Raw genomic sequence first — 42,711 nt, 5'->3', positions numbered from 1 at the left:
TGTGAGTGAGCGTCCGAGCAATTTTGTCTAAGTGAGAAGGGCAGAAAACGGCCGCATGAGGAGCAAGGGGTGCAGGGCCTATCTTATTCCAATACTCCTGGAGAGCCGATAGCCCTATCTTCATCCCTCCGGTCTACTGCTCTAATGCCCGTACACTGACAGGCGGTCGGTGGCGGTTACATAGACAAATACCCCAGGACTTTTGTCCTGGGGTATTTGTATTTCTAGCCGAGATTTTGCCTCATTCACCCTCTATCGGCAGAGGCTGAGGAGGTCAGAGAGACGGTCAATCATGTAATCCGGTTGGGCTAGGGCCAGGGTTTCCTTGCCACAGGCGGCGAAGGCGACACCACAGGTGGCTACGCCGGCTTTCTGGGCGGCGGTGATGTCATGGGCGGAGTCGCCGACCATGAGGGCCTGGTCCGGGCGGGCAGCGAATCGCTCTAAGGCGATTTGGACCGGCTTGGGGTCCGGCTTGTGCCGGTCGGTATCTTCCGGGCCGACAAAGACATCTAGGTAGGGCGAAAGACCCAATTGGTCCAGGCTCTTGTAGGCATTGACCCGTTTTTTGGAGGTCACGACGGCAATGCCGGCGCCGCGGGCCTTGAGGGCGGCTAAGGTCTTATCTGCTTCCGGCACCATGAGGATATCATCCTGGCCTCGGCGGTCGGACTCAGCCCGGTAGGTCTTTAGTAAATCGTCTGCGGCTGCCGGTCGCATGGCCCGGATGGCTGTTTCCAGGGGGATACCGAAGGTGGCTGTGATCTCGGGGGTGCTGATGGATTCAGCTAGGACTTCTTGAAAGGCGTATTTAAAACAGTCAATAACGTGTTTATTACTGTCGATGAGGGTGCCATCCAGGTCAAATAAGAAATAATCAAATGCCATAGCTTCTCCTTTATGGGTCAATAATTGCAGGTCTTAGATAAATCCGTTACAATGAATTATACCAAAGGAGGCACGCGTATGGGAACAAGTTCGGAAATATACATAAGAGATGCTGAACGGGCTGATATGGATTTTATCTATCAGCTGATTTATGAACTGGCCGTTCATGAAAAACGGCCGGAGGATTTTACAGCCAGCAAGGCACACTTGGCTGGCCTGCTTTTCGACCGTCAAGTGGCCAAGGTCCGCCTGGCCTTTTTGGCTGACCAACCGTTGGCCTATATGCTTTATTACCCGGTCGTATCGACCTTTAGTGGCCATCTCAATTACTATGTAGAGGACCTCTTTGTCTTACCTGAAGGCCGAGGCCTCGGGATTGGGAAGAAAATGCTCATGTCGCTCAAGGGTGAGCCCGGCATTGAGGGGCTCAAGTGGACCTGCCTGATGGATAATGATGAGGGCTTGGCCTTCCACCATGCCATCGGCGGCCAGCAGGGGATTGCCTGCTACCCCTTCTATATGGATTGGTCTGACGATGACCTGGCTGCTGACTGACCCCGTTACTGTCTTGAAGGGGGTGGGCAGCAAGCGGGCGAGTCAGTTCGGCATTTTAGGGATTCGGACCCTATTTGACCTGGTCCAACACTACCCCTTCCGCTATGACGACTACACAGAAGTCAAGCCTGTTGGGACTTGGATTGATGGCGAAACGGTGGCTTATGCCGGCCGGGTGGTATCTGTTGAAAATGCCAGGACCCGGACAGGAAAGTCCCTTGTGAAGGCCCTCTTGGAAGGGCCCCAAGGCGAGGTGGTGGCCACCTGGTTTGGCCGCTGGCAGCTGGACCGCCAGCTTAGCCATGGTCGGCCGCTTTTCTGCGTTGGCCGGGTCAATGCCCGCTTTAGCCGGGAAATCGTCGTGACCCGGCATGCCTTTCTGAAGGATTTGGCTGAGGCTGACCAATACCGCCGCATTGAGCCGGTGTATGCGACCACTGAAGGGCTATCGGGTAAGTTAATCCAGGATGCTGTCAGCCAGGTCCTGGCCGGCCTGCCCTTGATGAAGGATATCTGGCCCCAGGGCACAAGCTTATGCCCTATTCCTAAGGCCTGGCAGCTGGTCCATCAACCGCCGAACCGGGAGGCCCTGGATGAGGCCTTGAAGGCTCTGAAAACCCTGGAATTTATGCTCTTAATCCTCTGGGCCCGGGAACGGGGCGGTGACCGTCAGCGGGGAATTGCCCACCCGGTGGCCGATGACCTGACCAGGGGCTACCTGGCAGCCCTTCCCTATGACTTGACGGTCGACCAAAAAAAGGCGGTAGAGGCTATTTGGGCCGATATGGCCTCGCCCTACCAGATGCACCGGCTGCTCCAGGGTGATGTCGGATCCGGGAAAACGACTGTGGCTATCTTGGCCCTTTTACGGGCCGTTGCCGGCGGTCACCAGGGGGCCCTGATGGCACCTACGGAAATTTTGGCCACCCAGCATGAGTTGACCATGAAGGAAGATCTGGCCCGGTACGACATTCGGGTAGAGACCCTAACCGGGAGCCTGTCGCCCAAGGTTCGCCAAGAGCGTCTGGCGGACCTGGCCGCCGGAGACATTGACCTGGTCATCGGGACCCACGCCCTTTTTGAACCGGATGTGGTCTTTAAAGACCTCAGTTGTGTGGTCATTGATGAGCAGCACCGGTTTGGCGTCCGGCAACGGCAGCTTTTGACTGAAAAAGGGCTCCACCCGGACCTTTTGGTCATGACAGCTACGCCAATTCCCCGGTCTTTAGCCCTAACGGTCTATGGAGACTTGGACTTGACCCTGATTCGGTCGATGCCGCCCGGCCGCCAGCCAATCAAAACTTATGTTATGGGGAGCCATAAAAGGGAAAATCTTTACGGTTTCCTGCGAACCCATATGGCAGCCGGCGAGCGGGTCTATATGGTTTGCCCCCTGGTCGAAGAGAGCGAAAAACTGGACTTGCAAAATGCTGAAAGCCTTTATAGCCAACTGGCTGGGACTGTCTTTCCAGACTTTTCCATAGGCCTTCTCCATGGCCGGATGAAGGCCGCCGACAAGGCCGCGGTTATGGCCGATTTTGCAGCCGGTCAGCTGCAAATGGTGGTATCCACCACCGTTATTGAAGTGGGGGTTAATGTGCCTGAAGCGACCATCATGGTGATTGAAAATGCCGACCGCTTTGGCCTGGCTCAATTGCACCAGTTGCGGGGCCGGGTGGGCCGGGGCAGCAGCCAGAGTTACTGCTTTTTGGTTAGTGATAACCGGAGCCCTGAAGCCCGGGCCCGGCTGGAATTGATGAGCCGGACGTCAGATGGCTTTGAGATTGCTGAAGCCGACCTGGCCCAGCGGGGACCCGGGGAGCTCCTGGGCCTGCGGCAAAGCGGCCAGGGGGTCTTCCGCTTGGCTGACCCAGTCCGAGACCAGGCCCTGGTCCTAGCTGCCCGGGACCTGGCCAAAGCAGTCCAGGTCCGGGATGAGGTACCCCCCCTGCTCACAGCCTACATGAACGATATGCGCCGGCGGATGATGTCCTAGGAGGAAGTATGAGAATCGTAGCAGGTAAACACCGGGGCCTTGGCTTGCAGGCTCCCAAAGGCTTGGAAACCCGGCCTACCGCTGACCGGGTCAGGGAGGCTATTTTTAGCAGTATTCAGTTCCGCCTACCCGGCGCCCGCATCCTGGATGCCTTCGCCGGTACCGGGGCCATGGGCTTGGAAGCCCTGTCCAGAGGGGCAGAATCCGTCGTCTTTTGTGAGCAGAGTAAGGCCGCCCGGGCTATTTTACAAAAAAATATCGACCGGGCCGGCGAAGGAGGCCGGGCCCAAGTGGTTGCCGGTGATGTCCTGGCCCAGCTCAAGTCCGGCCGGATCAAAGGCCCCTTCGATTTAATCTTCCTCGACCCGCCCTACCGGGCCAACCTATATGAACCGGTGCTGGATATCATCAATCATGGACATTTTTTAGCAAAAGACGGCCTAATTGTTGCAGAAAGCGCAAAAAAGGCTTTATTTTCCCTTAACGATAGGGTATTCTTAATATATAAGCAGAAATCGTACGGAGATACACAGATTACCTATCTCATACAGAACAAATAACTCAGGAGGTATCGCCCATGGAAATTTTGGACCTCATTGATCAGCTGGAGGACATGGTCAAAAACGCTAAGCAGCCCATCTTAAATAAAGAACAAGTCATTTTAGAGCAAGAGGACTTGTTCGCCGTCATTGATGGTCTACGGACGAATATGCCCACAGCGATTCAAGACGCCCAATGGGTCAAACGCGATGAGGAGCGCATTATTGCCGCTGCCCAAGAGGAGCAGGATCGCATTATAGCGGAAGCCAAAGACCGGGCGCGTGCCTTGGTCGAACAGCATGAAATCACCCAAATGGCCACCAGCGAAGGGGAAGCCATTGTCAACGATGCCCGCCAGCAGGCTCATGACATTTATGAAGGGGCCTTTAACTATGCCCACGACATCATGAGCAAGCTGGAAAACCAGCTCACCGTCTACTACGAGGTCATCCAAGAAGGGCGCAGCGATATACAAAAATCCCTGGATGCTATGAAAGCCCAAGACTTTGAAATTCATTATCGGCCGGATGACCTGGACGATAACAAATAAAAATAAATAGCCAATCCCCTAATCCCTGGTTAACGATTAGGGGATTGTTTTTTAGTCGGACATCTTGTCCGACTTTTTTTGTAAATTTTAACATGACAGGCAGCTGTTCTCATTTTTAAATAAGGGTAAGTCGCCTTTTTTGGCTAAGTAGGGGCCTCCTTTTCTCAAACGCTTCTTAAAGATTGATTATTTAAACTTTTTATTGACGGTTGACGAAATAAGGATATAATAATATAATTACATCAAATTAGTTAGATTAACCTAACTAAAAAGTTTTATTAAGGTTGGTTAACGAAACTATTTAGTTGTTTGTCGTTTCACATGGATCTTTTCCGAACTAGAAAGGAAGAACACCTTGAAAAAGAAAAAAATCTGTGCCGGCGTCTTGGCTGCCAGCCTGCTAGCCAGCTCCTTCCCCGTTACTGCTTTAGCTCACCCGGCTCAAGCAGCTGACCAGGCTGTAGTCCAAATGAAGTATGGCGATATTAAGGGCCATAAGCATGAAAAACTTCTCCAGCGTTGGATTGAAGAGGGGAAGGTGAAGGGGGATGACCAGGGAAAAGTTAATCCTGATCAAACCATCACCCGGGCAGAATTGGCCAGCTTTATTAACCGGGTCAACGGATATACAGAAACAGCAGATATTAGCCATTTTAAAGATGTGAACCCTACGGAATGGTATGCCACAGAAATTGCCCGGGCCGTGAAAGCCGGCTACCTGGTTGGCATGGGCCCGGATACCTTTAGCCCTAATGGCCCTGTTACGACAGAACAGGCCGTTGCCGTAGCCTTGCGCCTGTCGAAACTGCCCAACCAATCCCTCAAAGATGTACAAGTGCCTGAAGACATCAAGGCTTCTCCTTGGGCGAAAGAGGCCATTCGCCAGGCCATAGCTAATGGGATTTTTACTTTAACAGAAGTGCAGGCAGGCTTGGTCCAGCCTGAAAAGCGGGCCAACAATATTCTTATTTTAGACCGGGCTCTGAACAAAAACATTGCTTTAAGCGCACCCGGCACCTATACCCTAGGCACCGTTAACAATGTGGATATCCAAACCACCGGTATTACCCTAAAAGATGGGGAAATTAAAGGTACCTTGACCGTCACCGCGAAAAAAGAGGCTGGCCAAGAGGCACCTGTTTCCTTGCAGTTGAATAAGGTGAAATTAGCGCATAAGGTTGTTGCGCCCTCTAGCGTGGAAGTTACCCAGGATGGGACCCGCCTGACCACCCAAGAGCCGGCCGATAAAGCTAAGGAAGACAATAAAAAAAGCAAGGGCACGGTTACCATAGGTGGCTCTTCCGGCCATAGTTCCGGTTCGTCTAAACCGAAAGAAGAAACGAACAAGCCAAAGAAGACCCAGGCTGAAACTTACAATGAGTTACCCCGGATTATGGACTGGCTCCTCAACCGACCGGTCACCAGCGGTGACTTAGAAAAGGCCTTTAAAGAATTCCCTAAAGGGGCCAAAATTATTGACCCGGTCAGCCACCAGTTTACCCAGGCCGGCACCCAGACGGTAACCGCAACCATTGAGTTTGCCGATAAGAGTACGAAAAAACAGGACATTATCCTCAATGTTAAGGAAAAACTGGATGACTACAGCGGCTTAACAGTCAAACCCATTGCTGAAATTAAGGCCCTGGATAATGACCGGGGCTATGTGGATGGGGTTTACGAAGGCTTTGCCCTCGGCTACCAGAAGAACCTTTATGTGAAAGTCACCGTTCAGGGGGGTAAAATCGTCGCCGTCGATAAGGCCGGGGACGGCCAAATTGATGACGGTGGCACCTATGAGCAACGGGGCTTTACCAATGTCATCAAGACCATTATTGACAAGCAGGATCCCCAGAGCGTTGCTGCCCAGCTCAATGCCAAGATTGACTTAACCAAGGCCATGTATGCCCATGCAGCTGAGCAGGGACATACAGATGAGGCCTACAAGGAAGCTATGAAACACTTTTTCGGTACAGAAGAAGGGGCACCTCGTGGCATGCAGCGGATTTACCAAAGTCATATTGTAGCCTATGATGCCATTGGTGCCGGCGTTAGGGATAGACTTAAAGAAGCCAAGTATGACCGGATTGACGTCGCCTCCGGTGCGACCTGGACCGGGCATGGGACGGCCAATGCCATTATTGACGCCTTAAACAAGGCCAACCCTAAAAATGACGTTCTAGGCATGGATATCAAGGGTGCTCATGTGCAGTTTGACCGCCATGCCGGTAAGGACAAGGCCTCCGGTTATAATGCCGGTGACCCTCTGAACTTTAAGGACTTCTCTATTGTCCTGAAAAAACGGGGCGGCAAAACAGAAACCATCCAAGGGGCTGACTTTGCTCAAAAGGGCATCCGGGTTGAACGGAAAAATGACGGCAAAGAAGTCACTGATGGGATGGCCCTAACTGAAGAAAATGTGGGTAACTCCCTCGGCCGGGGTCTGCAGTTAAACCTTGTCCATGTGCCTTCCGGGGTTAAGAAAGAACTTTTAGTCCTGATTAGTGAAACCCAAAAGCTCAAGCAAAAGGAGTTCCAATATCGAATTGTCGGTACCGACCAGTGGGAAAATCTCTATACGCCAAAAGAGGGATTTGATGCCTTTAAGTTTGTGATGCCGGTGCCCAAGTCCAAGTTTGATAAAATCGTCGGCAAAAAAATCGAAGTCCGGGTGATTTTGACCGATAAAAATGGCCAAGACTACATCCTCCAAGGGACCCCGGATAAGGCCTTTGAAGTGCCAGATACCTCACAAAAGGCTGTAGGGATTGTGTATGGCAAGGAGGCTTTACAAACCGATAAGCGGAAAAACTTTGACTACTATGACACCTACACCTACATGTTTAAGGCCATTTCCGATAATGCCGGTGAAGTCGGCAAGATGTCTGCAGAACAGGAAGCCTTAAAGGCAGAAATTGATAAGGTAGACGCTTGGTTTGCCGGTGAAAAATTCTCTGGTCCCTTTGATAAGGATAAACGCGACCCCTTGAAAAAAGCCCTAGACCAGGCTAAAAAAGTTTTGGCCGATGACCACTCCGGCCTGGCAGAACTCCAGGCTGAAAAAGAGGCACTGGCTGAAGCAGCAGAGGTCTTTAAACGAAAGATGCTCGGCGCTGCACTGGATGTCATTGACATGTGGCAGGAAGAACTGGACGATGAAGAAAACCAAGACCAGGACTTTAAAAAAGAAATAAAAGTCGTCCAGCAAAAAGTGAAAGAGGCTCAAGAAGCAACTACTTTCAATCCCATGGCCTTGCAGCTGGCTTTTTACAATAGCGATAAGTTGTTAGCTCGGTCCAACATGAAGAAAGACCTCCCTCATGCTGAAGAAGTTTTAGCCACCCACCCCAGTCATAAACGGCTGAAAGCAGCTATTGATGCAGCTAAGGCAGCCCTATCTGATTCCAGAAAAACCCGAGAAGAATTACAGGCTGCTTCCGTTGAATTGAGTGCTGCTACCGTCGAAGCAGAAGCTGAACCGGAAGAAGAGGTTAAAAAGCCAAACGGCAACTACCCGGCCATTGCCCCTACAGATATTTTGAATGGCGGGGAAACGGTTGTTGCCCTGCCGGCTGAACTTGAAGACCGGACACTTGTCGGGTCGGAAGTCAAGATGGGCGAAAAGGTTCTTAACCCGGACCAATATACCCTGGACTTTGCCAAACGAACCTTGACCCTGAAAAACCTCACTGAAACCGACGCCGGTCAATATACCCTGTCCATCCAAAGTAAGGAATATGAAGACCTAAACCTGCCCTTTACACTAAAGGTCGGGAAGAAAATCAACTATACCGTTAAGGGCATGGCCCATGTAAAGAGACAAAAAGATTGGAAAGGGGCATTGAGCTACTATATGATTGCGACAGTGACCTTTAATGATCAGCATGAAGTGGTCTCTTATGAGCTAGCGCCGGCGGAAGCTGTTCCTGGTGTTGATGAGAAAAATAAAAATGGGAATGCTACCCTGGATCAACTAAAAGAATATGAGGGTCAAATAAAGCAGGCAACCGGTAAGGTAGAATATGATGTGATATTTACCAAAAATCAGGAATATTGGGATCGGATGATTTATGGTGTAGCCCCGGATCCGGACATGGAGGAGTTGGGTGCGACGCCACTGGCAGAGATTATCAAGGCTAAAAATATCAAAACCAAGGCAGACTTTGAAAATATGAAGACCCAGTATGAAGGTGGTGAGCGGACCGATAATAATATCGACACCTCATCCGGAGCTACTATTACCTGTCATGGTGCTAAAGAGGCCATCTTAGATGCCTTTAAGAACTTTGAAGCCCAGTTTTAAGTAAGTGACTTGCTAAAGTTTAATCATTGAAAACAGATGCCGTAACACCTGCCTTACGGCATCTGTTTCTCCTTGTGTTTGAAGTAAAAACAGAAAAGAGGTCCTGAATGAAAAACAAAAAACTTTGTGCCGGTGTTTTGGCAGCCAGTTTAATGGTTAGCTCTATGCCATTCGCCCCTTTAATCCCACCGGTCCAAGCAGCCAGTGAAGCAATTGGTCAAGGTGTTTACAAGGATGTTAAGGGCCATAAACATGAAGCCCTCTTACAGCGGTGGATTCAAGAAGGTAAAGTCAAGGGCGATGACCAGGGACAAGTGAACCCTGACCAGCCCATCACCCGGGCAGAATTAGCCGCCTTTGTCAATCGGGTCAAGGGCTTTACGAAGATCGCAGATATCAGCCGGTTTACAGATGTAAAAGCGGATGACTGGTATGCCACGGAAGTGGCCCGGGCCGTCCAGGCCGGCTACCTGGTTGGAATGGGGCCGGATACCTTTGGCCCCAATGGCCAGGTGACTGCCGAGCAGGCCATTGCCGTTGCTTTAAGGCTGTCTCCCTTGCCCAAGCAATCCACTGAAAAGGTTCAAGTGCCTGAAACGCTTAAGGTCTCCCCCTGGGCCCAAGAGGCGGTGAAGCAGGCCATCGCCAATGGGATTTTTAGCCCGGCGGATTTAACGGAAAGCCTAACCTTGTCCAGTAAACGAGCAGATAATATCCTCTGGCTGGACCGGAGCCTCAATAAAAACCCGGCCTTAAGCGTTCCCGGGACCTACAGCCTGGGTGAGGTTAACGATGTCGATGTTCAAGTGCCGGGTGTGATCCTAAAAAATACGACCATTAGCGGCCAGCTCACGGTTTCCGCCAAGGCCGAAAAAGGCAATGATACCGTCACCCTTGACCAGGTTACACTGGTCAAGCCGGTGGTCGCCCCCAAGGATATTAAGGTTATTCAAGATGGAAAAACAATAGCAACAAAGGCACCGGATAAAAAACCTGACCAATCCGAGAATAAAAAAACCGGGACGGTAACCATTGGCGGCTCCGGCCATTCAGGTGGTTCAGTGAAGCCTGCCCAGCCTAAAAAGCCGGAAAGTAAGCCCGCCAGCCCAGAAGAGCGGAAGGGGTTAACTGAAAGCCTGAAAACGGCCAAAGGCGTCCTGGACAGCAAGCATGTGTCCCAGGAAGTCAAGACCCCCTTACAAACTGTCTACACAGCTGCCAAAGAAACAGCAGATAACCAAAAAGCCGATAAAGCCGCTGTAGATGCAGCTAAGAAGAAAGTAGACCAGGCCCTAGAAACGGCTAGAAATATTTACAAAGAGAAATTAATTCAATTAGCCGACCAGCTGGATGCTATTCGTCCACAGATTAAACCAGACAGCCAGAGTAGCGAAGTTTCCGATTTGATTTCTGAAATTGGCGAACGTAGCGGTCAATTGCGTAGATACGCCAATACAGATCGGTTCGACGCCGCCCAACTGGCCCTGGGCTTATCTCAAGGGCAAACAACCTATGACCGTGCCCAAGCACTTCTGAAAAAGCAAGCAGAAGAGGCACCCAAGCCGGCTACCAAAGAAGAGCGGAAGGGGTTAAATGAGAGCCTGAAAAAGGCCAAAGGCGTCCTGGACAGTAAACATGTGTCCCAGGAAGTCAAGACCCCCTTACAAACTGTCTATACAGCTGCCAAAGAAACAGCAGATAACCAAAAAGCAGATAAAGCCGCTGTAGATGCCGCCAAGAAAAAAGTAGACCAGGCCCTAGAAACGGCTAGAAATATTTACAAAGAGAAATTAATTCAATTAGCCGACCAGCTGGATGCTATTCGTCCACAGATTAAACCAGATAGTCAGAGCAACGAAATTACAGATTTAATTTCTGAAGTGGGCGAACGTAGTGAAAAATTACGTAAGTATGCCAATACAGCCTGGTTTGATGCAGCCCAACTAGCCATGGGTCTGGCCCAAGGCCAAACGACCTATGAAAAAGCCCAGGCCATGGTCAAGAAGCAAGGGGAAACTGCCTCTACACCGGCTACTAAAGAAGAGCGGAAGGGGTTAAACGAAAGCCTGAAAAAGGCCAAAGGCATCCTGGACAGCCAACAGGTATCCCAGGAAGTCAAGACCCCCTTACAAACCGTCTACACAGCTGCCAAAGAAACAGCAGATAACCAAAAAGCCGATAAAGCCGCTGTAGATGCCGCCAAAGAAAAAGTAGATCAGGCCCTGGAAACCGCTCGGGAAAGCTACAAAGGCAAGGTTCTCCAACTGGCCAATGACCTGGATACCATCGTCAGTAAAATCACCCCAGACGATCAGAGCAATGAAGTTACCGATCTGATTTCCGAGATAAATGGCCGGAGTGCCCTGCTCCGTAAATTGGCCAATAATAAAAACCTGGACGCCGCCCAACTGGCCATGGGCCTCGCCCAAGGGCAAACGACCTACAAAAAGGCCCAAGCCTATGTTGAAAAGCACGCTGCTACACCGGCCACCAAAGAAGAGCGGAAGGGGTTAAACGAAAGCCTGAAAAAGGCCAAAGGCATCCTGGACAGCCAACAGGTATCCCAGGAAGTCAAGACCCCCTTACAAACCGTCTACACAGCTGCCAAAGAAACAGCAGATAACCAAAAAGCCGATAAAGCCGCTGTAGATGCCGCCAAAGAAAAAGTAGATCAGGCCCTGGAAACCGCTCGGGAAAGCTACAAAGGCAAGGTTCTCCAACTGGCCAATGACCTGGATACCATCGTCAGTAAAATCACCCCAGACGATCAGAGCAATGAAGTTACCGATCTGATTTCCGAGATAAATGGCCGGAGTGCCCTGCTCCGTAAATTGGCCAATAATAAAAACCTGGACGCCGCCCAACTGGCCATGGGCCTCGCCCAAGGGCAAACGACCTACAAAAAGGCCCAAGCCTATGTTGAAAAACACGCTGCTACACCGGCTAGCCCAGAAGAGCGAAAGGGGTTAAAGGAAAGCCTAGCCACTGCTAAAGAGTGGATTGATAGCAACAAGCTTTCCGAAGATGTTGTCACCCCGCTAAAAGAGGCGTATACAAGTGCCAAGGGAACAGTAGATGATCTTAAGGCTGATAAGGCTACAGTAGATGCTGCAAAAGAAAGTCTCGACCAAGCCATGGAAGCAGCTAAGGCTAGCTACAGAGAGAAACTCAAGGCCTATGCCGGTAAAATGGACGCCCTCCTGGCTAAAATTCCTAATGATCCCTTTAACGGTGAAGCGACCGCTCACCGTGAAAAAGTAGAAGGGCGTCGAGATCTTCTCTTGAAGTACAGCAAGAATAAAGCGATGGGCGCTCCAGGTTTAGCAACCTTCCTAGAACAAGCTAAACCGATCTACGAAGCGGCCGAAGCCTATGTCAAAAGCTTAGCTCCACAAGAAAAAGCAGATAAGACAGCCCTTAAAGCCAGCCTGACCAAGGCTAAAAAATGGTTAGATGCCAATAATACCGCTAAGGGTGGCGTCACCATCCAATATGATGAAAAAGCCTTAACCCCCTTACAGGATGCCTACACTGCGTCTCAAAAGGTTGCAGATGATGAAGGGGCTAATGCTGCAAGCATTAGCAGGGCAAAAGACCAAATAGACCAGGCCATGGTAACCTTCCGTGAATATTACCAAGGGAAGATGAGAAGCCTGTCCGTCCAGCTGGAGGACCTGGCCGCAAAGATCCCTGAGGAAAATGTTAGTGAAGCGGCTGAAAGCCAGCGGGCCACCTTAAACAGTCAAAAAGACATCATGCACAAAATGATGAAAGACCCAAGTGCAGAGGGTGATGTCCTGGCCCTCTACCTGGCCCAGGCCCAAGACGCCTATAAAAAAGGGGAAGCCTTTGTCAAATCATTGGCTGCTCCTACCGAGGCAGATGAATTTGAAGAGCTGCCCAGGGCCCTGGATTGGCCACTGGGTAAGGCCTTAACGGCCCAAGATATTGCCGGTTGCTTCGATAGCTTAGATGATGCTGAAATCATCAAGCCGCAGAGCCATACCTTTACAGAAGTTGGTCAACAGACGATTTCAGTCACCATTCGATTTTCAGACAACAGCGAGAAAGAGGTAGACCTGCTTGTTGATGTGAAGACGCAGGTTGATGATTTTAGCGACTTGCGGATTAAACCCATTGCAGAAATAAAAGCCTTAGATGCGAACCAAAGCTATGCGAATGGCCAATGGCAGGGGTCTGCTAAGGGCTACCAAAAGATGATTGATGTAACCGTCACCGTAGCTGACGGTAAAATCAAAAATGTTGAAAAAACCATTAAAGGCGTAAAAATTGATGATGGTGGTGAATTTGAACAGAAGGGCTTTGATGGGGTTATCAGTTCCATTATTGCCAACCAGGACCCGCAAAGTGTAGCCGCCCAACTGAATATGAAGCTCGATTTGGTCCAAGGGGTCTATAATTACGCCGGTAAGCAGCAGTACACAGACGAAGCTTACCGGGAAGCCATGAACCACTTCTTTAATGATCCCTCTATAGCACCAAGAGGCCTCAGCCGGGTGCCGGGGATTATCACGGCCTATGATGCAATAGGAAAGGCTATTTTGCCTAAGCTGGAAGCAGCTCATTATGACCGGGTTAAGCTGGCGAGTTTTGATACGACCACGAGTGCCACCTGGACGGCTCGGGGGACGGCCAATGCCATTGTAGATGCCCTGCAGAAGGCCAATGGCGAAAATGATGTCCGCGGCATTAAGGTGACCGGTGACCGGGTCGTCTTTAACGACAAGGCCTCTAAGTATATTGCTGGTGGCTATGTGCAAGGGGACCCCTTTGACTTTTCTGATTACCAGGTTACTGTAGAAAAACAGGACGGTGGTTCAGAGGTCATTCAAGGAGCTGATTTCGCTGCTAATGGCATTAAGGTCTTAAGAACAGACACTAACCTGCCGATTAAAGACGGTATGCCTTTGACGGAAGCAAATGTCGGCCATGATGTCATGGGGGGACTGGAAGTAACCTTCTTACATGAGGCTTCCGGCGCCAAGGCCTATATTAAATTGAACATTGCTCGAAATGAGAAGCTGGTCTTATCCAGTCTGGACTACCGCGTACAGGGTGAGGAAGACTGGAAGCCCCTCTTCCGGCCAACCCCTGAGCAGACGGATAATTTTAGGTTTACCATTCCGGTGCCCAAGGCAGATTTGGACGCCCTTGTGGGGAAAAAGATTGAACTGCGGGCCAACTATACCGATAAAAAACAGAAAACCTACTTTATTGAAGCAACTGGCGACCGGGCCGTTACCGTTCCTCAAGAAAGGAAGGATTATGCTGGGCAGATGAATTTTAACTTTAGAAATCTACCCTTTGATAAACAGGGCCGGTATGTCAATATCCCTTATGCTGACTACTACTTGAATTTTGTTGAAGGAGAGGCCCAGCTTTAAGCGGGTTATCTGTTGGAAAAGGATTGACTATAAGCCTTTCAGTTAAAAAGAGGTCTACAGACCCGGCGCCTGTCGGGCCTGTAGATCCTTTTGCAGTTTTTTAAAGCTTGGATAACTGCGACTAAAGCAAGGTGGAGCAGGTATCCGGGAGATGCCCACGGGAGGTTACATGGAACTACTTATTTCTCTGATTTTTGCAGCGGGCCTGGCCCGGCTGGGCGGTAAGCATATGCAGATGCTGAACTGGCCCCTCTATGGGGCCGGGGCGGTCTTTGCCTTTACGGCCTGCCTGGCCTACCTTTTGACCCTCCAGGATAAGGTCTTAAAAACCGGGGCCGGGGTCGGGCATATCCTGGCGGTGTGCGATAACGGCACCCTGGGCACGGCCTTTTTCATCGTGGTCATGTTTGGGGCCGTCCTGCCCCGGCACTGGGACCTGCGAAAAAATATCATGCGGACCCGGGGCGAACTGTCCATCCTAGGGGGGATTGTCCTACTGCCCCACCTCTTTCACTATGTCATTGATACCCTACTGCACCTGGATCGGTTTAAGGCCATGGAGGGCATGGCCTTTTGGACCTTTACCATGATGGTCCTTTTGGGCCTTTATGCTGGGGTCATTTTTATCCCCCTGTGGGTGACGTCCTTTCCAAGGGTGCGGAAAAAGCTGAAGGGGAAGCGGTGGAAGAATATTCAAAGGCATGCCTATCTCTTTTATGCCTTTGTTTACCTGCATGTCATGCTGGCCTATGCTCTCCATCCGGAAAATACCTATATTTTTGCCAGCTGCCTGTATACGCTTTTGTTTGTAGCCTACCTAATATTACGCTTTCAAAAGCGGGCCAGGGAGGCGATAGGGATTGTAGTGGTTGCTTTAAAGACGAAGGGAGGTATCCATGATCGGTCCTAGAAAAAAAGCTTTATTGACCTGCCTGGCGATTGGCATTTCCTGTGGGTCTATCCTGGCCCATGGGGAGATTGTCCAGGCAGAGCCCTCCCGTCTTTCTGCAGATGTGGAAAATCGTGAACCGGGCCCCTACAAGGATGGGGACTATAGCGGAACGGCGGAAGGCTATAACGGAGACATGACCGTCAAGGTGAAAGTTGTCAACGGTTGGATTGGCCAGGCGGAAATTGCTGAAACCGGTGATGACCAGGAATACCTGGCCAAGATTGAACCCCTCATTGCCAAGGTGCTGGAAGACCAGTCGACCAAGGTAGATACCATTAGTGGGGCTACCTTTAGCTCCTGCGGCTTCTTGGATGCGACCGATGCAGCCCTGGCCAAGGCGAAAAAGTAAAGGAGGCGGTGGAATGAATAAGAGCTTTATCAGTATCATCCTCACTCTGTCCATGCTCACCAGCCTGACGACCGGCTATGCCATGGGGTCTGCCGGTGGCGCTGATGAGTCAGAGACGACGCAAAGCCGGGTCCGACCTGACCGCTCAAAAGAAGAAGCCCCTAAAGGCTTAGTCAACCGGGCTAAGATGGGAAACCTCAAGGATGGGACCTATACCGGGAGAGCCGAAGGCTATTCCGGCTTGGTGACGGTCGAGGTGACTGTTAAGGATAATAAAATCGTTGATTTAAAAGTGTTAAGTCATACGGAAACGCCGGGCTACTATGAAAAGGGGGCTGGGGTTATCCAGGCCATCTTGGCCAAGGGGTCCCTTGAGGTGGACACCATCAGTGGAGCCACCCTGACCAGCCGGGCCATCATAGAAGCAGCTACCGATGCCCTTTCTAAGGCCGGTGGTGCACCGGCGAAAAAAACGGCTTCGGCGGCCCGAGGCGGTCATCGCCAGGGCGGCGCTGCGGCGCCGACACCTGCCAGCGGTAAGACCTTTGACAGCTTAAAGGATGGAACCTATGTTGGCTATGGCCAGGGCTATGCCGGGAGTATTGGCGTGGAAGTGGTCATTAGCGGTGGGGTCATCAGCTCGGCCCGGATGGTGTCCGGCAATGAAGACCCGCCCTATATCAATAATGCTCTAGCCATCTTAGACCGAGTCGTCGGGCAAAAGGGCACAGCCGGCATTGATGCCGTTTCCGGGGCCACTTTTTCTTCCAATGGCCTCTTAAATGCCGTCAATGACGCCCTGGCCCAGGCCAGTGGCGGCCCTTCATCCAGTCAATCAGCCGCTGGGGCAGGTAAAAATCCCGCCGCTGACCGGTTAAAGGAAGAAAACCAGCGCTTAAAAGACCAGTTGGCCACCCTGCAGAAGGAAAAGCTGGGCGGCTTGGTGCCGGCCCAACTGAAAGACGGCACTTATGAGGGGTCAGCCAAGGGTTACAACCTGAAGACCACTGTCCAAGCGCTGGTCAAGGATGGCAAGTTGGTCCAGGTCAAGTTGGTTGACAGTGATGATGACAAGGAATACCTGGCTATGGCCCTGCCCCTCCTGGACCAGATGGTTAAAAAAGGGGGGACTGCTGGGGTGGATACCATTTCGGGGGCGACCTTTTCCTCCTTTGGTCTCATTAACGCCACCAACATGGCCCTGGCCCAGGCCGGTCAAACTGGTGATACCAGCGGGGCCATGGCCCAGGCCAAGAAAGAATTTGAACTAACCCTTAAAAAATTAAAGGAAGAAAATGAACGCCTGAAACAGGCCGACCTGTCCGGTGAGGGTGAGCCCCCGGCCACCAATTGGAAGGACGGGACCTTTACCGGGACCGCCCAAGGCTATAAGAGTGCTGTGACTGTTGAAGCCAGTGTTAGCGGTCAAAAGTTAACCGGCTTGCGGGTCACTGACCATAATGAGGACAGGGAATACTTTGACCAGGCAGAAGCGGTTGTGGACGCCATTTTAAGTAAGGGGTCTACGACCGGTGTCGACACCGTTTCCGGGGCTACTTTTTCATCCAAGGCCATCCTCAAGGCCACCGTCCGGGCCCTACGCCAGTCTGCCGGCCTAGCTGCCGGCAGTGAAGACCCGGGGGTCAGCCCGGCCTTGGAAGAAGAAAATAAGCGGCTCAAGGAAGAGGTCGAGGCCCTGAATAAGCAGCTGGAAGACTCGCTGGGAGATGGCCAGCTCCACGATGGTACCTTTATCGGCAGCGCCAAAGGTTACAGCGATGGCGGTAATAATGAACTCAAGTTGTCTATTACCGTAAAGGACAAAAAAATCGTGGAGATCACAGTCTTAGATAGGAACGGTGAGACCGAGCCCTACTATTCAGATGCCTGGGACCATGTGGTACCCCAGATTATAAGCAAGCAGACCATTAAGGGGGTCGATACCTTCTCCGGAGCGACCATTACCTCTAATGCCATCAAAAACGCTGTCCGTCAGGCCATGAAGGCCTCCTTTGCCGGCAGCGGTGGGGACAGCGGGGCCCTGATTGAGGCCTTAAAGAAAAAACACGCTGAAGAAATCAAGGCCCTAAAGGCCAAAATCCACGAGCTAGAAGCCGGGCAGGGCAGCGGGGGGGCTAAACCGGGTCTGGACATCAGCAAGATTCCGGACGGGACCTACCATGGCAAGGGCTATGGCTACCATGGATCCACCGGCCCGGGAAGTATGGCGGAAGAAGAGCCCGAGAAGTTTGCGGCCTTAAATGGAGATCGGACGGCCATTGAAGTGGACGTTACCATTTCGAGTGGCCGGCTGGAAAAAATCGCCATTACCAAAAATAAGGAAAGCCGGGATTACCGCCGCCGTCCCTTTAAAGACATCCGGGCGGCCATGATTGACCAGCAAAAGGTGGATGTCGATACCGTTACGGGTGCCACCTACACCTCCAAGGGCTTAATTGAGGCGGTTAAAAATGCCCTGGAAGGGGCCGGGACCGGCGGTCATGACCCTGGTGACCACCCGGCCGATGGTGAAGGCAGCCCAGATGGCCAAGTGGCTGACCTGCAGGCCCAATTGGCTGCCAAGGAAGCAGAAACAGTTGCCTTAAAAAACCAACTGGCCACCATGCGGACTTGGTGGAAAAAGTTCTTTGCCGGTTGGCAGCAAGTCCAAGCGGAGGCAGAAACCTTTTTCGGCAGTGGAGAAGGAAAGACCATGGCTAGGGAAGACTGGCAGGTTGTGGTAAATCCTATAAACGACCTCATGGTCAGCCCGGAGACCGAGCATTTCAAATCGCCAGAGGAAGATAAATCATAAGACAGGCTATCAAATGAATAAGGCCCCGGTGGTCGGATAAGAAAGACCGACCACCGGGGCCTTATTATGACCTTTTCCGGGATAAGCTGATAAGTGAAAAAAATCTCAAATATACAGTGAGAGGCTGGTATTTGATTCTATAGGATGGTAAAATAAGGAAAGTTATTCTAAGCTTTTTGAAAGCAGGAAAGGTGTGAAGACATGGCTTATCAATGGGAAGTAGTTAAGTCGTACGAAGAGATTATTTTTGAACGGTCCGGTAAAATAGCTAAAATAACCATCAACCGGCCTGAGGTCCATAATGCTTTTACCCCCTTGACAGTACAAGAAATGATTGATGCTTTGACCATCTGCCGGGATGATGCAGGTATTGGCCTAGTGATTTTAACCGGTGCCGGTGACAAGGCCTTTTGTTCCGGGGGCGACCAGAAGGTCCGTGGCCATGGGGGTTATGTTGGCCAAGATGGGATTGCCCGGTTAAATGTTTTAGACTTGCAGCGGCTCATTCGGATTTTACCCAAGCCGGTGGTGGCCATGGTTAAGGGCTGGTCTATAGGGGGTGGTAATATCCTTCAACTGGTTTGTGATATTACGATTGCTGCGGATAATGCCCGCTTTGGCCAGACCGGCCCTAAAGTGGGGTCTTTTGATGCCGGCTACGGATCCGGCTACTTGGCCCGGGTGATTGGCCATAAACGGGCTAAAGAAGTCTGGTTCATGTGTCGTCAATACACAGCTGAAGAAGCCTATGCCATGGGCTGGGTGAATACTGTGGCCCCCTTGGCTGAAGTGGAAGAAGTGACCCTCGCCTGGTGCGAGCGTATCCTCATGATGTCCCCAACAGCCTTACGCTTTATTAAGGCCTCTATGAATGCAGATACAGATGGCTTAGCCGGCTTGCAGCAGCTGGGTGGTGATTGCACGATGCTTTATTATACTACCGATGAGGGCAAAGAGGGAAAGAATGCTTTCTTGGAAAAAAGAGATCCGAATTTCGACGACTTTCCCAAGTTTCCTTAAGGAGGCCCCATGCCCGATGAAAATTGGATAAAAAAGCGTGCCTTGCTTTCACCGCATACGCTGGCCCTGGACTTTGAAGGTCAGCAATGGACCTTTGCAGACCTCTATAAGGAGGCTCACAGGCTAGGTGTCGTTTTAGATGACCGTTTGTATTCGGTCAGTGATAAAAAATCCAGACGAGTAGCCGTTTTAGCGGATAACTCGGCAGACTTCTATATCCTCATTGCTGCCTTAATGGATGGGGGGATAGAGATGGTCCTCTTAAATACCCGGCTTTCCCTGCCAGAATTGGCCTACCAAGTGGTAGATGCTAAACCGGTCCTCGTGCTTTATGCAGAAGAATACAAGGCCCAGGCGGAGGCCTTGCTTGCAGAAGCTGGGGGCGACTTGCAAGTTGCCTCTTTAAGGGTCCTTTTGCAGGCAAGTCGGACCTTGCCTGTCATTCCGGGAAGACAGATGCCTTGGCGAGGGGACCGGGTGATGAGTGTTTTATATACATCTGGCACAACCGGTCGCCCTAAAGGAGTCTTGCAGACTTATAATAACCACTTGTGGTCGGCCTTGGCCGGGGGTTTAAATGCTGGTTTGGTGCCGGGGGATGGCTGGGTTTGCGTGACCCCGCTCTTTCATGTGAGCGGTTTGTCGATTTTAGTGCGGAGCTTGGTGTATGGCTGCCCGGTTTATTTGTTCCCACGGTTTGATGCAGCTGCGGTTAACCGGTCTTTATGTGCTGGGCGGGGGACGATTATTTCCGTGGTGGCTTATACCCTGAAGGCCCTGCTCGATGATTTAGGGGATAGGCGGTATCCGCCTTCTTTCCGCTATATGCTCTTAGGCGGCGGTTTTTTTGACGAAGGGCTCCTGTCCCAGTGTGCCGACCTAGGGATTGCAGTGATCCGGTCCTTTGGGATGACGGAAACCTGTTCACAAATTGTTGCCACCGGCCTGGCGGATACAGCGATTAAACCAGCCTCGTCGGGTCAGGCCCTTTTCCCGAACCGACTCCGTATTGATGATGGCAGCTATCCACCGGGAACGGTTGGTGAAATACAAATCCAATCGCCGGCCCTATGCCGAGGTTACTTAAATAATGAAGCCGCCTACCGTCGGGCCTTTACAAGTGACGGTTGGTATAAGACCGGGGATATCGGTTGTTTAGATGAAGAAGGCTATCTTTATGTGAAAAGTCGGTTGACAGACTTGATTATTTCCGGTGGGGAAAATATCTATCCGGCAGAGGTTGAACAATGCCTGGCCCGCCATCCTGATATTCGCGAGTGTGCCGTGATTGGGCGAGAAGATGCTCGCTGGGGTCAGGTGCCGGAAGCCTACCTGGTAGCGGCGAACCCTCAAAGACCCTTGCCATCACCTGCAGCCCTACAGGCGTATTGCCGGCAGTATTTGGCCGCTTATAAGGTGCCAAAGCACTTTGTTTTTTTAGCAGACCTTCCAAAAACATCCATCGGAAAAGTCCAAAAGCAGCGGTTGAGAGAGGGCCGTCATGGCCCGGTCGTTCAAGAAGGGGGCCGGTAGGTATGGGTATTTTAGATAGCCTTGGCGTGACTTTTGTAGAAAAGAGCCGCTCTTTGACGATTCAAGAATGGATCGTAACCGAGCCTATGACACAAATTCATGGCATCTTGCATGGAGGCCTATCAGCAGCTATAGCAGAACAGGGGGCTTCCATGGGGGCCACCCTGTCCTTGCCGGCTGGTAGGCAGGCCGTCGGTTTATCCATGACGGTTCAGCATTTACGACCTGTTTCCTTAGGGAGCCGGTGCCGGTGCTATGCTCGTCCGGTGCAAGCGGGTGGAAAAATTCAAGTGTGGCAGGTGGAGAACCGCTTGGTTGAAGATGACACCCTTTTTAGCATGGCTACTGTGACTATTTATTGTAAGCAGGTGAGAGATGAAAGGTATTCAATTTAAACGACTGGGCCTTGCAGCCCTTATTTGCTTGGGGATAGTCCTTGTACCTACACCGGAAGGGGTAACGCCCGAGGGCTGGCGGGCCTTTGCCTTGTTTGTAGGCTTTGTCCTGGCTTGTTTATTTTCAGCAGGCGGTATAGGTGAATTGGCTCTCATTTTAATTGGGGGCCTTCTGGTGACTGGGGCCATGCCTCTCGAGACCCTTCTAACCGGCTTCGCCAATCCGGCTGTTTGGCTGGTCCTCTTTGCTTTTTTTGCGGCCATCGGTTTTAGAAACACCTCTCTGGGCTATCGGCTGGCTTATCTCTTAATTGGACGCTTTGGTCACCATCCTATAGGCTTGGTTTACGCCATCAGTGCCTGTGATTTTATTATTGCCCCCTTTGTGCCCAATACCAATGCTCGGGGGGCTGGCATCTTGTATCCAGTAACGAAGGCCTTGGCCGAAGCCATGGGGTCATCACCTGAGAAGGGGACCGAGAAGAAAATAGGGGCCTTTCTTTTTATGGCCAGTTTTCAGTTGAATTTGATTATCGGGGCGCTCTTCTTAACGGCTATGTCCACCAACCCTCTGGCGACAGAAATGTTGGGCAAAAGTTTTGATATCTCCATTACTTGGACGGACTGGTTTGTTTATGCAGCTGTACCGATTCTTTTAACCCTTCTGCTTGTACCCTGGCTCATCTACTTCCTAAACCGCCCGCAAATGACTCGGGAAGAAAGACGGATTGCCCCGGATTTTGCCCGGACGGAGTTGGCCAAAATGGGGCGGATAAGCCGGAAAGAAGGGATCATGACAGTTATCTTTTTGGCCATGATCATCCTTTGGGCTGTTGGTAATAAGATCAATCTTCATGCGACTATCGTGGCCTTAATGGGGGTTGTGGCCTTGCTGTTGACGGAAATTATTTCGTATCAAGATGTTGTCCAGGAGCAAAAGGCCTGGGATATTTTATTGTGGTTGGCCCCCCTGATTGCAATCACCGCTTATTTAAATGAAAGTGGTGTCATTGATTGGATGGTGGGCCTTGTCCAAAGGCCCTTGGCCGGTCAGTCGCCCCTCTTCGTTTACATCGTCCTGGTCCTGGCCTACTACTATGTCCATTACTTACTCAGCAGTTTATTTGTCCACCTGCAGGCCTTCTTCTTACCCTTTGTAGGTATCTTGGTTGCTATGGGCTTTGATGCGATAGTGGTAGGGATGGTTTTCGCTTTATTGACCTGTGTTTCACCGGGGACGACCCATTACGGCACAGGTACGGCTTCTATTTATTATGCCGCTGGCTACATGAGTCAAAAGGAATGGTGGAAAACAGGCTTCCTTGTTTCTGTCGTTGAAATTATTTTCATCGCCGGATTGGGCTATGGCTGGATTAGTTTAATGGCTTCTTAATTGACCTTAACGATAAGAGAAGAAAACCAGGGCGGCTCCGATAATGGTTCGGATCCGCCCTGGTTTTCATTTTACTAAATGGGTTGACTTGTAGGGAAGGGGGCATAAAAAAACCTTCTAAAACAAGACGTTTTAGAAGGGTAGGGTCAGTTAAGCATTAGATTCAGTGGCTTGGTTCGCAGCTTTAGCGCGTTGAACTTTACCAGACCGGAGGCAGCGGGTGCACACGTTCAATTTCTTGGGCGTGCCGTTGACCACGGTGCGGACCGTTTGGATATTCGGGCGCCAGGTTCTTTTATTGCGAATATGAGAGTGGCTTACGCGCATGCCGGTGGTCACGCCTTTGCCGCAGATGTCACAACTTCTTGCCATGGGAATACCTCCTTTGCCAATATATCATACTTTAATATACTAGCAGACTGGGCGAGAAAATGCAAGATATTTATAAGTCCTCTTTGCTTGAGCGGTCTTAGCTCTTGTGATAAAATGGCCTTAGATGTAAATTGACTAATCATTGGAACGGTGGGATATTATGAGTGACAAGGCAAGGGTGAAGAGCGGTTTTTTTGTAGACAGAACCGCCTGCCCCGTTTGTCAAGGCGCCGGTTGTGTCGATTGCTGTCAGACCGGCGATGTTGATTGTGTGACGATTCCCTGTGATTACTGCCAAGGGAAGGGTGTCCTGGCAGAGGTAAAAAAAGAACGGATTTTCCTGTTGGCGGCCCTTGTTCTCATGGTCGCCGGTACAGTTGCAATTCTAGTGTAAGGAGGCAGGTATGGGCCGTATTATTGATTGGTTTCGAGGGGCGGTTACCCCTTGTCAGACGTGTGAGGGCGCCGGTGCGCTGCCGGCTAATATAAGTGATGATACCATCAGTCCCTGCCCCCGCTGCAAGGGGTCCGGTATTATTGAAGTGACTGAAGAGATTGAGCATTTAAAAGAAACCCCTTGCGATAACCCCTCCTGCCACCAGGGGCAGGTGCGGCAGCTTTTGACCAATGGCCAGGTGACAGAGGTCGACTGCCCGGTCTGCCAGGGCTTGAGCCGGCAGGTGCGGACGGTGATGGAAAGCTATGTGACCCACCGGAAGTGCCCGATCTGTGATGGCCAGGGGGCGGCCACCGGGGAGAAGATGCGGCAGCAACATGCCGAGGGCCTCTGCCCGGATTGCCACGGCCTGGGCAGGCAGGTGCATGTGACCCGCCTGATTCCCCCCTTCCTGCTCTTTGGACTGATCTTATTAAACCCGCTTTTCGCAGGGATACCCATGCTCTTTGGGGCCTTGGTCTTTAGCTTTTATGCTCTGAGACGGAATAAAAGCAAGGCGGTTATCAACCCGGAAAATATACCAGAATAAATTGGAGGCTATATGCTGTACGAAGATTATCGACGAGAAAAAATGCAGGCCTTAAAAAATAAGGATACCTTTAAAAATAAGGTCATCACAGGTCTGATGTCCGACATGACCTATAAGATGAAAGAAAAGGGTCAGGATTTATCTGAAGAAGAATGCCAGTCGGTGGTGCAGAAGGCCTTGAAAAAGGCCCAGGAGGCCTATGACCTCGCGGCTTCCCGTCCGGACAAGCAAGAAGAAATGGCCAAGGAAATTGACATCTTAAAGGGCTTCTTACCGGAACAATTGACGGCTGAAGAAGTCCAGGCTAAAATAGACGCTCTTTTTGCCGACTTGTCGCCTCAAGAGGCCAACAAGGGCATGCTCATGGGCAAGGCCATGGGGGCCTTAAAGGGCTTGGCTGATGGCCGGGTGATTTCCGATGCGGTGGATGCCTGGCTTAAAAAGGCATAAGTCCCGGCAGGACTTCGGCCAGGCAGCAGAAGAGGCGGCGGTCCGGCTCTTGAAAAAGAAGGGCCACAAGATCATCAGGCGGAATTACGCCATTCGGGACGGGGAGCTTGATATCATCAGCCGCCGGCAGGATACCCTGGTCTTTACCGAGGTCCGGGCGCGGAAGTATGGGGCCATGGTCCGGCCGGAGGAAACGGTCGATAGGCGGAAACAGGCCAAAATCCGTCATACGGCCCAGGCCTGGTTACTGGCCCACCCCTGCGACGATGCTTGTCGCTTTGATGTGATTGCCTGCTATGAGGAGGCCGACGGGCGCCTGAGGCTTGAACACTATGAAAACGCCTTTTAACCACTTGCTGTATTGACCTTGTCAAAAGGCTGTGCTACACTACAAACAGTTGAATAATAAAAGCCGTCGTTTGGATATATTTTATATGCCATTAGCACGGGAAAGCATACCTAGGGTAGCCTGGCTAACCAAGTGGTATGGGCACAAGTTTGTGCTACACCGAAGGGATAAAAGCCCAGGCGGGTAGGTTTCCTATGACCATTGACCATAGAAAACCTACCCGCTTGGGCTTTTGTTGTATGTCAAAGAAAGGGGTCTATACCTATGCAAGCAAACACTCCACCCTTAGTTGGTATTGTGATGGGCAGCGATTCTGATTTTAAAATCATGAAAAAAGCAGCCCTCCAGTTGGATGAATTCGGGATTCCTTATGAAATGTTGGTGGCCAGTGCCCACCGCAGCCCGGAAAAGGCGCTCAAATTTTCCGCTGAAGCTGTCAAAAAGGGGATGCGGGTCATCATCGCCGGTGCCGGCGCAGCTGCCCACTTACCCGGCGTGTTAGCGGCTAAAACCACCTTACCGGTCATTGGCGTGCCCATTAACGCCACGGCCTTAAATGGGGTAGATGCTCTTTACGCAATTGTGCAGATGCCTTCCGGCATTCCGGTGGCGACCGTCGGCATTGACGGGGCTAAAAATGCCGCTATCCTGGCCGCAGAAATGCTGGCTCTGGCAGATGCCGACCTGCAGCAAAAACTGGTCCAATATAAGGAAGATATGGCCGCCGGTGTTGCCCAAAAGGATGCCAAGCTGCAGGATGCCTTGCGCGAGATGAAAGAGGAGAAATAAGATGATCGATCGCTACAGCCAACCGGAAATGCAGGCTATTTGGTCCGATGCCAATAAATTTTCCATCATGATGGAAGTGGAAATCTTAGCCTCTGAGGCCATGGCGGAAATTGGGGAAATTCCCAAAGAAGCCGCTCGCAATATCCGCGAAAAGGCCAATTTCGACGTCGACCGGATTAAGGAAATTGAACGGGTGACCAAGCATGACGTCATCGCCTTTGTCTCCTGCATGGCCGAATACGTTGGTGAGGATGGCAAGTACATCCACCTGGGAATGACCTCCTCTGATGTCCTGGACACGAGCTTTTCCGTGCAAATTCGTCAAGCCGGTGAGCTCATTTTAGACCGGGTCAACCAGCTTATTGCGGTTCTCAAAAAACAGGCTATTCGCTACAAGGATACCCTGGCCATGGGCCGGACCCATGGTGTCCATGCAGAACCGGTGACCTTCGGCCTGAAGCTGGCCATGTGGTATACCGAAATGTGCCGGCAGAAAGACCGGTTGGAAGGAGCCATTGAGAATATCAGCGTTGGGGCTATTTCAGGGGCCGTCGGGACCTTTGCCAACATTGACCCGGCCATTGAGACTTATGTCTGCGACCATCTTTCCTTAACTCCGGAACCGGTATCCACTCAAATTATCCAGCGGGACCACCACCTGGAATTTATGATGGCCCTGGCCAATATCGCCACCTCCTTAGAAAAATTCGCAACAGAAATCCGTAACCTCCAGCGGACAGAAGTGGCTGAAGTCCAAGAGGCCTTTGCCAAGGGGCAGAAGGGGTCTTCCGCCATGCCCCACAAGCGGAATCCCATTCACTGTGAACGGGTTTGCGGCCTGGCCCGGATTGTCCGGAGCAATGTCCTCCCGGCCGCTGAAAACTGCGTGACCTGGCACGAGCGGGACATTTCCCACTCTTCTGTAGAACGGATCATCATGCCGGACTCTACCGCCCTGCTCTACTATATCCTGGGCGTTTTCACCAATGTGGCTGAAAACCTGGTCGTCCGTGAAGAGCAAATGATGCAGAATGTCGAAAAAACCCATGGGCTCATCTTCTCCCAACGGGTCCTCCTGGCCCTGGTTGAAAAAGGCGTGGCCCGGGATACGGCCTATCCCTGGGTCCAGGAAAATGCCATGCGGGCCTGGGATGAGCAAACCTCCTTCCATGACCTGGTTAAGGCAGATGACCGGATCACCGCTCACTTAGATGACCAAACTCTGGATGATATCTTTGACTACAGCTACCACACCAAACGAGTCGATTATATTTTCCGTCGCGCCGGCTTAATGGACTAAGAAAGGGAGTCTATTTAATGAAAGTGCTTGATCAACTTTACGAAGGTAAAGCAAAACGTGTATTTAAAACAGATGATGACCAGCTTTACATGGTGGCCTACAAGGATGATGCGACCGCTTTCAACGGGGAGAAAAGAGGCACCATCGACCACAAGGGGGTCCTGAACAATAAAATTTCAGGCTGGTTCTTTAAACGCCTGGCTGACCAAGGGGTCAAAAACCACCTGGTCCAAGTGGTGGATGATGACCACCAATTGGTCAAACGGGTCGAAATCATCAAGCTTGAAGTCATTGTCCGCAATATCATCGCCGGGTCCATGGCCAAGCGCCTAGGCCTGGAAGAAGGCCTGGTTGCCAAGACGCCCATCATCGAGTTCTCCTATAAGGATGACGACCTGGGCGACCCCCTCATCAACCGTTACCATGCCCAGGCCCTTGGGGTGGCGACGAAAGAAGAAATTGATACGATCATTAGTGAAGCCTTCAAAATCAATGACTTCCTCAGCCAGTGGCTGGATGAGGCTAACCTTATCTTGGTGGACTTTAAGTTGGAGTTTGGCCGGACCCCGGATGGGACCATTATCCTGGCTGACGAAATTTCACCGGATACCTGTCGGCTCTGGGATAAGGATACACGTGAAAAACTGGATAAAGACCGGTTCCGCCGCGATTTGGGCGGGGTTGCCGAAGCCTACGTCGAAGTGTGGCGCCGGCTCCAGGCTTTAGACCAGTAAGGCATCGATCAGGCACACAAGCACTAGAAGGGAAGGACATTATGGCAGTTATTGCGGCAGACGGGTTTCACGAAGAATGTGGCGTATTCGCCATCTATACCAAAAATAAAGAGGTGGCTTCAAGATGCTATTATGGGCTTTTTGCCCTCCAGCACCGGGGTCAGGAAGCCTGCGGGATTGCCAGCTCAAACCATAAAAAAATCGAATTTTACAAGTCTCAGGGTCTGGTAACGGAAGTCTTTGATGAAGACATTCTAGCTAAGCTCACTGGGTCTTGTGGGATTGGCCATGTTCGTTATTCCAATAGCGACGGCAATGCGGATATCAATATCCAGCCCATCGTTGCCCACTACCTCCAAGGGGATGTGGCCCTGGCCATGAACGGGTCTTTGACCAATACAGGTAAACTCCGCAACTGGCTGGCCCAGAGCGGGTCTGTCTTTCAAACGACCACCGACGCCGAGTTGGTCTGCAACCTTCTGGCCCGGTATGGCCACGGGTCTTTAGATGTGTCCATCAGCCAGGCCATGGCGGACCTCCAGGGGTCCTATGCCCTGGTGGCCATGAACCAGGATACTATTTATGCCGCCCGCGACCCCTACGGCAACCGGCCTCTTTGTATCGGTAAGCTGCCGGAAGGCTACTGCGTGGCCTCTGAAACCTGTGCCCTAGACACCATCGGGGCTACCTTTATCCGGGATGTCCGTCCCGGTGAAACCCTCACCATCGATGCGGACGGCATCCACAGCCGTGACTTAGCGAACCCGCCCCAGCCGGCCCACTGCGCCTTTGAATACGTCTACTTTGCCCGACCGGACTCAACCATTGATGGGATCAATGTCAACCTGTCCCGGCGGCGGATGGGGGCGATTCTAGCCCGAGAAATTAAGGATGACCTGGATGTAGACGTGGTTATCCCGGTGCCGGATTCCGGTACCAGTGCGGCCATCGGTTTTGCTGAAGAGAGCGGGATTGAATTCACCCCGGGCATCCTGAAAAACCGTTATACCGGCCGGACCTTCATTGCCCCGACCCAGGAAATGCGGGAGCAACTGGTCAAGCTAAAGTTAAACCCCATCCGGGAAGAATTAGAAGGTCGGCGGATTGCTGTCGTCGACGATAGCATTGTACGGGGGACCACCAGTAAGCGGCTGGTGGCCTTGCTCAAGGAGCGGGGCGCTAAGGAAGTCCACTTCCTGGTCACCTGCCCGCCGGTGGTCAACCCTTGTTATTACGGCATTGACACCGCTGAACGAGACCGGCTGATTGCCGCTAAAATGGACCTGGAAGGCATGCGCGAATATATCGGCGCCGACAGCCTCCACTTCCTCAGCTCAAAAGGGCTCCTAGAAGCCTTAGGTGGCGAGCCGCGATTCTGTGATGCGTGTATCGGTGGGGCCTACCACCTTGGTATCCCTGCAGAAGGAGAATAAATATGAAGAAAACCATGACCTACCGCGATGCGGGTGTAGACATCAATAAAGGGAATGAAGCGGTTGATAAGATTAAGCCCCTGGTGGCCCGGACCAAACGCCCTGAAGTCCTCGGTGGCCTAGGCGGCTTCGGGGGCCTTTTCCAAGTCCCCCAGGGCTATGAAAACCCGGTCCTGGTCAGCGGGACCGATGGCATTGGGACCAAGTTAAAAGTAGCCTTTATGTGTGGTAAGCACGACACCATCGGTATTGATGCGGTGGCTATGTGCGTGAATGATATTTTAGTGGCGGGGGCGGAACCCCTCTTTTTCTTAGACTATGTGGCCGTTGGCCAGCTAGACCCTGACCAACTGGCCGAAGTGGTGGCCGGCATTGCCGAAGGCTGTGTCCAGGCTGGTTGTGCCTTAATCGGCGGTGAAACAGCTGAAATGCCTGGCTTTTACCAGACCGGTGAATATGATGTCGCCGGTTTCTCCGTTGGGATTGTTGAAAAAGAGGCCCTCTTAGACGGGAGCGCTGTCAAAGAAGGGGACCTGATCCTGGGCCTGCCCTCTACAGGCCTCCACTCCAATGGCTACTCTCTGGCCCGGAAAATTGCCTTTGACCGGGCCGGCAAAACAGCCGAAGACTATATTGAACCCCTGGGGGAAACCCTGGGTGAGGCCCTCCTGCGGCCAACCCGGATTTATATCAAGGATGTCCTCCCCATCTTAAAGGACCAGCCTGGCGTCATTCACGCCATGGCCCATATTACCGGGGGCGGCTTGGTCGAAAATGTGCCCCGGGTCCTGCCGGAAGGCCTATCTGCAGAAATTAAGGTGGACGCCTGGCCCCGCCTGCCCATCTTTGACTGGTTGGCAGCAGAGGGCCAAGTGCCCGAAGACGATATGTGGCGGACCTTTAACATGGGCATTGGCCTGGCAGTGGTCGTAGCTGCTGAAGAAGCCGCCCAAGTCAAGGCTGACTTTGACGGTCGTGGGGTTCGCTACTATGAAATCGGTCGGGTGGTAGCCGGTGACCAAAGCGTGGTGCTCGTGTGAGCGGGCTCAACCTGGTGGTTTTGGCCTCCGGCCGGGGGTCTAATTTCAAGGCCATCCAAGACCATATCGACAGAGGAGACCTGGCTGCCAAGATCCAGCTGGTCTTATCCGACCATGCAGATGCCCCGGCCCTAGACCTGGCGCGGGCGGCGGGTATTCCCCAGGCGGCCCTGGTCGCAGCCGATTACCCGGACCGGGTCCGGTTTGACCTGGCCCTTTTAGAAAAAATCAAGGCCGTTCCCTGTGACTTAATTGTCCTGGCCGGCTATATGCGGGTCCTCAGCCAGACTTTTATTCAAGAGGCCCCCGCACCTATTATTAATATTCACCCGTCTCTTTTACCCGCCTTTCCCGGCCTCCACGCCCAAAGACAGGCGGTCGAATATGGGGTAAAGGTCAGCGGCTGTACGGTCCACCTGGTCAACGATATCTTAGATGGTGGCGCCATTATTGCCCAACGGGTTGTCCCGGTCCTGCCGGGAGACGATGAAGACCGCCTGGCGGCCCGCATTTTACCGGAAGAACACCGGCTCTACAGTGAGGTCATTGGTAAAATTGCCAGCGGCCAGATAAAAATTAAGGATCAATCAGTAACTATACTGGATTAGAAAGGGGTTATTTCATGTCCTATGCACTTCTCTCCGTATCGGATAAGACCAACCTGGTGCCCTTTGCCAAGGGGCTCATCCGCAATGGCTTTTCCTTGCTCTCTACCGGTGGAACCTACCGGACCCTACTTGAAGCAGGCCTTGAAGTCAAGGCTGTAGAGGATGTCACCGGCTTTCCGGAAATGCTTGATGGGCGTGTCAAAACCCTTCATCCGGTTATCCATGCTGGGATCCTGGCTAAAGAAACGCCGGAGCATTTTGCAGAAATCACCCGCCAGCACATCCAGGCCATTGATATGGTGGTGGTCAACCTCTATCCCTTCCGGGAAACCATCGCCAAGCCGGATGTTTCCCTAGAAGAGGCCATTGAAAATATTGATATCGGTGGCCCGACTATGCTCCGGGCCGCGGCTAAAAACCATGAGCGGGTTACCGTTGTCGTTGACCCCCGCCAGTATAAACCTATTTTAGAGGCCCTCCAGGCCCACGGAGAAGTGCCCCTGGATATGCGGCAAAAACTGGCCCTGGCGGCCTTCCAGCATACCGCTGTGTACGATAGTAGCATTTCCGCCTTCCTCAGCCAGGCCTTTGGCGAAGGGGCATTTCCGGAAGAATTTGCCCTTGGCGGTCAGCGGAAGATGACCCTCCGTTATGGGGAAAACCCCCACCAAGAGGCAGCCTTTTATGTGGCTGACCCCAAGCCGGGATCCATAGCCAATGCCAAGCAGCACCAGGGCAAGGCCCTCTCTTATAACAACATCGTTGACCTGGATGCCGCCTGGCAGCTGGTCAATGAATTTGCCGATACTGCTGCCTGTGCCATTATTAAGCACACTAACCCCTGTGGCCTGGCCACCGGCAGCGGGGTTCAGGAGGCCTATAGCCGGGCCCTGGCGGCTGATCCGGTTTCAGCCTACGGGGGTATCATCGCCTTTAACCAGGCTGTCGATGGTCCAACAGCGCAGCAGGTTACAGAAACCTTTATGGAGGCCGTCATTGCCCCTTCCTTTACCGAAGAGGCCTTGGAAGCCTTCAAAGTGAAAGACAAGTTACGCTTACTGGAAACCGGCGTAGCCAAGGCTGACGCCGCCCAGTGGGTCGAACGGGTTGGCGGCGGCTTCCTGGTCCAGTCCCGGGATGTCCAGCCCATCAATCCGGCGGACTTCAAGTGCGTCACTAAGACAAAACCGACAGAGGCCCAGATGCAGGACCTGCTCTTTGCCTGGAAGGCCGTTAAACACGTCAAGAGCAATGCCATCGTCGTGGCCAAGGATGGCCAGACCCTAGGCATTGGCGCGGGACAAATGAACCGGGTCGGCTCTTGCAAAATCGCCTTTACAGAAGCCGGCAGCGAAGCCCAGGGGGCTGTCCTGGCCAGCGATGCCTTCTTCCCCTTCAGGGATAGCATCGATGAGGCGGCCAAGGCAGGTATTGTGGCAGTTATCCAACCGGGTGGGTCCATCCGGGACGAAGAGTCTATTGCAGCCTGTGATGAGGCCGGGATTGCCATGATCTTTACCGGCGTCCGTCATTTCAGACATTAATGAGGAGGTAGACAATGAAGGTATTGGTCATTGGCTCCGGAGGTCGGGAGCATGCCCTGGTTTGGAAACTGGCCCAGAGTGACCGGGTAACAGATATCTATGTGGCCCCCGGCAATGCCGGTATGACGGCCCTGGCCACCTGCCTGCCTATCCAGGTCGAGCAGGTTGATGACCTGGTCCGGCTTGCCCGGGAAAAAGAAATTGACCTGACGGTGGTTGGGCCGGAAAAGCCCCTTACCATGGGGATTGTAGATGCCTTTGAGGCCGCCGGCCTGGCCTGTTTTGGCCCCAGTCAGGCCGCTGCCCGCTTAGAGGGGAGCAAGGCTTTTTCCAAGGCATTGATGAAAAAGTACCAGATCCCTACGGCTAAGTTCGATGTCTTTACGGACCTGGCCGCCGCCCAGGCCTATGTCAAGGCCCTTAATGGCCCCTGTGTCGTTAAGGCTGACGGCCTGGCCGCCGGCAAGGGCGTTATCATCTGCCCGGATACAGCCACTGCCCTGGCTGCCCTGGAAGACATGCTGGCCGACAAGGCCTTCGGCGAGGCCGGCCAACGGGTCCTGGTTGAAGAATTTTTAGAAGGCCAGGAGGTTAGCGTCCTTGCCTTTGCCGATGGTAAGCAGGTCATTCCTATGGTGTCCGCTCAAGACCATAAGCGGATTTTCGATAGGGATAAAGGCCCCAATACCGGCGGTATGGGGGCCTATTCACCGGCACCTATTTATACAGAAGCCCTGGCGGAAGAGGTTTTAAAAACCATTATCAAACCGACCATTGCGGCTATGGCTGCAGAAGGCTGCCCCTTTAAGGGGGTCCTTTACACCGGCCTCATGCTGACTAAGGATGGTCCCAAGGTCCTGGAATACAATGCCCGCTTTGGTGACCCGGAAACCCAGCCGGTCCTTATGCGGTTGGCGAGCGATATCACTGAACCCCTCCTGGCCTCTATTGAAGGCCGGTTGGACCAGGTGACCCTCAGCTGGCACGATGAAGCAGCGGTATGCGTGGTCTTAGCGGCCAAGGATTACCCGGCTTCCCCCCGCAAGGGAGACGAAATCCGGGGGATTCCGGAAGCCGAAGCCCATGGGGCAGTGGTTTTCCACGCCGGGACCCGCTTAGATGGTCAGAACCGCCTGTTAACAGCCGGGGGCCGGGTCCTCGGGGTGACCGCCCTGGGGCCGGATATCCGGTCTGCCATGGAGCAGGCCTATAAGGCGGTGGCCTATATTGACTTTGATGGCATGCAATACCGCCATGATATCGGCATGAAGGCATTAGAATTGGAGGACTAGGATGAGCCAACTCAAACGCTACTTTGTTGAACGCCGAGAAGGCTTTCGCGACGGGGCCCTAGGCCTGTGTGAAACCCTCAAACGGGACTTAAATATCCCCCGGCTGCAAGCCCTTCGCCAGTTTGTCCGTTATGATTTAGAAACCCTGCCTGAGGCCTACCAGGCAGAGGTTAAGGAAACCATCTTAAGCGAACCCTTTACAGACCTTGTTTACGAGGACCAGTTGCCAGCTGATCCAGCAGGCGACTTTACCCTGGCGGTAGAAGCCCTGCCCGGTCAGTATGACCAGCGGGCAGACTCCTGTGCCCAGTGCGTAGCCCTGGTTACCGGGGACCGACCTGAAGTAAAAACCGCCATGGTCTATATTTTTTACGGAGACCTCACTGAAGCCGACCGCGCGGCCATCAGGGACTACCTCATCAACCCGGTGGAAGCCCGGGAGGCAGCCCTGGCCAAACCGGACCGGCTTGAAGCCCATATTCCGGCTATCCAGCCGGTGGAGGAAGTCAACGGCTTTAACGACCTGGCTGAGGCGGACCTGCCGGCCTTTATTGACCGCTGGGGCCTGGCCATGGACGCAGCTGACCTGGCCTTTATGCAGACCTATTTCAGAGAAGAAGGCCGCAACCCGACTGAAACCGAGCTTCGGGTCATCGATACCTATTGGTCAGACCACTGCCGGCATACGACCTTTAACACCCGGCTGACGGATATTGATATTCAACGCCCGGATGTCCAGGCCGCCTATACCAGCTACCGGGCCATGCGGAAGGACGTCTATGGCGACAAGGAAGCCGCCCGTCCCGTCACCCTGATGGATATGGGCACCCTGGCCAGCAAGTACCTGAAAAAGCACCAGCTGGTCCAGCACCTGGATGAAAGTGAAGAAATCAATGCCTGCTCCGTCAAAATAAATGTAGAAACCGACCGAGGCACTGAGCCCTGGTTGTATATGTTTAAAAATGAAACCCATAACCACCCGACGGAAATTGAACCCTTCGGTGGGGCAGCCACCTGCCTGGGGGGCGCTATCCGGGATCCCCTGAGTGGCCGGAGCTATGTCTACCAAAGCCTGCGCTTAACCGGGGCAGCCGACCCCCGCAAGCCCCTGGCCGATACCCTGCCGGGCAAGCTCCCCCAGAGTCGGATTTGCCGGCTCGCAGCCGATGGATTTTCCTCTTATGGCAACCAGATCGGCCTGGCAACAGGCCTGGTGGACGAGGTCTACCACCCGGGCTATGAAGCCAAACGGATGGAGGTAGGGGCAGTCGTTGCGGCAGCCCCGGCTGACCAAGTGGTCCGGAAGGTGCCGGAACCGGGCAATATCGTCGTCCTCATCGGCGGCCGGACCGGCCGCGATGGGTGCGGCGGTGCGACCGGGTCCTCTAAGACCCATACCGAGGAATCCCTGGAAACCTCCGGTGCAGAGGTCCAAAAGGGGAACCCTGTTGAAGAACGTAAAATCCAGCGCCTCTTCCGCCAACCGGAAGTGGCCCGGGCCATTTTGCGTTGCAATGACTTCGGCGCCGGTGGCGTTTCTGTGGCCATTGGTGAACTGGCCGACGACGGGGTCCACGTCAACCTGGACGCCGTCCCTAAAAAATACGAGGGCCTTAATGGCACAGAGCTGGCTATTTCCGAATCCCAGGAACGGATGGCCTGTGTCATTGACCGGGCTGACTGGCCCATGTTTGAAAAGGCCTGCCAGGCGGAAAACCTGGAGGCTACCATTGTCGCTGAAATTACAGCTGACCCCCGGCTCGTTTTAGAATGGCGGGGAGATAAGATTGTCGACCTGTCCAGGGCCTTTGTTGACTCAGCCGGTGCTCCGAAGGAAATGACCGTCCGGGTGGCCCCCCTGGCCGACCGGGCCCAGGCAGTCCAGCCCTTGGCGGACCAGATTCGGCAGCTGGCCGAGGACCTGAATACCTGTGGTAAAATTGGCCTCACTGAACAATTTGACGCCAGCATAGGAGCCGGGACCGTCCTCTTCCCCCTCGGGGGCAAGCACCAGCTGACCCCCATCCAGACCATGGCCGGGAAAATTCCGGTCCTCCGGGGGACTACTGATACCACCAGCCTCTTTGCCTATGGCTTTGACCCCTATGCCATGAGCGCCGACCCCTACCAGGGGGCCTATGAGGCCGTGGTAGAGGCGGTGACCAAGGTCATCGCCGCCGGGACAACGAACAGGAACATTTACCTCTCCCTCCAGGAGTACTTCCACAGTCTGAAAAATGACCCCGACCGTTGGGGCCAGCCCTTCCAGGCCGTTCTCGGTGCCCTGATGGCCCAGTATGATATGAGCGTACCGGCCATCGGCGGTAAGGACTCCATGAGTGGGAGCTTTGAAGACTTGGATGTGCCGCCGACCCTGGTGGCCTTTGCCACGGCCATCAGTGACGCCAACCGGGTCATTAGCCCTGAGTTCAAGGCCCCGGGCCATGACCTGGCCATTTTCACCCTTCCCCGCAAAGAGGGGCGGATTGACCGGGAGGCCTTCCGGGATGCCTGGGCTGCTTATGAAGAGGCTGTGGCCGACGGCAGTATTGTAGCTGCCTGGGCCATCAGCCGGGGTGGCGCCGCTGAAGGGCTCTTTAAGATGGCCCTGGGCAATGGCCTCGGCCTAAGCCTAACGGCAGAAGGGCAGGACCTGGCTAAGGCTGCCGCTGTTGGCAGCATCATCGTTGAACTGGCCAAGCCCTTCGACCGGGCCCAGGTCATCGGTCAGACCATCGCAGACTTTGCCATCCAGCTGCCGGAGGCCTCCCTGCCCCTAGCCGGCCTTTGTGCTGACTGGCAGGAGACCCTCGCAGCGGTTTACCCGATTCACGCCAAGCAGTCCGGGGAAGCGCCGGTTTTACAGGCACCGACTCGGCCTTTGCTCAAGCGGAAGATTCCAGCCCTAGCCAAGCCCCGGGCCATTGTCCCGGTCTTCCCGGGTACCAACTGTGAATATGACACCGCTCGAGCCCTGATTCGGGCCGGGGCAGAGGTAGAGACGGTAGTCGTTGCCAACTTGACCCAGGCCCTCCTGGAAGATGCTGTCAAGCGGATGGAAGCCGCCATCCGCCAGGCCCAAATGCTGGTCTTCCCCGGCGGCTTCTCCTTTGGGGATGAGCCCGATGGCAGCGGCAAGTACATCGCTGCCTTCTTCCGCGAAGCCCGGCTGACCGAGGCCCTGGACCGGTTCTTAAATGACCAGGATGGCCTCTTATTGGGCATTTGCAATGGCTTCCAGGCCCTGGTCAAGTTAGGCCTCCTGCCCCATGGTAAGATTACCCCGGCAGCAGATAACGACTGCACCCTGACCTTTAATGCCATTGGCCGCCACCAGAGCCGGTATGTCCATACCCGGATAGTCTCCAACCAATCCCCCTGGCTCCAGGGGGTGGGACCAGGCGATGTCCATGCCATTCCCATTTCCCATGGGGAAGGCCGCTTCATGGCCAACCCGGCCCGGCTGGAGGCCCTGGTCCAAAATGGCCAGGTGGTCAGCCAGTACTGCGATGCCCAGGGCCTGCCGCAAATGGATATTGCCTATAACCCCAATGGGAGCAGTTACGCCATTGAAGGGCTCATGTCCGCCGATGGGCGGATTCTGGGTAAGATGGGCCATAGCGAGCGGATTGGTGCCCATATTGCCAAAAATATTCCGGGCGCAAAAGATCAGCGCATCTTTGAAAGTGGCGTCCGCTACTTTACAGAATAAGCACAAGGGCTGGTAAGAAAGGTCGGTTTTCTGACCTTTCTTTTTTGCTATATGCCTATCTGATGGACTTTTTTCATAAAAATGCACCTAGGCAGTTGACAAGTCCCCGACAAATAGATACCATCTATTTGCCACGGAAAGAAATCCATATCAGGTAGACTGAGAGGAAGCATATTATGAAAGAAAATTTATCAAACAAACGGTATATTGTAGATGAGCGTATCTTACCGGAAGCCATTTTAAAGACGGCCCAAACCAAAGAATTGCTGGCCAAGTACCCGGTCTTAACCATCAATGAAGCCGTTAAGCAGGTAGGCATTAGCCGCAGCGCCTTTTACAAGTATCGGGATGGGATTTTCCCTTTTTATGAAGCCATTAAAGAACGGATTATCACCCTGCAGATTAATCTAGAAAACCATACCGGGGTACTATCCGCTTGCTTAAATGTCCTGGCCCAAAGTGGGGCCAGCGTACTAACCATTAACCAAGGGATTCCGACCCAGGGAATTGCCCGGGTGACCATCAGTTTTGAGTCTGAAGACGGGGTCATCCACCTGGAAGACCTGCTGGAGGCCCTGTATGCAGTGGACCGGGTCTTAAGCGTTGAGCTGGTCGGACAAAATAATTTATAGTGAGGACGGGTTATATGAAAACGATTCAAGTGGCCCTTTTGGGTTTTGGGACAGTTGGCAGTGGCACATTCGAAGTGATCATGGAGCGCCAAAGAGAGCAGTTTGCCCATAAGGTAGGTGCCAACCTGCTGGTGAAAACCGTCTTGGTCCGCCACCCGGATAAGTATCGGGATCAGATTCCGGGCCATGTCCAACTGACCGATGATATTGATCAGATTTTAGCTGATGAGGACATTGATATCGTTGTTGAACTCATCGGTGGCCTTGAGCCGGCCAAAACATATATTTTAAAAGCCCTGGCTGCCGGCAAGAGTGTCGTCAGCGCCAATAAGGACTTAATCGCTGTGGCCGGCCGGGAAATTTACGCTGCGGCCGCCAAGGCCGGTAAGGACTTTATGTTTGAAGCGGCAGCCATGGGGGCCATTCCCATTGTCCACCCCTTAATGGAAGGTCTTTCCGCCAACCATATTGAGGAAATCGTTGGGATTATGAATGGGACCACCAACTATATCCTGTCTAAAATGGCGGAAGAGGGCTGGAGCTATGACCAGGCCCTGGCGGAAGCAACCCGCTTGGGATATGCAGAAGCCGATCCGACCGCCGATATAGAAGGCCTGGATGCCGGCCGGAAGGTGGCCATCCTGGCCAACTTAGCCTTCCATTGCCCGGCGGTCTTTGATGACGTTTATATTGAGGGCATTACCAAAGTAACCTCGGTAGATATTGCTTATGCAGCCCGCTTTGGTTATGTCATCAAGCTCCTGGGCATTGCCAACAAGCAGGCTGAGGGCGTTGCCCTCCGGGTCTACCCGGCCTTAATTGATAAACGCCACCCCCTGGCCAGCGTCAATGACAGCTTTAATGCTGCCTTTGTGCGTGGCGATGCGGTCGATGAAGCCATGTTTTATGGTCGGGGTGCCGGCAAATTGCCGACGGCCAGTGCTGTCGTTGGGGACATCATTGATATCTCCAGAAATATCGTCTGCGGCTGTGAAGGGCGGCTAGGGGATAATACCTATGAAGCCTGCCGCTTTCTCCCCATTGATGAAGTGGAAAATCCCTTCTTTGTCCGCCTAACCGTCAAGGATAGCAGTGGCGTTTTAGCCCAGATTGGTCAAGCCTTCGGTGATGCCGATGTGAGCATTGCCCAAGTGGTCCAGGAAACCCTGACTGCCCATGACCTGGCCGACCTGGTCATCATTACCCACAGCGTGAAAGAACGCAATTTCCGTCAAGCCTTGGCCGCTATCTGTAACATCGGTGTGGTAGAAAAAGTGGAGAGCGTCATCCGCGTCTATGGTGATATTCGATGAGGGGGCCCTTTCACCTGCGGATCCCCGGTACCAGTGCCAACCTAGGCCCCGGCTTTGATGCTGCGGGCCTGGCCCTGGGCCTATACAATGAAGTCATGGTGACGCCTACACCTTCAGCAGAAATCATCGTAGAGGTTTCAGGGGAGGGGGGCGGCCAGGTAGACCCCCATCATAACCTCATCGTCGACGCCTATCGCCGGACCTTTGCCCGGCTCCACAAGGCGGTGCCCGGTGTCCGGATGGCATGTATCAACCGCATTCCCTTTGCCCGGGGCATTGGGTCCAGTTCGGCAGCCATTGTGGCCGGGATTGCTGCCGCCCATATGGTGAGCGGCCAGCCCCTGTCTACCCGGGAGGCCATCAGCTTGGCAACGGCCATGGACGGTCATCCGGATAACGTTTTGCCGGCTATTTTAGGGGGCATCTGCCTGGGCTGCCAAGACAGGCATGCCCGGGTCTACTGGCATAAGATTGCACCGCCGGAAGGTCTGCAAGCGACGCTCCTTATCCCCGACTATGCCCTGGCCACCGCCAAGGCCCGCCAGGTTATGCCCGACAGCTACTCCCGGGCAGACGCCGTCTATAACCTGAGCCATTACGGCCTGGCGGTAGCCGCCTTTATGAGCGGCAAGCTGGACCTGCTCAAGGAAGCCCTAAAAGACCGGATGCACGAGCCCTACCGGCTCCCCCTGATGCCCGGCATGGCTGAATTGCGGGAAATGGCCCTGGAAGCCGGCGCCTTAGCGGCTCCGGTCAGCGGTGCCGGTAGTACGGTCCTGGTCTTATCCGACCAAGCGATAGATACGGCGCCCCTCATCGAATGGGCAGCCAGTCAAGATATTTCCCTACGCACCTTAGCCTTGCCAATCGTGGCCCAAGGGGTGCATTTGATAGATGACAAGGAAACGGAGATGGTAGTATGGCCCTAATTATTCAAAAATATGGAGGGACCTCAGTCAAAGACACAGACCGGATTAAATCTGTTGCCGAGCATGTGGCTCAAACCGCTGAAGCCGGTAATGACCTGATAGTTGTGGTTTCAGCGCCGGCCGGCTTTACAGATGACCTAACCGGGCGGGCCGCCCGCATTTCAGCAGACCCCTCTCCGCGTGAAATGGACATGCTCCTCTCCACCGGGGAGCAAATTTCTATTGCCCTCCTGGCCATGGCCCTTCAGGAATTGGGCCATGACGCCATATCTTTAACAGGCGGCCAGATGCGGATCTTTACCGACCGGTCCCATACCAAGGCCCGGATCCAGTACATTGACCTAGACCGGGTCAAAGACGAACTGGGAGCCGGCCGGATCATTATTGTGGCCGGCTTTCAGGGCCGGACCCAGGAGCATGAAATCACCACCCTGGGCCGGGGCGGGTCAGATACGACTGCTGTCGCTATTGCAGCAGCTCTGTCAGCCGACCTATGCGAAATTTACACCGATGTCGACGGCATCTACACCGCTGACCCCCGGGTGGTGAAAAACCCGTCTAAACTCAGCAAAATATCCTACGATGAGATGCTTGAACTGGCCAGCCTTGGCGCGAAAGTCCTACACCCGCGCTCTGTCGAAATGGCAAAAACCCATGACGTTCCCCTGGCCGTCCGTTCCAGCTATGAAACAGAAAAAGGAGGGACTTTGGTTGTGAAGAAAGAGGCCTTAGAAAAAGAATATCCCGTTACCGGGATTGCCTGTGACCAAAATACAGCAGAAATTATCATTTATGGCGTGGACGACCGTCCGGGTATCGCTGCGGATATCTTTACTGCCCTGGCTGATGAAAATGTCAATGTAGACCTCATCATCCAGAGTGGCGTGCAAAATGCCAAAAATGACATTGCCTTTACCGTCCCTAAAAATGAGCTGAAAAAGACCCGGCGGATCATTAACAGCCTCAAAGACCAAGTCATGTATGAATCGGTATCTTTCGATGACAAGGTGATGAAAATCTCCGCCGTCGGTTCCGGGATGGTAACCGGCCGGGGCATTGCCGCCAGCATGTTCCGGGTTTTTTACGAAAACGGCGTCAACATTGACATGATCGGCACCTCGGAAATTAAAATTTCCTGCATTATCCGCGATGAAGAAGGCCTGAAAGAAAAGCTCATGCAGGCCCTTCATGATGAATTTGGCTTGGATGGCATCGGTGAGAATGATGCCAGCATTGAAGAATAAGGAAAGGGTCCCGCAGGGACCTTTTTTTGTAAATAAAGATGGAAATTCAGTCGACTTTTAAGACGGACGCTTCAAATAATGCTATACTGTCAACAAGGATTGTTGTGCAGGAAGGTGAAAAAAATGTGGAAAGACTGGATGAAAGAAAATAAGCAGCTGCTGATCATTTGCGCTGTTGTCACCGTGCTGGTCACAGCCGGTGTTTTTGTCATACTGAATCCGGGCGGTACTCGCGATATTCCCGAGGCCAAAAGCCAGGCTGCGGATATGCCCCGCTTTGAAACGGTCCGGGGCAAGGCCGGGAGCGTTTTACGGCTGAAGGCCGTCCCCTTTAAGTCTGACCAGGCCTTTATCAATCCGGACTACTCTAACTTTGGTTTATTGGACAGCAAGCACTTATATATTTATGATGACGCCAACCTCTTCATTTATAAAAACCAGGGTCAGGAGAAGGAACCGGCCTGGCGTCTGGCGGAAGACTTCTTAACCAAGGGGTCCTGGCAGTCCCCTAGTACCATTACCAATGTCAGCGGTAAGGCCCCCTTTCTTTTAATCGAAACCTTTGATGAGGCCAATGCTACATTCCTGATTAAGAAGGACCTTTCCAATGTTCCGGTGGCCTCCCAGCGGGTCCTTGAAAAGGCCGTCCTCATGGACCACACCCGCCAGGGCCTGTCCTTTGCCTCGAACACAGCCGTACGGCGCTTTACCCTCGATGAAGGCGGCCTTGTCAGTCAAATAGAACCCCTTCAACTGGAGGGCATCCAAACCGACCAGACCAAGGGTCCGGTCTTTGTCCGCGATATCGTGACCGGTTACTATGACGAGAAAAAGGGCATCCACCTGGTGGCCAAGGCCGATAAAAAAATCTGGGTCTTTAGCTATAAGCCCGATGGCAGCCTAACCCAGCAGACCTCCATGTCTCTGGAAAAATTCGGCGAGCCCAAGAGTATCACCCCTGTCCAAGGGGGCGTTGTCCTGGCGGCCAGCAGTGGCCTGACCATTATCCGGGATGATGGGGCCGTGGATGTCTTTGACGCCAAAAAACTAATCGAACGGGATAGCGCCCGGATGCCGGCCTATGTGGTCGGCTTTGATATGGACAAGTCCGTTCCCTATATTTGCCTGGCGGCCAAGATTTCTGACCGGAGTCCGACCCAATTTTACATTGCCCAAGTGGATTTGACCCTGTAAAAGCTCATAGCAAGGCCCCAACTAAGCCGATTTAAAGAAAAAGTTTAATGAAACTAAACTTTTTCTTTAAATCGGCTTGACATTCAAAAAATAAGGTGC

At 53.0% G+C, this 42,711-nt stretch carries 33 protein-coding genes; 31 read left to right on the top strand and 2 right to left on the bottom strand.

All coding sequences use genetic code 11. The annotated features are described in order from the left end of the window. Nucleotides 1–252 precede the first annotated feature (252 nt). Nucleotides 253–888 carry an HAD-IA family hydrolase gene (locus tag ACLGL1_RS07630; RefSeq protein ID WP_411008104.1) on the bottom strand — a complete coding sequence of 212 codons (636 nt, stop codon included), beginning with the start codon at nucleotides 886–888 and terminating at the stop codon, nucleotides 253–255. A 78-nt stretch (nucleotides 889–966) separates the two neighbouring features. Between ACLGL1_RS07630 and ACLGL1_RS07625 the strand changes: the two genes are divergently transcribed. The 13 genes from ACLGL1_RS07625 to ACLGL1_RS07565 all read left to right on the top strand — a co-directional run bounded on the left by ACLGL1_RS07625 (nucleotide 967) and on the right by ACLGL1_RS07565 (nucleotide 22,691). Beyond that, nucleotides 967–1,443 carry a GNAT family N-acetyltransferase gene (locus tag ACLGL1_RS07625; protein WP_411008103.1) on the top strand — a complete coding sequence of 159 codons (477 nt, stop codon included), beginning with the start codon at nucleotides 967–969 and terminating at the stop codon, nucleotides 1,441–1,443. Beyond that, nucleotides 1,424–3,439 (top strand): ATP-dependent DNA helicase RecG, encoded by a 2,016-nt coding sequence (gene recG, locus ACLGL1_RS07620; RefSeq protein WP_411008102.1) that lies wholly within the window; start codon nucleotides 1,424–1,426, stop codon nucleotides 3,437–3,439. Before ACLGL1_RS07625 ends, recG begins: the two co-directional genes overlap by 20 nt. An 8-nt stretch (nucleotides 3,440–3,447) precedes the next feature. Next, nucleotides 3,448–3,999, top strand: coding sequence for a 16S rRNA (guanine(966)-N(2))-methyltransferase RsmD (rsmD, locus tag ACLGL1_RS07615; protein WP_411008101.1), 552 nt, complete (start codon nucleotides 3,448–3,450; stop codon nucleotides 3,997–3,999). Between the two features lie 17 nt (nucleotides 4,000–4,016). Next, entirely contained in the window at nucleotides 4,017–4,529 is a 513-nt protein-coding gene (locus tag ACLGL1_RS07610) for a hypothetical protein (protein WP_411008100.1), read from the top strand. A 355-nt stretch (nucleotides 4,530–4,884) separates the two neighbouring features. After that, on the top strand, nucleotides 4,885–8,829 hold the full coding sequence (locus tag ACLGL1_RS07605; RefSeq protein ID WP_411008099.1) for an S-layer homology domain-containing protein: 3,945 nt from the start codon (nucleotides 4,885–4,887) through the stop codon (nucleotides 8,827–8,829). A gap of 107 nt (nucleotides 8,830–8,936) precedes the next feature. Next, a complete protein-coding gene (locus ACLGL1_RS07600) occupies nucleotides 8,937–14,234 on the top strand; it encodes an S-layer homology domain-containing protein (RefSeq protein WP_411008098.1) in 5,298 nt (1,765 codons plus the stop codon). 169 nt (nucleotides 14,235–14,403) lie between these two features. Then, nucleotides 14,404–15,144, top strand: coding sequence for a hypothetical protein (locus ACLGL1_RS07595; protein WP_411008097.1), 741 nt, complete (start codon nucleotides 14,404–14,406; stop codon nucleotides 15,142–15,144). Further along, a complete protein-coding gene (locus ACLGL1_RS07590; RefSeq protein ID WP_411008096.1) occupies nucleotides 15,131–15,535 on the top strand; it encodes an FMN-binding protein in 405 nt (134 codons plus the stop codon). Before ACLGL1_RS07595 ends, ACLGL1_RS07590 begins: the two co-directional genes overlap by 14 nt. A gap of 13 nt (nucleotides 15,536–15,548) precedes the next feature. Beyond that, the gene (locus ACLGL1_RS07585; protein ID WP_411008095.1) at nucleotides 15,549–18,350 is read left to right on the top strand and encodes an FMN-binding protein; all 2,802 of its coding nucleotides are present in this window, start codon (nucleotides 15,549–15,551) and stop codon (nucleotides 18,348–18,350) included. 201 nt (nucleotides 18,351–18,551) lie between these two features. After that, nucleotides 18,552–19,370 (top strand): 1,4-dihydroxy-2-naphthoyl-CoA synthase, encoded by an 819-nt coding sequence (menB, locus tag ACLGL1_RS07580; RefSeq protein ID WP_411008094.1) that lies wholly within the window; start codon nucleotides 18,552–18,554, stop codon nucleotides 19,368–19,370. A gap of 9 nt (nucleotides 19,371–19,379) precedes the next feature. Further along, on the top strand, nucleotides 19,380–20,903 hold the full coding sequence (menE, locus tag ACLGL1_RS07575) for an o-succinylbenzoate--CoA ligase (protein WP_411008093.1): 1,524 nt from the start codon (nucleotides 19,380–19,382) through the stop codon (nucleotides 20,901–20,903). A 2-nt stretch (nucleotides 20,904–20,905) separates the two neighbouring features. Then, nucleotides 20,906–21,298 carry a PaaI family thioesterase gene (locus tag ACLGL1_RS07570; RefSeq protein ID WP_411008092.1) on the top strand — a complete coding sequence of 131 codons (393 nt, stop codon included), beginning with the start codon at nucleotides 20,906–20,908 and terminating at the stop codon, nucleotides 21,296–21,298. Beyond that, a complete protein-coding gene (locus tag ACLGL1_RS07565) occupies nucleotides 21,279–22,691 on the top strand; it encodes a DASS family sodium-coupled anion symporter (RefSeq protein ID WP_411008091.1) in 1,413 nt (470 codons plus the stop codon). Before ACLGL1_RS07570 ends, ACLGL1_RS07565 begins: the two co-directional genes overlap by 20 nt. A gap of 150 nt (nucleotides 22,692–22,841) precedes the next feature. Here ACLGL1_RS07565 and rpmB read toward each other — a convergent pair whose 3' ends face one another. After that, nucleotides 22,842–23,063, bottom strand: coding sequence for a 50S ribosomal protein L28 (gene rpmB / locus ACLGL1_RS07560; protein WP_411008090.1), 222 nt, complete (start codon nucleotides 23,061–23,063; stop codon nucleotides 22,842–22,844). A gap of 160 nt (nucleotides 23,064–23,223) precedes the next feature. On the opposite strand from rpmB, the gene ACLGL1_RS07555 reads away from it, so the two are divergent. From ACLGL1_RS07555 to ACLGL1_RS07470, 18 genes are all read left to right on the top strand, one after another. After that, on the top strand, nucleotides 23,224–23,457 hold the full coding sequence (locus tag ACLGL1_RS07555) for a hypothetical protein (protein ID WP_411008089.1): 234 nt from the start codon (nucleotides 23,224–23,226) through the stop codon (nucleotides 23,455–23,457). 10 nt (nucleotides 23,458–23,467) lie between these two features. After that, complete coding sequence (locus ACLGL1_RS07550; protein ID WP_411008088.1) at nucleotides 23,468–24,049, top strand: hypothetical protein; 582 nt, start codon at nucleotides 23,468–23,470, stop codon at nucleotides 24,047–24,049. A gap of 12 nt (nucleotides 24,050–24,061) precedes the next feature. Then, nucleotides 24,062–24,499 (top strand): GatB/YqeY domain-containing protein, encoded by a 438-nt coding sequence (locus ACLGL1_RS07545; protein ID WP_411008087.1) that lies wholly within the window; start codon nucleotides 24,062–24,064, stop codon nucleotides 24,497–24,499. After that, the gene (locus ACLGL1_RS07540; RefSeq protein WP_411008086.1) at nucleotides 24,468–24,848 is read left to right on the top strand and encodes a YraN family protein; all 381 of its coding nucleotides are present in this window, start codon (nucleotides 24,468–24,470) and stop codon (nucleotides 24,846–24,848) included. The genes ACLGL1_RS07545 and ACLGL1_RS07540 overlap by 32 nt, the downstream gene beginning before the upstream one ends. 264 nt (nucleotides 24,849–25,112) lie before the next feature. Then, nucleotides 25,113–25,637, top strand: a complete 525-nt coding sequence (gene purE, locus ACLGL1_RS07535; RefSeq protein WP_411008085.1) for a 5-(carboxyamino)imidazole ribonucleotide mutase — start codon at nucleotides 25,113–25,115, stop codon at nucleotides 25,635–25,637. A gap of 1 nt (nucleotide 25,638) precedes the next feature. Then, entirely contained in the window at nucleotides 25,639–26,937 is a 1,299-nt protein-coding gene (purB, locus tag ACLGL1_RS07530; protein ID WP_411008084.1) for an adenylosuccinate lyase, read from the top strand. 17 nt (nucleotides 26,938–26,954) lie between these two features. Beyond that, on the top strand, nucleotides 26,955–27,671 hold the full coding sequence (purC, locus tag ACLGL1_RS07525; RefSeq protein WP_411008083.1) for a phosphoribosylaminoimidazolesuccinocarboxamide synthase: 717 nt from the start codon (nucleotides 26,955–26,957) through the stop codon (nucleotides 27,669–27,671). A 41-nt stretch (nucleotides 27,672–27,712) separates the two neighbouring features. Continuing rightward, nucleotides 27,713–29,104, top strand: a complete 1,392-nt coding sequence (gene purF / locus ACLGL1_RS07520) for an amidophosphoribosyltransferase (protein ID WP_411008082.1) — start codon at nucleotides 27,713–27,715, stop codon at nucleotides 29,102–29,104. A 2-nt stretch (nucleotides 29,105–29,106) separates the two neighbouring features. Beyond that, nucleotides 29,107–30,144: a phosphoribosylformylglycinamidine cyclo-ligase gene (gene purM / locus ACLGL1_RS07515; protein WP_411008081.1), complete on the top strand. Its 1,038-nt coding sequence runs from the start codon at nucleotides 29,107–29,109 to the stop codon at nucleotides 30,142–30,144. Beyond that, nucleotides 30,141–30,752, top strand: coding sequence for a phosphoribosylglycinamide formyltransferase (gene purN, locus ACLGL1_RS07510; protein ID WP_411008080.1), 612 nt, complete (start codon nucleotides 30,141–30,143; stop codon nucleotides 30,750–30,752). Before purM ends, purN begins: the two co-directional genes overlap by 4 nt. A gap of 14 nt (nucleotides 30,753–30,766) precedes the next feature. Further along, nucleotides 30,767–32,296 (top strand): bifunctional phosphoribosylaminoimidazolecarboxamide formyltransferase/IMP cyclohydrolase, encoded by a 1,530-nt coding sequence (gene purH, locus ACLGL1_RS07505; protein WP_411008079.1) that lies wholly within the window; start codon nucleotides 30,767–30,769, stop codon nucleotides 32,294–32,296. A gap of 14 nt (nucleotides 32,297–32,310) precedes the next feature. Beyond that, nucleotides 32,311–33,588 (top strand): phosphoribosylamine--glycine ligase, encoded by a 1,278-nt coding sequence (gene purD, locus ACLGL1_RS07500; protein WP_411008078.1) that lies wholly within the window; start codon nucleotides 32,311–32,313, stop codon nucleotides 33,586–33,588. Between the two features lies 1 nt (nucleotide 33,589). Beyond that, nucleotides 33,590–37,300 carry a phosphoribosylformylglycinamidine synthase gene (locus tag ACLGL1_RS07495; RefSeq protein WP_411008077.1) on the top strand — a complete coding sequence of 1,237 codons (3,711 nt, stop codon included), beginning with the start codon at nucleotides 33,590–33,592 and terminating at the stop codon, nucleotides 37,298–37,300. Between the two features lie 173 nt (nucleotides 37,301–37,473). After that, a complete protein-coding gene (locus ACLGL1_RS07490; protein ID WP_411008105.1) occupies nucleotides 37,474–37,932 on the top strand; it encodes an ACT domain-containing protein in 459 nt (152 codons plus the stop codon). A gap of 14 nt (nucleotides 37,933–37,946) precedes the next feature. After that, nucleotides 37,947–39,245 carry a homoserine dehydrogenase gene (locus ACLGL1_RS07485; protein WP_411008076.1) on the top strand — a complete coding sequence of 433 codons (1,299 nt, stop codon included), beginning with the start codon at nucleotides 37,947–37,949 and terminating at the stop codon, nucleotides 39,243–39,245. Further along, nucleotides 39,242–40,174, top strand: a complete 933-nt coding sequence (gene thrB, locus ACLGL1_RS07480) for a homoserine kinase (RefSeq protein ID WP_411008075.1) — start codon at nucleotides 39,242–39,244, stop codon at nucleotides 40,172–40,174. The genes ACLGL1_RS07485 and thrB overlap by 4 nt, the downstream gene beginning before the upstream one ends. Next, entirely contained in the window at nucleotides 40,165–41,418 is a 1,254-nt protein-coding gene (locus tag ACLGL1_RS07475; protein ID WP_411008074.1) for an aspartate kinase, read from the top strand. Before thrB ends, ACLGL1_RS07475 begins: the two co-directional genes overlap by 10 nt. A gap of 123 nt (nucleotides 41,419–41,541) precedes the next feature. After that, nucleotides 41,542–42,612, top strand: a complete 1,071-nt coding sequence (locus ACLGL1_RS07470; RefSeq protein WP_411008073.1) for a hypothetical protein — start codon at nucleotides 41,542–41,544, stop codon at nucleotides 42,610–42,612. Nucleotides 42,613–42,711 lie beyond the last annotated feature (99 nt).

The sequence above is a fragment of the Peptococcus simiae genome (assembly GCF_046569735.1).
Lineage (GTDB): Bacteria > Bacillota > Peptococcia > Peptococcales > Peptococcaceae > Peptococcus > Peptococcus simiae_A.
The sequence above is the reverse complement of the archived record's forward strand: the minus strand, read 5'-3'. Positions and strand labels throughout refer to the sequence as shown.

Coding starts and splice junctions, on each gene's coding strand:
- ACLGL1_RS07630 (WP_411008104.1), bottom strand. CDS start 888: ATGGCATTTGATTATTTCTTATTTGACCTGGATGGCACCCTCATCGAC.
- ACLGL1_RS07625 (WP_411008103.1), top strand. CDS start 967: ATGGGAACAAGTTCGGAAATATACATAAGAGATGCTGAACGGGCTGAT.
- recG (WP_411008102.1), top strand. CDS start 1,424: ATGACCTGGCTGCTGACTGACCCCGTTACTGTCTTGAAGGGGGTGGGC.
- rsmD (WP_411008101.1), top strand. CDS start 3,448: ATGAGAATCGTAGCAGGTAAACACCGGGGCCTTGGCTTGCAGGCTCCC.
- ACLGL1_RS07610 (WP_411008100.1), top strand. CDS start 4,017: ATGGAAATTTTGGACCTCATTGATCAGCTGGAGGACATGGTCAAAAAC.
- ACLGL1_RS07600 (WP_411008098.1), top strand. CDS start 8,937: ATGAAAAACAAAAAACTTTGTGCCGGTGTTTTGGCAGCCAGTTTAATG.
- ACLGL1_RS07595 (WP_411008097.1), top strand. CDS start 14,404: ATGGAACTACTTATTTCTCTGATTTTTGCAGCGGGCCTGGCCCGGCTG.
- ACLGL1_RS07590 (WP_411008096.1), top strand. CDS start 15,131: ATGATCGGTCCTAGAAAAAAAGCTTTATTGACCTGCCTGGCGATTGGC.
- ACLGL1_RS07585 (WP_411008095.1), top strand. CDS start 15,549: ATGAATAAGAGCTTTATCAGTATCATCCTCACTCTGTCCATGCTCACC.
- menB (WP_411008094.1), top strand. CDS start 18,552: ATGGCTTATCAATGGGAAGTAGTTAAGTCGTACGAAGAGATTATTTTT.
- menE (WP_411008093.1), top strand. CDS start 19,380: ATGCCCGATGAAAATTGGATAAAAAAGCGTGCCTTGCTTTCACCGCAT.
- ACLGL1_RS07570 (WP_411008092.1), top strand. CDS start 20,906: ATGGGTATTTTAGATAGCCTTGGCGTGACTTTTGTAGAAAAGAGCCGC.
- ACLGL1_RS07565 (WP_411008091.1), top strand. CDS start 21,279: ATGAAAGGTATTCAATTTAAACGACTGGGCCTTGCAGCCCTTATTTGC.
- rpmB (WP_411008090.1), bottom strand. CDS start 23,063: ATGGCAAGAAGTTGTGACATCTGCGGCAAAGGCGTGACCACCGGCATG.
- ACLGL1_RS07555 (WP_411008089.1), top strand. CDS start 23,224: ATGAGTGACAAGGCAAGGGTGAAGAGCGGTTTTTTTGTAGACAGAACC.
- ACLGL1_RS07550 (WP_411008088.1), top strand. CDS start 23,468: ATGGGCCGTATTATTGATTGGTTTCGAGGGGCGGTTACCCCTTGTCAG.
- ACLGL1_RS07545 (WP_411008087.1), top strand. CDS start 24,062: ATGCTGTACGAAGATTATCGACGAGAAAAAATGCAGGCCTTAAAAAAT.
- ACLGL1_RS07540 (WP_411008086.1), top strand. CDS start 24,468: ATGCGGTGGATGCCTGGCTTAAAAAGGCATAAGTCCCGGCAGGACTTC.
- purE (WP_411008085.1), top strand. CDS start 25,113: ATGCAAGCAAACACTCCACCCTTAGTTGGTATTGTGATGGGCAGCGAT.
- purB (WP_411008084.1), top strand. CDS start 25,639: ATGATCGATCGCTACAGCCAACCGGAAATGCAGGCTATTTGGTCCGAT.
- purC (WP_411008083.1), top strand. CDS start 26,955: ATGAAAGTGCTTGATCAACTTTACGAAGGTAAAGCAAAACGTGTATTT.
- purF (WP_411008082.1), top strand. CDS start 27,713: ATGGCAGTTATTGCGGCAGACGGGTTTCACGAAGAATGTGGCGTATTC.
- purM (WP_411008081.1), top strand. CDS start 29,107: ATGAAGAAAACCATGACCTACCGCGATGCGGGTGTAGACATCAATAAA.
- purH (WP_411008079.1), top strand. CDS start 30,767: ATGTCCTATGCACTTCTCTCCGTATCGGATAAGACCAACCTGGTGCCC.
- purD (WP_411008078.1), top strand. CDS start 32,311: ATGAAGGTATTGGTCATTGGCTCCGGAGGTCGGGAGCATGCCCTGGTT.
- ACLGL1_RS07495 (WP_411008077.1), top strand. CDS start 33,590: ATGAGCCAACTCAAACGCTACTTTGTTGAACGCCGAGAAGGCTTTCGC.
- ACLGL1_RS07485 (WP_411008076.1), top strand. CDS start 37,947: ATGAAAACGATTCAAGTGGCCCTTTTGGGTTTTGGGACAGTTGGCAGT.
- thrB (WP_411008075.1), top strand. CDS start 39,242: ATGAGGGGGCCCTTTCACCTGCGGATCCCCGGTACCAGTGCCAACCTA.
- ACLGL1_RS07475 (WP_411008074.1), top strand. CDS start 40,165: ATGGCCCTAATTATTCAAAAATATGGAGGGACCTCAGTCAAAGACACA.
- ACLGL1_RS07470 (WP_411008073.1), top strand. CDS start 41,542: ATGTGGAAAGACTGGATGAAAGAAAATAAGCAGCTGCTGATCATTTGC.